This is a genomic window from Streptomyces sp. NPDC046881 (genome assembly GCF_040645015.1).
GTDB lineage: Bacteria > Actinomycetota > Actinomycetes > Streptomycetales > Streptomycetaceae > Streptomyces.
This window is the reverse complement of record NZ_JBEYXJ010000028.1, coordinates 1-56481: the sequence shown is the minus strand read 5'-3', so window position 1 is coordinate 56481 and position 56481 is coordinate 1. Positions and strand designations below refer to the sequence as shown.

At 72.6% G+C, this 56481-nt stretch carries 51 protein-coding genes, 1 tRNA gene and 1 pseudogene (1 of these 53 only partly in view); 27 read left to right on the top strand and 26 right to left on the bottom strand.

The window, feature by feature from the left end:
• The 6 genes from ABZ923_RS16345 to ABZ923_RS16320 all read left to right on the top strand — a co-directional run.
• A protein-coding gene (locus tag ABZ923_RS16345; RefSeq protein WP_361471464.1) for a glutamate ABC transporter substrate-binding protein crosses the window boundary here: on the top strand, window positions 1-715 show its 3' portion. Its footprint begins 320 nt before the window's first position; the window shows 715 of its 1035 coding nt (coding positions 321-1035); its start codon lies beyond the left edge, outside the window; its stop codon occupies window positions 713-715.
• Between the two features lie 41 nt (window positions 716-756).
• A complete protein-coding gene (locus tag ABZ923_RS16340) occupies window positions 757-2049 on the top strand; it encodes a hypothetical protein (protein ID WP_361471462.1) in 1293 nt (430 codons plus the stop codon).
• Complete coding sequence (locus ABZ923_RS16335) at window positions 2046-4523, top strand: tetratricopeptide repeat protein (RefSeq protein WP_361471460.1); 2478 nt, start codon at window positions 2046-2048, stop codon at window positions 4521-4523. Before ABZ923_RS16340 ends, ABZ923_RS16335 begins: the two co-directional genes overlap by 4 nt.
• 3 nt (window positions 4524-4526) lie before the next feature.
• Entirely contained in the window at window positions 4527-5753 is a 1227-nt protein-coding gene (locus ABZ923_RS16330) for a PP2C family serine/threonine-protein phosphatase (RefSeq protein ID WP_361471458.1), read from the top strand.
• 114 nt (window positions 5754-5867) lie between these two features.
• A complete protein-coding gene (locus ABZ923_RS16325; protein ID WP_361471457.1) occupies window positions 5868-7211 on the top strand; it encodes a VWA domain-containing protein in 1344 nt (447 codons plus the stop codon).
• Window positions 7212-7245: 34 nt separating this feature from the next.
• Entirely contained in the window at window positions 7246-9141 is a 1896-nt protein-coding gene (locus tag ABZ923_RS16320) for an FHA domain-containing protein (RefSeq protein ID WP_361471455.1), read from the top strand.
• A 7-nt stretch (window positions 9142-9148) separates the two neighbouring features.
• Here ABZ923_RS16320 and ABZ923_RS16315 read toward each other — a convergent pair whose 3' ends face one another.
• The gene (locus ABZ923_RS16315) at window positions 9149-10126 is read right to left on the bottom strand and encodes a methyltransferase domain-containing protein (protein WP_361471453.1); all 978 of its coding nucleotides are present in this window, start codon (window positions 10124-10126) and stop codon (window positions 9149-9151) included.
• A 95-nt stretch (window positions 10127-10221) separates the two neighbouring features.
• Between ABZ923_RS16315 and ABZ923_RS16310 the strand changes: the two genes are divergently transcribed.
• Both ABZ923_RS16310 and ABZ923_RS16305 read left to right on the top strand, forming a co-directional pair.
• A complete protein-coding gene (locus ABZ923_RS16310; RefSeq protein ID WP_361471451.1) occupies window positions 10222-10626 on the top strand; it encodes a globin in 405 nt (134 codons plus the stop codon).
• 329 nt (window positions 10627-10955) lie between these two features.
• A pseudogene (locus tag ABZ923_RS16305) lies at window positions 10956-11102 on the top strand (ABC transporter ATP-binding protein); the annotation flags it as partial.
• Between the two features lie 19 nt (window positions 11103-11121).
• Here ABZ923_RS16305 and ABZ923_RS16300 read toward each other — a convergent pair.
• From ABZ923_RS16300 to ABZ923_RS16285, 4 genes are all read right to left on the bottom strand, one after another.
• Window positions 11122-11799, bottom strand: coding sequence for a hypothetical protein (locus tag ABZ923_RS16300; RefSeq protein WP_361471449.1), 678 nt, complete (start codon window positions 11797-11799; stop codon window positions 11122-11124).
• On the bottom strand, window positions 11796-12209 hold the full coding sequence (locus tag ABZ923_RS16295) for a thioesterase family protein (protein ID WP_361471447.1): 414 nt from the start codon (window positions 12207-12209) through the stop codon (window positions 11796-11798). The genes ABZ923_RS16300 and ABZ923_RS16295 overlap by 4 nt, the downstream gene beginning before the upstream one ends.
• Before the next feature lie 6 nt (window positions 12210-12215).
• Window positions 12216-13880, bottom strand: a complete 1665-nt coding sequence (gene ettA, locus ABZ923_RS16290; protein ID WP_361471445.1) for an energy-dependent translational throttle protein EttA — start codon at window positions 13878-13880, stop codon at window positions 12216-12218.
• 201 nt (window positions 13881-14081) lie between these two features.
• A complete protein-coding gene (locus tag ABZ923_RS16285) occupies window positions 14082-14531 on the bottom strand; it encodes a hypothetical protein (RefSeq protein WP_361471443.1) in 450 nt (149 codons plus the stop codon).
• Window positions 14532-14736: 205 nt separating this feature from the next.
• Between ABZ923_RS16285 and ABZ923_RS16280 the strand changes: the two genes are divergently transcribed.
• Entirely contained in the window at window positions 14737-15228 is a 492-nt protein-coding gene (locus tag ABZ923_RS16280; protein WP_361471441.1) for an MSMEG_6728 family protein, read from the top strand.
• Window positions 15225-15743 carry an HAD domain-containing protein gene (locus ABZ923_RS16275; protein ID WP_361471439.1) on the top strand — a complete coding sequence of 173 codons (519 nt, stop codon included), beginning with the start codon at window positions 15225-15227 and terminating at the stop codon, window positions 15741-15743. The genes ABZ923_RS16280 and ABZ923_RS16275 overlap by 4 nt, the downstream gene beginning before the upstream one ends.
• Before the next feature lie 19 nt (window positions 15744-15762).
• Here ABZ923_RS16275 and ABZ923_RS16270 read toward each other — a convergent pair whose 3' ends face one another.
• The 4 genes from ABZ923_RS16270 to ABZ923_RS16255 all read right to left on the bottom strand — a co-directional run bounded on the left by ABZ923_RS16270 (window position 15763) and on the right by ABZ923_RS16255 (window position 22334).
• Window positions 15763-17121 carry a Cys-Gln thioester bond-forming surface protein gene (locus ABZ923_RS16270; protein WP_361471510.1) on the bottom strand — a complete coding sequence of 453 codons (1359 nt, stop codon included), beginning with the start codon at window positions 17119-17121 and terminating at the stop codon, window positions 15763-15765.
• Window positions 17122-17410: 289 nt separating this feature from the next.
• A complete protein-coding gene (locus ABZ923_RS16265) occupies window positions 17411-17887 on the bottom strand; it encodes a single-stranded DNA-binding protein (RefSeq protein WP_361471437.1) in 477 nt (158 codons plus the stop codon).
• A gap of 307 nt (window positions 17888-18194) precedes the next feature.
• Window positions 18195-20723, bottom strand: a complete 2529-nt coding sequence (locus ABZ923_RS16260) for a YfjP family GTPase (RefSeq protein WP_361471435.1) — start codon at window positions 20721-20723, stop codon at window positions 18195-18197.
• 3 nt (window positions 20724-20726) lie between these two features.
• Window positions 20727-22334 (bottom strand): dynamin family protein, encoded by a 1608-nt coding sequence (locus tag ABZ923_RS16255; protein ID WP_361471433.1) that lies wholly within the window; start codon window positions 22332-22334, stop codon window positions 20727-20729.
• 320 nt (window positions 22335-22654) lie between these two features.
• Between ABZ923_RS16255 and ABZ923_RS16250 the strand changes: the two genes are divergently transcribed.
• Window positions 22655-22730 (top strand) — tRNA-Arg (locus tag ABZ923_RS16250).
• Window positions 22731-22817: 87 nt separating this feature from the next.
• Here the strand turns inward: ABZ923_RS16250 and ABZ923_RS16245 are convergent.
• Entirely contained in the window at window positions 22818-23525 is a 708-nt protein-coding gene (locus ABZ923_RS16245; RefSeq protein WP_361471431.1) for a site-specific integrase, read from the bottom strand.
• A 1649-nt stretch (window positions 23526-25174) separates the two neighbouring features.
• Complete coding sequence (locus ABZ923_RS16240) at window positions 25175-25426, bottom strand: hypothetical protein (protein WP_361471430.1); 252 nt, start codon at window positions 25424-25426, stop codon at window positions 25175-25177.
• 86 nt (window positions 25427-25512) lie between these two features.
• On the opposite strand from ABZ923_RS16240, the gene ABZ923_RS16235 reads away from it, so the two are divergent.
• Both ABZ923_RS16235 and ABZ923_RS16230 read left to right on the top strand, forming a co-directional pair.
• Window positions 25513-26262 carry a GntR family transcriptional regulator gene (locus ABZ923_RS16235; RefSeq protein WP_361471509.1) on the top strand — a complete coding sequence of 250 codons (750 nt, stop codon included), beginning with the start codon at window positions 25513-25515 and terminating at the stop codon, window positions 26260-26262.
• Window positions 26263-26486: 224 nt separating this feature from the next.
• Window positions 26487-27116, top strand: a complete 630-nt coding sequence (locus tag ABZ923_RS16230; protein WP_361471428.1) for a hypothetical protein — start codon at window positions 26487-26489, stop codon at window positions 27114-27116.
• Window positions 27117-27522: 406 nt separating this feature from the next.
• On the opposite strand, the gene ABZ923_RS16225 is transcribed toward ABZ923_RS16230, so the two are convergent.
• Complete coding sequence (locus ABZ923_RS16225) at window positions 27523-27756, bottom strand: hypothetical protein (protein WP_361471426.1); 234 nt, start codon at window positions 27754-27756, stop codon at window positions 27523-27525.
• 262 nt (window positions 27757-28018) lie between these two features.
• Between ABZ923_RS16225 and ABZ923_RS16220 the strand changes: the two genes are divergently transcribed.
• Window positions 28019-28240, top strand: a complete 222-nt coding sequence (locus ABZ923_RS16220; RefSeq protein ID WP_361471425.1) for a hypothetical protein — start codon at window positions 28019-28021, stop codon at window positions 28238-28240.
• A 352-nt stretch (window positions 28241-28592) separates the two neighbouring features.
• Here the strand turns inward: ABZ923_RS16220 and ABZ923_RS16215 are convergent, their stop codons facing one another.
• Window positions 28593-30503 (bottom strand): M64 family metallopeptidase, encoded by a 1911-nt coding sequence (locus ABZ923_RS16215; protein WP_361471423.1) that lies wholly within the window; start codon window positions 30501-30503, stop codon window positions 28593-28595.
• A 9-nt stretch (window positions 30504-30512) separates the two neighbouring features.
• Window positions 30513-30959: a hypothetical protein gene (locus ABZ923_RS16210; protein WP_361471421.1), complete on the bottom strand. Its 447-nt coding sequence runs from the start codon at window positions 30957-30959 to the stop codon at window positions 30513-30515.
• Between the two features lie 671 nt (window positions 30960-31630).
• Here ABZ923_RS16210 and ABZ923_RS16205 point away from each other — a divergent pair.
• On the top strand, window positions 31631-32590 hold the full coding sequence (locus tag ABZ923_RS16205) for a D-2-hydroxyacid dehydrogenase family protein (protein WP_361471419.1): 960 nt from the start codon (window positions 31631-31633) through the stop codon (window positions 32588-32590).
• Window positions 32591-33255: 665 nt separating this feature from the next.
• Complete coding sequence (locus tag ABZ923_RS16200; protein WP_361471418.1) at window positions 33256-33549, top strand: chaplin; 294 nt, start codon at window positions 33256-33258, stop codon at window positions 33547-33549.
• 100 nt (window positions 33550-33649) lie between these two features.
• Here ABZ923_RS16200 and ABZ923_RS16195 read toward each other — a convergent pair whose 3' ends face one another.
• The 6 genes from ABZ923_RS16195 to ABZ923_RS16170 all read right to left on the bottom strand — a co-directional run bounded on the left by ABZ923_RS16195 (window position 33650) and on the right by ABZ923_RS16170 (window position 37128).
• Entirely contained in the window at window positions 33650-34516 is an 867-nt protein-coding gene (locus tag ABZ923_RS16195; RefSeq protein WP_361471416.1) for a tyrosinase family protein, read from the bottom strand.
• Window positions 34500-35003 carry a tyrosinase cofactor gene (locus tag ABZ923_RS16190; RefSeq protein WP_361471414.1) on the bottom strand — a complete coding sequence of 168 codons (504 nt, stop codon included), beginning with the start codon at window positions 35001-35003 and terminating at the stop codon, window positions 34500-34502. The genes ABZ923_RS16195 and ABZ923_RS16190 overlap by 17 nt, the downstream gene beginning before the upstream one ends.
• Window positions 35004-35103: 100 nt before the next feature.
• Window positions 35104-35616 (bottom strand): hypothetical protein, encoded by a 513-nt coding sequence (locus ABZ923_RS16185; protein WP_361471412.1) that lies wholly within the window; start codon window positions 35614-35616, stop codon window positions 35104-35106.
• 184 nt (window positions 35617-35800) lie between these two features.
• Window positions 35801-36304 (bottom strand): DUF5949 family protein, encoded by a 504-nt coding sequence (locus ABZ923_RS16180; protein ID WP_361471410.1) that lies wholly within the window; start codon window positions 36302-36304, stop codon window positions 35801-35803.
• A gap of 166 nt (window positions 36305-36470) precedes the next feature.
• A complete protein-coding gene (locus ABZ923_RS16175) occupies window positions 36471-36758 on the bottom strand; it encodes a hypothetical protein (RefSeq protein ID WP_361471409.1) in 288 nt (95 codons plus the stop codon).
• Window positions 36759-36891: 133 nt separating this feature from the next.
• Complete coding sequence (locus ABZ923_RS16170) at window positions 36892-37128, bottom strand: hypothetical protein (RefSeq protein WP_361471407.1); 237 nt, start codon at window positions 37126-37128, stop codon at window positions 36892-36894.
• On the opposite strand from ABZ923_RS16170, the gene ABZ923_RS16165 reads away from it, so the two are divergent.
• On the top strand, window positions 37127-37621 hold the full coding sequence (locus tag ABZ923_RS16165) for a hypothetical protein (RefSeq protein ID WP_361471406.1): 495 nt from the start codon (window positions 37127-37129) through the stop codon (window positions 37619-37621). The two genes, ABZ923_RS16170 and ABZ923_RS16165, sit on opposite strands and share 2 nt — an antisense overlap.
• Window positions 37622-38126: 505 nt before the next feature.
• On the opposite strand, the gene ABZ923_RS16160 is transcribed toward ABZ923_RS16165, so the two are convergent.
• On the bottom strand, window positions 38127-38366 hold the full coding sequence (locus ABZ923_RS16160; protein WP_361471404.1) for a chaplin: 240 nt from the start codon (window positions 38364-38366) through the stop codon (window positions 38127-38129).
• 214 nt (window positions 38367-38580) lie between these two features.
• On the opposite strand from ABZ923_RS16160, the gene ABZ923_RS16155 reads away from it, so the two are divergent.
• The 9 genes from ABZ923_RS16155 to ABZ923_RS16115 all read left to right on the top strand — a co-directional run bounded on the left by ABZ923_RS16155 (window position 38581) and on the right by ABZ923_RS16115 (window position 49526).
• Window positions 38581-39678: a DUF3344 domain-containing protein gene (locus ABZ923_RS16155; protein WP_361471402.1), complete on the top strand. Its 1098-nt coding sequence runs from the start codon at window positions 38581-38583 to the stop codon at window positions 39676-39678.
• A gap of 55 nt (window positions 39679-39733) precedes the next feature.
• Entirely contained in the window at window positions 39734-40993 is a 1260-nt protein-coding gene (locus tag ABZ923_RS16150; protein WP_361471400.1) for a glycosyltransferase family 4 protein, read from the top strand.
• Window positions 40990-42408 carry an exopolysaccharide biosynthesis polyprenyl glycosylphosphotransferase gene (locus ABZ923_RS16145; RefSeq protein ID WP_361471398.1) on the top strand — a complete coding sequence of 473 codons (1419 nt, stop codon included), beginning with the start codon at window positions 40990-40992 and terminating at the stop codon, window positions 42406-42408. Before ABZ923_RS16150 ends, ABZ923_RS16145 begins: the two co-directional genes overlap by 4 nt.
• Window positions 42409-42411: 3 nt before the next feature.
• The gene (locus ABZ923_RS16140) at window positions 42412-43770 is read left to right on the top strand and encodes an O-antigen ligase family protein (protein WP_361471396.1); all 1359 of its coding nucleotides are present in this window, start codon (window positions 42412-42414) and stop codon (window positions 43768-43770) included.
• Between the two features lie 337 nt (window positions 43771-44107).
• Window positions 44108-45847 carry a lipid II flippase MurJ gene (locus ABZ923_RS16135; RefSeq protein ID WP_361471508.1) on the top strand — a complete coding sequence of 580 codons (1740 nt, stop codon included), beginning with the start codon at window positions 44108-44110 and terminating at the stop codon, window positions 45845-45847.
• The gene (locus tag ABZ923_RS16130) at window positions 45831-46592 is read left to right on the top strand and encodes a polysaccharide deacetylase family protein (RefSeq protein ID WP_361471394.1); all 762 of its coding nucleotides are present in this window, start codon (window positions 45831-45833) and stop codon (window positions 46590-46592) included. The genes ABZ923_RS16135 and ABZ923_RS16130 overlap by 17 nt, the downstream gene beginning before the upstream one ends.
• Complete coding sequence (locus ABZ923_RS16125; RefSeq protein WP_361471392.1) at window positions 46589-47746, top strand: glycosyltransferase; 1158 nt, start codon at window positions 46589-46591, stop codon at window positions 47744-47746. Before ABZ923_RS16130 ends, ABZ923_RS16125 begins: the two co-directional genes overlap by 4 nt.
• On the top strand, window positions 47743-48390 hold the full coding sequence (locus tag ABZ923_RS16120) for a lipopolysaccharide biosynthesis protein (RefSeq protein WP_361471390.1): 648 nt from the start codon (window positions 47743-47745) through the stop codon (window positions 48388-48390). Before ABZ923_RS16125 ends, ABZ923_RS16120 begins: the two co-directional genes overlap by 4 nt.
• Entirely contained in the window at window positions 48387-49526 is a 1140-nt protein-coding gene (locus ABZ923_RS16115; protein WP_361471388.1) for a GNAT family N-acetyltransferase, read from the top strand. The genes ABZ923_RS16120 and ABZ923_RS16115 overlap by 4 nt, the downstream gene beginning before the upstream one ends.
• Before the next feature lie 80 nt (window positions 49527-49606).
• Here the strand turns inward: ABZ923_RS16115 and ABZ923_RS16110 are convergent, their stop codons facing one another.
• From ABZ923_RS16110 to ABZ923_RS16100, 3 genes are all read right to left on the bottom strand, one after another.
• Window positions 49607-50941: a glycosyl hydrolase gene (locus tag ABZ923_RS16110; protein WP_361471386.1), complete on the bottom strand. Its 1335-nt coding sequence runs from the start codon at window positions 50939-50941 to the stop codon at window positions 49607-49609.
• Between the two features lie 232 nt (window positions 50942-51173).
• Window positions 51174-51413, bottom strand: a complete 240-nt coding sequence (locus ABZ923_RS16105) for a chaplin (RefSeq protein ID WP_361471384.1) — start codon at window positions 51411-51413, stop codon at window positions 51174-51176.
• Window positions 51414-51649: 236 nt separating this feature from the next.
• The gene (locus tag ABZ923_RS16100; protein WP_361471382.1) at window positions 51650-52048 is read right to left on the bottom strand and encodes a rodlin; all 399 of its coding nucleotides are present in this window, start codon (window positions 52046-52048) and stop codon (window positions 51650-51652) included.
• Between the two features lie 247 nt (window positions 52049-52295).
• Between ABZ923_RS16100 and ABZ923_RS16095 the strand changes: the two genes are divergently transcribed.
• On the top strand, window positions 52296-52694 hold the full coding sequence (locus ABZ923_RS16095) for a rodlin (protein ID WP_361471380.1): 399 nt from the start codon (window positions 52296-52298) through the stop codon (window positions 52692-52694).
• 51 nt (window positions 52695-52745) lie between these two features.
• On the opposite strand, the gene ABZ923_RS16090 is transcribed toward ABZ923_RS16095, so the two are convergent.
• On the bottom strand, window positions 52746-53600 hold the full coding sequence (locus tag ABZ923_RS16090; protein ID WP_361471378.1) for an ABC transporter permease: 855 nt from the start codon (window positions 53598-53600) through the stop codon (window positions 52746-52748).
• Window positions 53597-56248 carry a CocE/NonD family hydrolase gene (locus tag ABZ923_RS16085; RefSeq protein ID WP_361471376.1) on the bottom strand — a complete coding sequence of 884 codons (2652 nt, stop codon included), beginning with the start codon at window positions 56246-56248 and terminating at the stop codon, window positions 53597-53599. The genes ABZ923_RS16090 and ABZ923_RS16085 overlap by 4 nt, the downstream gene beginning before the upstream one ends.
• Between the last annotated feature and the right edge of the window lie 233 nt (window positions 56249-56481).

Sequence of the window (56481 nt, the reverse complement as noted above, 5' to 3'; positions counted from 1 at the left end):
CCGCAACCCGAACACCGACGGCGCCCGGCTGGAGGGCTTCGACATCGACCTCGTCCACCGCATCGCCGCCGACATCCTCGGCGATCCGGAGGCGGTGCAGTTCAAGGCCATACCGACCAGCCAGCGCATCCCGGCGATCGAGGACGGCCGGGTCGACATGGTGGTGCGCACCATGACGATCACCTGCGACCGGCTCCGCCAGGTCGCCTTCTCCGCGCCCTACTTCAAGACCGGCCAGCAGGTCCTCGCACCCAAGTCCTCGCCGATCACGGGCTACGACGACTCGCTGGCGCACAAGAAGGTCTGCACGGCGGCCGGTTCGACCGCGTACGCCAAGCTGGACGCCGACCGGAAGGACGGCCGGCTGCCCGCCACCACCGACATCTCCACCACCGTCCCGAACCAGCTGGACTGCCTGGTCCGGCTGCAACTCGGCGAGGTGGACGCGGTGGTGACCGACGGCGCGCTCGCCGCGAGCCAGGCCGCCCAGGACCCGACCGTGGAGCTCAAGGGCAAGGCGTTCACGACCGAGTACTACGGAGTGGCGATGAAGAAGGACGCGGACGATCTGGTACGCCGGGTCAACCGCGTTCTGGTGGACTACCGCGCCCAGGGCTGGCAGACGTCGTACGACGACTGGCTGTCGGCGACACTGGGCAAGGACGCGTCCGCGTCGAAGCCGCCCGCGCCGCCGCAGTACCTGCGCGGCAGTTGAGCCGTACCGACCGGAAACACACAGCGAGCGAGAGGTGATCGATGGGCGTCACGGACCCCGCCGGGCCGGTGATGGACCGGGACGAGGTGGACCGTGCGCTGGCGCGGCTCGGCCAGGAGCACGAGGCGATCGAGACCTCGCTGCTGGCCCTGCAGGACCACGCGGGCCGCAGACTCCTGGAGGGCGCGGAACTGACCGGCGTCACCAAGGAGCGCTGGCAGGCCACGGAGGCGCAGATCACCCAGCTGTGGGCGTACTTCGACGCCTACACGGCCGCGCTGCGCGGTGCCCGGGAGATCCGCGCCCGGCGCCGCTGGTCCAGCCGGGAGGACCTGGCGGAGCTGACGGAGCTGCTGCGCGGCGCCTGCGTGACCGTCCCCGGCGGCGGGAACGGCCGGCTGAGCGAGACGTTCTCGCTGTCCGCGCTGGTGGACCGGATGAACGAGCTGTACGCGACGAGCCTGGACCTGATCGTCGCCGCCGACGCGGTCTGGTCGGCACTGCCCGCGCGGATCGATTTACTCGCCGCGGAACTCCAGCGCACCCGGGGCCTGGCGCACTCGGTCGGGGTGCGCCCCGGCGAGCACCCGGCGGGCGACGACCTGGAGCGGATCACCCGTACGCTGACCCGGCTGCGCGCGGACGTCGTCTCCGACCCGCTCGCCTTCTGGGTGCCCGCCGAGGGCAGCTCGGCGCCCGGCGGCGGACGTCCGGACACGACGGTGTACGACCGTGAGGCGCGCGCCCTGGAGGACGTGCGGCGGGAGATCGACGCCGTGCTGACGGTGCGCCAGGACGCCGAGGCGCGGCTGATCCGGCTGCGGGACGTGCTCTCGCGCGCGGACCGCACCCTCGCCGAGGCCCGTACCGCGCGCGGCGAGGTGCTCGCGAAGATCGCCGCGACGGAGGTGCCGGTGGTGAGCGGGCCGCCGACCGCGCTGCAGGAGCAGCTGGCGACCGCGGCCGAGTACCGCAGGCAGGCCCAGTGGCACCGGCTCTCGCCGCTGCTGGAGTCGCTGGAGGAGAAGGCGGAGGACGAACTGCTGCGCGCCCGCGAGTCGTTGACCGCGGTCACCGCGCCGCTCGCGGTCCGCGCCGAGCTGCGCGGCCGGCTGGACGCCTACCGGGCGAAGGTGGCCCGGCACGGGCTGGCGGAGGACCGGCTGCTGATCGAGCGGTACGACGCGGCCCGCCGCATGCTGTGGAGCGCGCCCTGCGACCTGCGGGTGGCCGAACAGGCCGTGCTGCGCTACCAGCAGGCGGCGGCCGAGCTGATCGGCGGCGCGGGCGCGCCGGAGGACAGCCAGGGGGAGCACAGGGGGGACGGGTCATGAGTCAGCCGGGGCAGACCTGCCAGCGGCCGGGCTGCGAAGGGTCGTACGAGGACGTCGGCGGCGGCGAGCTGTACTGCGACACGTGCGGTCTCGCGCCCGTGGTGTCGGCCGCGGGTCCGCCCTCCGGGGGAGGCATGGTGAGCTCGCCGCCCACCGGTGTCACCCGGGCGGCCTCGGACAGCGGCAGTTCGCGCAGTTCCCGGACGTCCTCGCAGTCGTCGAAGTCGCGCCGCTCGGTCTCCGGGCGGCTGTCCCGGTCCCTGTCGGGGAAGTCCACGGGCCGCTCGGTGTCGGTGCGCAGCTCCGGCTCCTCCTCCGGCGCCTCCGCGCGCGGGCGGCTGGGCGCCGGGCTGGTCTCCGTGCCGCAGGTGCCGCGGCCCGACCCGCGCGCGATGGTGCTGGACAACCCGGAGGTGCCCGAGCGGAAGCGGTTCTGCTCGCGGTCGGACTGCGGGGCGCCGGTCGGCCGGGCCCGGGGCGACCGGCCGGGCCGCACGGAGGGGTTCTGCACCAAGTGCGGGCACCCGTACTCCTTCGTGCCCAAGCTGAAGGCCGGGGACATCGTGCACGGCCAGTACGAGGTAGCGGGCTGCCTCGCGCACGGCGGGCTCGGCTGGATCTACCTCGCCGTGGACCGGGCCGTCTCCGACCGGTGGGTGGTGCTCAAGGGCCTGCTGGACACCGGCGACCAGGACGCGATGGCCGCGGCGATCTCCGAGCGGCGGTTCCTCGCGGAGATCGAGCACGCCAACATCGTGCGGATCTACAACTTCGTGGAGCACCTGGACCAGCGCACCGGCTCCCTCGACGGCTACATCGTCATGGAGTACGTCGGCGGCAAGTCCCTGAAGGAGATCGCCAATGCCCGCCGGGCGCCCGACGGCCGGCGTGATCCGCTGCCGGTGGAGCAGGCCTGCGCGTACGGCATCGAGGCGCTGGAGGCGCTCGGCCATCTGCACAGCCGGAACCTGCTGTACTGCGACTTCAAGGTCGACAACGCGATCCAGACCGAGGACCAGCTCAAACTGATCGACATGGGCGCGGTCCGCCGGATGGACGACGTGGAGTCGGCGATCTACGGCACGGTCGGCTACCAGGCGCCGGAGGTCGCCGAGGCCGGCCCGTCGGTGGCCAGCGACCTGTACACGGTGGGCCGTACGCTCGCCGTGCTGACCTTCGACTTCCAGGGCTACACGAACGTCTACGCGGACGTGCTGCCCGACCCCGACAGCATCGAGGTCTTCCGCCGGTACGAGTCCTTCTACCGGCTCCTGGTCCGCGCCACCGACCCCGATCCGGCGCGCCGGTTCGCCTCCGCGCAGGAGATGGCCGAGCAGCTGACGGGCGTGCTGCGGGAGGTCGTCGCCCTTCAGACCGGACGGCCCCGGCCCGCGCTGTCGACGCTGTTCGGACCGGAGGTGAAGGTCACCGACACCGAGCTGTTCCCGCGGCTGGGCGGGGACGTGTCCCGGCTGGGCGCGCGTCCGGTGCGGAAGGCGGAGACCGCCGCTCCCGCCCTCCCCTCGCCGGCCCTCGTCGAGCCCGTCGACACCCCGGCCGCCGCGCTCGCCCTGCCGGTGCCGTTGGTCGACCCGACCGACCCGAACGCCGGTTTCCTGGCGGGCCTGCTGGCCTCCGCGCCGGCCGAGCTGATGACCGCGCTGGCCGCCGCGCCCGCGCAGACCGTGGAGACCCGGCTCCGGCAGATTCGCGCCCGGCTGGAGAGCGGCGACCACCAGGGCGCGGCGACGAGCCTCGCCGAGCTGGACGAGGAACGGCCGGACGACTGGCGGGTGGTGTGGTACCGGGGCGTGGCCGCCCTGGTCACCGGCGACTTCGAGGGCGCCGCGCTCGCCTTCGACGCGATCTACGACGCCTTCCCGGGCGAGGCCGCGCCGAAGCTGGCGCTCGGCCTGTGCGCGGAGGTGCTGGGCCAGCTGGACAACGCGGCCGAGTACTACCGCCTGGTGTGGACGACCGACCCGAGCTTCGTGAGCGCCGCGTTCGGGCTGGCCCGGGTGCAGCTCGCGGCCGGGGACCGGAGCGGGGCGGTACGGACGCTGGAGTCGGTGCCGGAGTCGTCCATCCACTACACGGCCGCCCGGGTCGCCGCCGTCCGGGCCCGGATCGCCCGGCGCACGGCGGGCGCGGGTGACGTACCGTTCCTGGACGACCTGACGGCCGCCGCCGGTCAGGTCGAGGCCCTCCAGGCGTACGGCCTGGACCCGGCGCGGCGCGAGCGGTTGTCGGCGGAAGTGCTCGGTTGCGCGCTGGACTGGATACTCTCCGGGGGTCAGGGCACCGGGCCGGCCGTCGGAGGCCGGGTGCTCCTGGGCAGCGGTCTGGACGAGCGGGGTCTCCGCTTCGGCCTGGAGCGCGCCTATCGCACGCTGGCCCGGCTGGCGACCGGCGGCGAGGAGAGGATCGAGCTGGTGGAACGGGCCAACCGTTACCGCCCCCGGACGTGGGTGTAGTCGATGTCGCAGATGCCCCAGCAGGCCGCACTGCCGAAGTGCCCGAGCTGCGCGGAGCCCGTGGAACCGGGCGACCTGTTCTGCGGAGCGTGCGGATACGACCTTTCGGTCCCCGCCGCGCCGCAGGACCAGCAGGACCACCCGACGCTCACCATGACCGGCTCCGGCGCGCCCGGGGACGGCACGGCCGGGCACGAGTCCGGCACCGGGCAGGCTTCCGGGGTGCGGTTCGACCGGCCGGCCGAGCCCGACGAGTACCCGCTGCAGGCGCCGGACCCGCGGCTGGCCGCCGGTACCGCCGCCCCGGCCGATCCGGTGCAGGTCTGTGTGGCCTGCCGGGCGGGCCGGGTGGACGGCGACGGCTACTGCGAGAACTGCGGGCACGCCCAGCCCCGCGAACGCGACCACGTGGAGCGGGAGTCGGGCCCGGTCGCCGCCGTCAGCGACCGCGGGCTGCGGCACCACCGCAACGAGGACGCCTTCGCCGTCGGCCACACCACGCTGCCCGACGGCGCCCCGGTGGCGGTGGCGATCGTCTGCGACGGCGTGTCCTCCGCGACCCGCCCGGACGACGCCTCCCTGGCCGCCTCGCAGGCGGCCGGTGACACCCTGCTGGCCGCGCTGCCCCGCGGCACCCACCCGCAGCAGGCGATGCACGAGGCGATCGTGGCCGCCGCGCAGGCCGTCAACGCGCTCGCCGAGGAGCCCGCCACGGCCCGCGAGCACGCCCCGCACCAGAACGCCCCGGCGTGCACGATCGTCGGCGCGGTGGTCACCTCCGGGCTGCTGGTCGTCGGCTGGGTCGGCGACAGCCGGGCCTACTGGGTGCCCACCGACCGCGGCGCACCGGCCGCCCGGCTGACCGAGGACGACTCCTGGGCCGCGCAGATGGTCGCCGCCGGCCTGATGAGCGAGGCCGAGGCGTACGCCGACGAGCGCGCCCACGCGATCACCGGCTGGCTCGGCGCGGACGCCTACGAACTGGAGCCGCACACCGCCTCGTTCAAGCCGGACCGGCCGGGCGCGGTCGTGGTGTGCACCGACGGACTGTGGAACTACGCGGAGACGGCCGAGGAGATGTCCGAGGTCGTCCCGGCGGACGCGGCGGCCCGCCCGCTGCACAGCGCCCGGGTGCTGGTCGGGCACGCCCTGGACGGCGGGGGCCACGACAACGTAACAGTGGCGGTCCTGCCGTTCCCCGCGCCGCCCCAGGGGGCAGGATCGGCCTGAGGGCCGTATCCGACGGGGGAACGGCACGGGGAAGCCGGGGCGGACCGGAGGGGACCGGTCCGCTCACAGCCAGCGCCCCGCGTGGGCGGGGTGTCGAGGGGGATGCGATCAAGCATGGCCAATTTCGCGAAGTCGAACGTGCCGCAGTTCTCGGTGGACGTCTATCAGAACGAGTACCTGCCCGAGGGCGGCAGCGAGGTCAACGCCATCGTCACGGTGAGCGCGACCGGCGGCGGCACCATCGGCAGCTCGGTCTCCGCGCCCGTGTACGCGCCGGGGCAGCGGCCCTCCGCCGCGGTGACGGTCATGGTCGACTGCTCGGGCTCCATGGACTATCCGCCGGCCAAGATGCGCAACGCCCGGGACGCCACGGCCGCCGCGATCGACACCCTGCGCGACGGCACCCGCTTCGCGGTGATCGGCGGCACGCACGTGGCCACCGAGGTCTATCCGGGCGCCGGGCGGCTGGCGGTCGCCGACGCCACCACCCGGGAGCAGGCCAAGCAGGCGCTGCGCCGGCTGAGCGCGGGCGGCGGTACGGCCATCGGCACCTGGCTGCGGCTCGCCGACCGGCTGCTGTCCTCGGCGGACGTCGCCATCCGGCACGGCATCCTGCTCACCGACGGCCGCAACGAGCACGAGTCACCGGAGGACCTGCGGGCCACGCTGGACGCCTGCGCCGGCCGGTTCACCTGTGACGCGCGGGGTGTGGGCACCGACTGGGAAGTGAAAGAAGTCACAGGGATCGCTTCGGCGCTGCTCGGCACCGCCGACATCGTCGCCGACCCGGCGGGTCTGGCCGCCGACTTCACCGGGATGATGGAGACGGCGATGGGCAAGGAGGTCGCCGACGTCGCCCTGCGGGTGTGGACGCCGGTCGGCACGACCATCCGGTTCGTCAAGCAAGTCGCCCCGAGCGTGGAGGACTTGACCGCCCGGCGCACCGAGGCCGGGCCGCGCGCCGGGGACTACCCGACCGGGTCCTGGGGTGACGAGTCCCGCGACTACCACCTGTGCGTGACGGTCCCGCCGGCCGGGCTCGGCCGGGAGATGCTCGCCGCGCGGGTCTCGTTGGTCGTTCCGCAAGCGGACGGATCGGCACAAAATCTCGGCGCGCAGGGGCTGGTACGGGCCGTGTGGACCGACGACATGGCCGCCTCCACCTCGATCAACCCCCAAGTCGCCCACTACACCGGGCAGGCCGAACTGGCACAGGTCATCCAGAAGGGCCTCGACCTTCGCAAAGCGGGCGATTTCGATGGAGCAACGGCCAAACTGGGGCGGGCCGTTCAGCTCGCGAACGCCTCGGGGAACGCGGATACTGCGAAACTGCTTGCGAAGGTGGTGGACGTGGTCGACGCCGCGACAGGTACTGTGCGGTTGAAGACGAGGGTCGCGGAGGCGGACGAGATGACTCTGGAGACCCGGTCCACCAAGACTGTTCGTGTAAAGAAGTGACCCTCGCAAGCGTAGGAGAAGGGGAAGCACCGACATGCCGACCTGCCCGAACGGACACCAGTCGGGTTCCGACGACTGGTGCGAGGTCTGCGGTCACCGCATGGCCGGTGCCGTACCTCCCCCTCCGCCGCCGCCCCCTGCCGCCGGCGGCTACGGCTTCCCGCCGCCCGCCGGTGCCGGTGGCCGGCCCGGCCCGGCCGGCGGGGACCCCGAGCCGGAGCTGTGCCCGCAGTGCCGTACGCCCCGGGAGGGCGGCGCGCCCTTCTGCGAGGAGTGCCGGTGGAACTTCCTGACCAACACGGCGACGTCCTACACCCCGGCCGCCCCGCGTCCGCCGCAGCCGCGGTTCCAGCCGCCGAGCGCGACGTACGGCAGCGGTGACGGGTACGAGTACCAGGGCTCGCGGCCCTCGCAGGTGAACCGGCCGGCCGAGCCGATCCCGTCCTTCGGCAGCGAGCCGTCGGGCCCGACGCCGTTCGGCGGCGACCGCGCCCCGTCCGGCCCGCCGACCTCCCCCGGCCCCTCCGGCCCGCCCCCCTTCGGCGGCGCCAACCAGCGCCCGCCGGGCCCCCCGCCGGGCTTCGGCGGCGGTCCCGGTCAGGGCCAGGGCCAGCGTCCGGGCGGCCCGTCCGGGTTCGGCGGTGATCCGGGTCAGGGGCAGGGTCAGGGCCCCGGTGGGCCGTCCGGCTTCGGCGGTGGACCCGGTCAGGGCCAGGGTCAGGGCCCCGGTGGGCCCTCCGGCTTCGGCGGCGGTCCGGGCCAGGGGCAGGGTCAGGGCCAGGGCCCCGGTGGCCCCTCCGGCTTCGGCGGTGGGCCCGGTCAGGGCGGTCCCGGCGGCGGTGGGCCCTCCGGGTTCGGCGGCGGTCCGGGTCAGGGACAGGGACAGGGCCCCGGTGGGCCCTCCGGGTTCGGCGGTGGTCAGGGCCAGGGTCAGGGACCCGGCGGCCCCTCCGGCTTCGGCGGCGGCCCCGGTCAGGGTCAGGGACAGGGCCCCGGTGGGCCCTCCGGGTTCGGCGGCGGTCCCGGTCAGGGTCAGGGACAGGGCCCCGGTGGGCCCTCCGGGTTCGGCGGCGGTCCGGGTCAAGGACAAGGTCCGGGTCAGGGCCGGGATCAGGGCCAGGGTCCGGGTCAGGGCCAGGGCCCCGGTCAGGGCTTCGGCGGTCCGGGGCAGGGCCCCGGCGGCCCGTCCGCGCCCCCGGCCTTCGGGCGCGAGCCCTCCCGTCCCGGTGGTCCCACGCCGCCCGGCCCCTCCGGCTTCGGCGGCGGTCCCGGCGGTGCCCCGCAGGGGTTCCAGCAGGCCGGGGCGTCGGCTCCGCCCGCGTTCCCGCGCGAGACCGGCCGCCCGCCGGCGGGCGACGACGACTGGGTGCTCTCCCCGCCGTCGTCCCCGGGACCGGGCGGACCGGGCGGACCGGGCCAGGGCCCCGGCGGCCAGGGCGGCGGCTACGGCTACCCGCACCCCGGCGCCACCCAGGCCCCCTCCGGCCCCGGCGGCTTCCCGCAGGCACCGCAGGCCGCCCAGCCGGCCACCTGGACGGCGACCATCGGCCCGGACCGCGAGTACTTCATGGCGATGATGCAGCGCTCCGGTCCCGAGGCCGCCGGCCTGAACCTGCCCGCGTACTCGCCCGAGCAGCAGCGCACGCTCTCCGGCAACCAGGTCACCATCGGCCGCCGTCGGCACTCCACCGGCGACACCCCCGACATCGACCTGTCGGTGCCGCCGGAGGACCCGGGCGTCTCGCATCAGCACGCGGTACTGGTGCAGCAGCCGGACGGCAGCTGGGCGGTCGTCGACCAGAACTCGACGAACGGCACCACGGTCAACCTGTCCGAGGAGCCGATCCAGCCGTTCGTGCCGGTCCCGCTCCAGGACGGCGACCGGGTACACGTGGGCGCCTGGACGACGATCACCGTCCGCCGGGGCTGAGCCGCGCTCAGGGCAGGGGCCAGGCGTACGGCCCCTGCGGGTCGTCCAGCCACGCCCAGGCGTGCCCGGCGGCGACCGTGACGCCGTAGCGTCCGCGGCCCGGGCCGCCCTCGCGCTCCCACAGGGCGTACGCCTCCAGCGGGTCGAGGGTGCCCCGGGTCAGCGCGAGCAGGAAGCGGAACGGTTCCTGCCGGCGGGCCCGGCCCGGCAACCCGGCCAGGCAGACTCCCTCGGGCTCCGCCCTGCCCTCGCCGCGCAGCGGCACGAAGAAGGCGGCCCCGGGCAGGAAGCGGCCCTCGGCGTGCTCCGCGTCCCGCACGGTCAGGGCGAGCAGGCCGGTGGCGAGCGGGGTGAGGATGCGCGCGCCGGGGCGGCACTGGGCGAGCCAGGCGCGCGGCACCGTGGGCAGCTCGCAGGTGGCGATGATCCGGTCGAAGGGGGCGCGTTCGGGCACTCCGCGCGCGCCGTCGCCGGTGACGACGACCGGGTGGTAGCCGGCCGCGGCGAGGTGCTGCCGCGCCGACTCGGTGATCTCCGGTTCCAGGTCGACGGTGGTGACGAGGTCGCCGGCGCCGAGCCGGCGGGCGAGCAGGGCCGCGTTGTAGCCGGTGCCGGCGCCGACCTCCAGGACCCGGTCGCCGTCCTCGACGCGCAGCGCGACCAGCATCCGGGCCATCAGGGAGGGCTGGCTGCTGGAGGAGACCAGCTCGCCGTCGCGCAGCCGGGTGGCCAGTGGTTCGTCCGCGTAGGCCCCGCGCACCCAGCGTTCCCGGGCCTCGCGGTCCGGGCTCTCGCCCCAGCGGCGCTCGTGGCCGCGCGCCCCGGCCACGTAGTAGTACGGCACGAACAGATGCCGGGGCACGGCCGCGAACGCCTCCCGCCACACCGGGTCCGCGGCCCAGGCGCCGTCGGCGTCGATCTCCCGTACCAGCGCGGCCCGTGCCGCGTCGGCGAGGGCCTCGATCTCCGTGTCGTGGGCACCCATGGGTCCACAGTAGGGGCGGGCCGCCCGCGGGCGGGGGCGGCCGGGGTGGTCCTAAGCCTTGAGTCCTGGGTCGTACCGTCTGAGACGATGGACGGGTGAAAGAGATTCGGCGCGGCACGCTTCAGGAGCAGACCTTCTACGAGCAGGTCGGCGGGGAGGAGACCTTCCGTCGGCTCGTCCACCGTTTCTACGAGGGAGTCGCCACGGACCCGCTCCTGCGGCCGATGTACCCGGAGGAGGACCTGGGCCCGGCCGAGGAGCGGCTGGCCCTGTTCCTGATGCAGTACTGGGGCGGGCCCACGACGTACAGCGAGAACCGCGGCCACCCGCGGCTGCGGATGCGGCACGCGCCGTTCACCGTGGACCGGGCGGCGCACGACGCCTGGCTGCGGCACATGCGCACGGCGGTCGACGAGCTGGGGCTGTCCGAGGAGCACGAGCGGACGCTGTGGAACTACCTGACGTACGCCGCCGCGTCGATGGTGAACACCCCTGACTGATCACTGACGGTTCGTCACTGAAGATCGGATTCCGGGTCACCCGTCGCCGCATTCCGATCACAATCCGGTATAGACCGGCACACAACCGCTTACCCGCCGCCCGGCGCTCTGCCGGCATCGCCCGAAGGTCTGGCAGCCCGGACACACGGGGCCGGGTGACGGGGTTCGGCGCTGCTGGGCCGGCTCGCGCCCGGGGGCTCCGCCGCCGGGACCGAGGTGCCGGCGGGCACCGCCCGGCTGCAGCTGACGGCCCGCCTGCACAGCACCGCCGGGCCGGGCACCCCGACCGAGATGACGGTGACGCTCGCGGACCGGTACGGGGTGCGGCCGTGGCCCGCGAGTACGCCATGCTCGACCGCGCGGGGCGGCTCCAGTTGCCCGCCGACTATCTGCGCGCCCTGGACATGCGCGACCGCGGGGCCCTGGAACTGGAGTCCGACCACATCGGCGTCTGGCCGGACGACACGCGTACCTGAAGGAGCCGGGGGCGCCGGCTCAGCGCACGCTCAGCCCGAAGGACCCGAGCCCTGCCCGCCGTACCGCCACCGATCCGTACGGTGTGCGCAGCCGCAGCCACGCCCCCGAGGAGAACAGCCCGGTGTCGCCCGGACCGGTCCCGGGCCGCAGGAAGCCCAGGGACTGGGCCGCGTGCACGGCCCGCACCGGCAGCCGGGTGCCCCTGATCTCCCGGGACCAGATGTCCCGCCCGATCCGGTCCAGCTCCGCGCGGGTACGGCCCTCGGGCGCCAGCTCCTCGGTGCGGGAGCGGAACTCGGCCACCGCGGCGGCGACCGTGGCGCGCAGCGCGTCCGGCGCGGGCAGCCCGGGCTCCGGCTGCCAGCCGGCACGCGGCGGCAGCAGCCCGGCCCACGGCGGTCCGGTGACCGCGCCCGGGACGGCGGCGGTGGCCGCCCGCTCGTCCACGGACTCCAGGAGTTCCCCGGCGGAGACGGTCACGTCGAGGGTGACGTCCAGCCCGTCCTCGTACGGCTTCGCCAGTCGCACCGCGCGGACGGCCAGCACCTCGAAGGACGGCGGCCGGCCGAACACGGCGAGGGCGGTGCCGGCCGCCTGCAGCCGCACCGCGGCCCCACGGTCGTAGTGGAGCAGCCGGGAGAGGAAGGCGGCGAGGTCCACCGCCTCCGTCTCGTCGGCCAGGTGCAGCACCGTCATGCGGCGACTGCCTCCTCGTCGGCCGCGTCCGTGTACCGCTCGAGGAACTCGCGCTCCTCCGCGGTGATCCTGCGCGGCCGCTGGGTCTCGAAGTCGAACGGCACGATGACCGTCGAGGCCCGTACGTAGACCAGGTCGTCGTCCTTCACCTCGTAGGAGACGGTGAAGGACGCGGCCTTGATCTCGGTGACCCACAGCTCGACGGCCACCGGCGTGGGCCGGTGGACGAGCTGCCGCTTGTAGTCGATCTCGTGGCGCGCCACCACGGAGCCCTCCTTGGACCCCTTGGCCCGCAGGGCGAGGAAGTCGATGCGAGCCTCTTCCAGGTAGCGGAGGAAGATCGCGTTGTTGACATGGCCGTACGCGTCCATGTCCGACCAGCGCAACGGGCAGTGGTAGATGTGCCGCAAGACCGATCAGCCCCGGGTCAGCTTCTTGTAGGTGGCGCGGTGCGGACGCGCGGCGTCCGGGCCGAGCCGCTCGATCTTGTTCTTCTCGTAGGACTCGAAGTTGCCCTCGAACCAGAACCACTTCGACTCACCCTCGTAGGCGAGGATGTGCGTCGCGACGCGGTCGAGGAACCACCGGTCGTGGGAGACGACGACGGCGCAGCCGGGGAAGTCCAGCAGCGCGTTCTCCAGGCTGGAGAGCGTCTCGACGTCGAGGTCGTTGGTGGGCTCGTCGAGGAGCAGCAGGTTGCCGCCCTGCTTCAGGGTCAGCGCCAGGTTGAGCCGGTTGCGCTCACCGCCGGAGAGCACGCCGGCCGGCTTCTGCTGGTCCGGGCCCTTGAAGCCGAACGCGGACACGTACGCCCGGCTCGGCATCTCGACCTGGCCGACGTTGATGTAGTCCAGGCCGTCGGAGACGACCTCCCACAGCGTCCGCTTCGGGTCGATGTTCTCGCGGCTCTGGTCGACGTAGGAGATCTTGACGGTCTCGCCGACCTTGATGGAACCGGAGTCCGGGGTCTCCAGACCCTGGATCATCTTGAACAGCGTGGTCTTGCCGGCGCCGTTCGGACCGATGACACCCACGATGCCGTTGCGCGGCAGCGTGAACGACAGCCCGTCGACCAGCACCTTCTCGCCGAAGGACTTGTGCAGGTCGTCGACCTCGACCACGACGTTGCCCAGCCGCGGGCCCGGCGGGATCTGGATCTCCTCGAAGTCCAGCTTCCGCATCTTGTCCGCCTCGGCGGCCATCTCCTCGTACCGCGCGAGACGGGCCTTGGACTTGGCCTGGCGGCCCTTGGCGTTGGAGCGGACCCACTCCAGCTCTTCCTTGAGCCGCTTCTGCCGCTTGGCGTCCTTCTGGCCCTCGACCTTGAGACGGGCGGCCTTGGTCTCCAGGTACTTGGAGTAGTTGCCCTCGTAGCCGTGCAGGCGGCCGCGGTCGACCTCGCAGATCCAGCCGGCCACGTTGTCCAGGAAGTACCGGTCGTGGGTGACGGCGACGACGGTGCCCGGGTACTTGGCCAGGTGCTGCTCCAGCCAGTTCACGGACTCGGCGTCGAGGTGGTTGGTGGGCTCGTCGAGCAGCAGCAGGTCGGGCTGCTGCAGCAGCAGCTTGCACAGCGCGACGCGGCGGCGCTCACCACCGGAGAGGTTGGTCACGGGCCAGTCGCCGGGCGGGCAGCCCAGGGCGTCCATGGCCTGCTCCAGCTGGGCGTCCAGGTCCCAGGCCTCGGCGTGGTCCAGTTCCTCCTGGAGCTTGCCCATCTCCTCCAGCAGCGCGTCCGAGTAGTCGGTCGCCATCAGCTCGGCGATCTCGTTGAACCGGTCGAGCTTGCCCTTGATCTCGGCAACACCCTCCTGGACGTTCTCCAGGACGGTCTTGTCCTCGGTCAGCGGCGGCTCCTGCAGCAGGATGCCGACGGTGTAGCCGGGCGAGAGGAAGGCGTCGCCGTTGGAGGGCTGCTCCAGCCCCGCCATGATCTTCAGCACGGTCGACTTACCGGCACCGTTCGGGCCGACGACACCGATCTTCGCCCCCGGCAGGAAGCTCAGGGTGACGTCGTCGAGGATCACCTTGTCGCCGTGCGCTTTGCGCGCCTTGCGCATGGTGTAAATGAACTCAGCCAAGAGAAACCGTCCGGCAGCTTGAAATCTGGCAGTGGGCAGATACACCCCATCTTGCCGTACGGCCACCCCTGTGCGGAAACGCGTCGCGTCGAACGCCTCTGACCTGCGGCTTCACCGTGCGCTCGGGTAGCCCGTCCGGGACCGCCGGTCGTGGTCGGTCAGCCTCGGGCGGCCTCGCACGGGGCCCGGGACGGCCCGGGGTCACGGGTCGGTGTCGGGGCGCGCGGTGTGGGCGGGGTGGCCGGGCGTGCGGCGGGATTCCTTCATCTCCGCCTCGTAGAGGTGGTCCCGGCCGTCCGCCAGCTCTTCCACGGCGGCGTGTTCGAGGTCTTTGAACGGCTGGTAATAGGTGTCGTTGTAGGCCTCGATGATCTGGAACGTCCAATGGCCCGGTATGACGTTGCGGCCCATGATTTCCGTCTCCACCTTGTCGGCCCACGCGGAGTGGCCGGCTTCCCGCAGAAGCCGTATCGCCCGGTCCAGTTCCAGATCGGCCGTACCGGTCAGCTGATGAAAACTGTAGAGATGACCGCGGGCGCGTTCTGTCGTCTCCAATGCCTTCGACAGGGATCCGAGGGCTTCGAGCGTCGTATCGCTCAGGCCCTCGGGACGCTGGTGAGCGCGGTCGGGGCCGCTGCTGTCAGCATTCATGATCTTCCATTTTTCGCGAAGGGGCCCGGCCTGTCGGCGCGGTCGAGCCCTCCCTGAGTTCCCCGCATTCCGGAGCCACACCCCAGCTCCGGGAAATCCGAGGCCTTTTTTGTTTTCCCTTTCAACGTGAGTGCGGCGGCCGCGGTTGGCACCGGCCGAGGCACTCCCGTATTGTTGAGAGTTCACCTCGCACAGGGGCGATGGCATGCAGACTTTCCTGCCTTATTCCGACTTCAGGTCCTCGGCTCTTGCCCTGGACCGTCGGCGGCTCGGAAAACAGCGGGTCGAAGCATTGCAAGTACTCCGCGGCCTCGTCGTACCGGGTTACGGATGGCGCCACCACCCGGCGGTGCGCATGTGGGCGGGATACGAGGAAGCTCTGGTCCGCTACGGCCTCGAGGTCTGCACGGTATGGCGGGAGTGCGGCCATCAGGACAGCTGTGCGGCCACCCTGGTCGCCGATCTCCTCGCCTTCCGGCCCGGTGCGTCGGTCCGCCACCAGGAGCCGCTGGCGGCCGCCGGGGAACTGCCGCCCTGGCTCGGCGACGAGGCGTTTCACCGCAGCCACCGGTCGGCGCTGGTGCGCAAGGACCCGGACACCTACGCGCCGCTCTTCCCCGACGTGCCGAACGACCTGCCCTACACGTGGCCGGCGTCGGACCGTGGGGGGAGCCGGCCGGATGCCGTGCCGCCGTGACCGGTACGGCGGGGCCTCCCCTGCTCTTCCTCGACGTCGACGGCCCGCTCGTCCCGTTCGGACCGTCGGCCGGTGATCACTGCGGTGCGCCCCTCGGTCACCGGGGGAACCCGCTGCTGGAGCGGCTCGCCCCGCGGACCGGGCCGCGACTGCTGGCCCTGGGCTGCCGGCTCGTGTGGGCCTCGATCTGGGGGGAGGAGGCCAACGAGACGGTCGCCCCACTCCTCGGGCTGCCGAGGCTGCCCGTGGTGGAGTGGCCGGAGACCTGCGCCGACGACAGCCCGCGCGGCCTGCACTGGAAGACCCGCCCCCTGCTCGCGTGGGCCGGCCGCCGGCCGTTCGCCTGGGTCGACGACGAGATCGGCGCCATGGACCGCCTCTGGGTCGCCGCCCAGCATCCCGGACCGTCGCTCCTGCACCGCGTCGACCCGGCCGAGGGCCTCACGGACGCCGACTTCGCCGTACTCACCGCCTGGGTCCGCACCGTCGCGCCGACCGCGACCGCGGGCCTCTAGCAGCCGCGGCGGCCCCGGGTCACTCGCCGGCCGGGTGCTCCCTGCGGCGCAGCACCACCAGCACCGCGCCGCCGATCACCACGAAGCCGATGGCCACGCCCGCGATCAGCGGGGTGATCGCGGAGCCGCCGGTCGCGGCCAGGTTGGTGTCGGGAACCGTGGTGCCGCCCACCGTGGCGGGGCTGGGATCGTTGCGCAGCTGGGCCGTCTCGGTCGTGAGCGCACCCTGGGTCTTGCAGTCCAGGACGCCGGTGAAGCGGTGACTGAAGCCGTGCGGGCCGGTGATCGTGAAGTCGTAGGCCTGGTCCTCCTGGAGCGGCACGGTCACCGTGCGGGACGCGCCCGCGGGGATCGTGTGCTCGGCGCCCATCAGCGTGAAGGTGAACGGCGCGTCGCCCTTGTTGACCGCGGTGATGTCCACCCCGCCCTCGGCGCAGTTCTTGCGGGCCGAGACCGCCGGTATGGCGCCCTCGGCCGCCCAGCCGGCCGTCGCGGTCGCGGAGACCGTGGACTCGCTGGAGCCGGCCAGGATCTGGGTCTGGCTGCGGCTCTCGGAGGCGAAGGCCCGGCCCACCGGCACGGTGGTCGACGCCTGCACGGACAGCTGGGCCGAGCCGTCCGCCGCGTCCTCGGGGACGTCGAAGAACAGCTGGCTACCGTCCTTCGCCGAGGTGATCACCTTGCCGGTCCGGTCGATGATCCGCACCCCGCTGGTGGCGGCGTCCGCCGGCGGGCTCACCGTGACCGCGCCCGCGTTGGTGTGCACGGTCACCGGCCCGAGCAGGTCGCCCGGCCGCCCGGAGACGGCGGGCGGGTCCAGCGTGAGCGAGGCCTGCGGCTCGGCGACGCTGCGGGCCTTCTTCTCCAGGTAGTCGGCGAGCTTCTCGGCCTGCGGGTCGACGGCGTCGACCTCGGCGCCGTCGGAGTAGCGCCAGATGGCCACCTGGGTGCCGGCCGCCGCGTCCTGCTCGGTCAGCCCACTCGTGCCCGCTCGCCGGGCGAGCGCGGCGAGGTCGTTGACCTGGGGGTAGGAGTTCCGCAGGATCCAGTGGATCCGGCCCGCGTCCTTGTTCGTGCCCAGCGAGGTGCCGCTCCAGGGCGTCTCCTGGTAACGGGCGTCCCGCTGGGTCGGGTTGTGCAGGTCGACGCAGTACGTCTGCAGGGTGCCGCCGCCGTCCACGGACATCTCGAACAGACCGGCGGGCACCCGCTGGTCGGCGCCGTTCTCGTGGATCACGGCCTCGCCGTAGGTCTTCAGGCCGTTGATCGTGGCCGTCGCCCCGCCCTGGGTCTGCGCTCTGTCCTCGGCCGCGGCCGTACCGGCGCCGGACAGCACGCCGGCCGCCACGAGTCCGGACACCGTGGTGGCGGCGGCCAGGCGGGCCGTTCCGGTGGACCGGCAGAACCCAGAGAGCGCAGCAAGCACAGAATTCCCCTTCGAGCAGGACCCGTTGGACGTGGGGGACGGTCCCACCAGCAGAATCGGCAGCCCCTAGGGGCACGCCCGGCATCCTATGGATCAGCCGGAGCCTCTCCCGCCGGTCGGATCATCCGATGGCCGATCCGATCTGCAATCGTTATCGCCGGGACCTTCCTTGAGCTGGCCATATCGACAAATCCACCGGTTCGTACGGTGTGTTGCGACGGCACGGCGAGCGCGGCTGACGTCACGTCACCGCCACTGCCTCCCGGCCCTGTTGCCGCGTTCCGTCGTCCTGCGGGTCCGCCGGGCCCGGTGTCTCCCAGTTCGGCTCGGGCCGGACGGCCGCCGGCGGCGCCTCGGGTTTGACGGCGCGTTGGAAGGCCGCCGTACCGCGCGACAGGTCGTGGCCGATGGCGACGGCGTCGATGTCGGCGGAGGCCCACTGCTGCTGCCCCTCCCGCACCTCGGTGCGCACCTTCAGCCGGCCCTGGACGACGACCGGCTGGCCCACCTCCACGCACGCGGCCACGTTGACCGCGAGCTGCCGGTTGGCCCACACGGTGAAGAAGTTGGTGTGCCCGTCCGTCCACGCGCTCTTCTCCCGGTCCCAGTAGCGCGCGGTCACCGCCAGCCGGAACCGGGCCGACGGCCCCGCCGCCAGTTCCCGGTAGGCCGGCTGGGTCGCCACGTTGCCCACCACACAGACGATGGTCTCGTTCATGTCCTCACTCCCCTCCCCCGCCCGTCCCCTCACGGCCGGGCGGACAGGCGTACGGGCCCGTCCCGTACGGCTGCGTCTGCCGTGCCGGCGCGTACGACTGCCGTACGTGCCCGCACCTCCCGGCGACCGCCCGCACCGCCCGCCGCTTCCGCGGCCGGACCCGCCGTGCGATCGCCGTGACGTCAGACTGCCTCCGCCGGGCCGGGCCCGCTGAGCGCTGTGGACCACCGCCTGCCTGTGGAAAACTCCGCCACCCGGACGGGGGACGCCTCGTATCCGTGCCCCTCACCCACCCTGGGCGCCCCCCTCAGCCCACCCGGGACCCGCCTCGCACCACCCTGCCGTACTGCTCCCGCACCTCCCGGTACCGCAGCAGTTCCGACGCCACCGGATCGAGCACCCGGGCCCGGCCGCAGCTCGCCGCCGCCTCCCGCAGCCGCCGTTCCGCCTCCTGGCCGTAGCGCCGTGCGGGCCCCCGGGCCGCCATCCGGCAGGCCCACTCCACCAGCGGCCCGCCGATGATCCCGCACACCATCAGCAGCACCGGAACGCCCAGGTTGGGTGCCGTCACCCCGGCGATCTGCGCCGCCAGCCACGCGCCGCCCGCGACCTGCAGCAGGGTCATCGCGGCCTGGATCAGTACGGCCACCGGCCACCAGCCCGGCCGCGGCGGGCGGCCCGGCGGCATTCCGGCCCGGGCCGCCAGGTCGTCCAGCGCCTCGGACAGCCCGTGGGAGCCCCGTACGGCCGCCTCGCGCACCGCCTGGGCCCAGGGCGCGGGCAGCCCGGCCGAGGCCCGGTCGGACACCGTACGGACCGCCTGTTCGACGCGCTGACGGGCTGTGGCCTCCTCGTCGGCCTGGGCGCGCACGGCGTGGCGGCCCGTCGCGGAGTCGGCCCGGCCCTGGTACCAGCGCCACAGCCGCAGCCAGGGCGTGCCGCAGGCCCGGTTGGCGTTGCGCAGCCAGGCGCGTTCGGCGGCCTCGCCCGCCGCGGTGGCGCCCACCGCGTCCGCGAGCCGCCCGGCGAACTCCTCGCGGGCCTCCTCGCTCAGGCCGATCCGCCGGCCGGTGGCGTAGACGGGCCGCAGCTCGGCCGCGGCGGCGTCCACGTCGGCCGCCACCCGGCGGGCCGCCGCCCCCCGCTCCGCCACGAACTGGCCGAGCGCCTCGCGCAGATCGCCGACGCCGTCGCCGGTGAGGGCGGACAGCGCGAGCACGGTGGCACCCGGTTCGCCGTGCTCGCCGAGCGCGATGCCGTCCTCGTCCAGCAGCCGCCGCAGATCGTCCAGGACCTGGTGGGCGGCGTCCCCGGGCAGCCGGTCCACCTGGTTGAGGACGATGAACATGATCTCCGCGTGGCCGGCCATCGGGCGCAGATAGCGCTCGTGCAGGACGGCGTCCGCGTACTTCTCGGGGTCGACCACCCAGATGACCGCGTCGACCAGCTTCAGGATCCGGTCGACCTGTTCGCGGTGCTGCACGGCGGCGGAGTCGTGGTCGGGCAGGTCGACCAGGACCAGCCCGCGCAACTGCCCCTCGACGTCCGGGCCGTGCAGCGGGCGGCGGCGCAGCCGGCCCGGGATGCCCAACCGGTCGATGAGGCCGGCCGCGCCGTCGCTCCAGCTGCACGCGATGGGCGCGGCCGTGGTCGGCCGGCGCACGCCGGTCTCCGAGATGGGCACGCCGGCGAGCGCGTTGAACAGCTGGGACTTGCCGCTGCCGGTGGCGCCGGCGAGGGCGACGACGGTGTGCCGGCCGGAGAGCTTGCGCCGCGCGGCGGCTTCGTCCAGGACCCGGCCCGCCTCGGCGAGGGTACGGCTGTCCAGGCGGGTGCGGGAGAGCCCGACGAGTTCGCGCAGGGCGTCCAGGCGGGAGCGCAGGGGGCCGTCGTACGCCAGCGGGGCCGGGGTGTGGCTGCCCGGTGCGCGGTGCGCCGGTTCCCCGGTGGAGGCGCGGTCGGCGGCGAGGGCGGCGGCGTTGGCCTCGGTGACGCGCCGCGCGATGAGCCCGTCGTCCCAGGCCTCCGAGGAGGACTCGGAGTCGGCGTCGGCGTCGGCCTTGGCGGACGCGGTGTCTCTCTTGGCGGGTGCGGCGTTGGCCCTGGCGGGTGCGGCGTCCGTCTTGGCGGGCGCGGCGTCCGTCTTGGCGGATGCCGCATCGGTCTTGGCGGACGCGGGGTCGGTCCCGGCGGATGCGGGGTCCGTCCTGGCGGATGCGGTGTCGGCCGCGGGGCGGGGTTTCGAGGGGTGGGCGTGCGGCCGGGGGACGGAGACACCGCCCTCCTCGGCACGATGCCCGCGCGCGGGGCGATCGTTGTCGTCCTTCACGCGCGCGTGCCGCTCGTCGTCGTCCTTCCCGCGCGCGGGGCGGCCGTTGTCGTCCTTGTCGTCCCGCACGCGCGCGGGACGCCCGCCGACGGGGTCCGTGCCGCTGCCGTCACCCGCCTCGGGCCCCTCCCCCGCGCCTCCGTCGCCCGCCTGCTCCTCCATCGCCTTGCGCGCGTCCTCGCCGTCGGAGCGGCCGCCGGCAGGACGGCCGTCCGAGGTCCGTCCCCCGCCGGAGCCGTCCTCCTTCCCGGGGTTCAGCCGCCCTTCCGGGAAACCGCCCGCGCGCGGGACGCCGTCCACGGCACCCGAACCGGCGTGATCGACATGACCGGCATGACCGGCATGACCGGCATAACTGTCGTGACTGTCGTGACGGGGGTGACTCGCGTGATCGGTGTGACCGCTGTGCTCCATGGCCCCGCCGCCGTCACCACTTGCGCCGCCGTGGTTCATGCGCCTCATGTGCTCGGTGTGATCCGTGTGGTCCTGGTCAGTGACGGCGGTCACCGGTCACCTCTCCTTCTGCAGTACGGACAGCGCGGCGATGAGTTGGGCCTGGGGCTCGGGATGGACGTCCAGGGCGTCCAACGGGGCGAGGCGCCGCTCGCGTTCGGCGTGCATGACACGGTCCACGTGCTCGAGGAGCAGCCGTCCGGCCCGGTCCCGCAGCCGCAGCACGCCGTGGGCGCCGAGCCGTTCGGCGAGCCCCTCGCCCGCGGTACGGGCCCGGCGGCCGCCCAGTACGGCCGTGGCGACCAGCGCGGCGACCACCTCGGGGTCGGGCGCGCCGGTGCGCTCCAGGACCCGCACCTCGTCCTCGGCGTACTCCTCCAGCTCGCGCCGCCAGCGCCGGGCCGCGAGCCCGATACGGTGCTCGGACCGCTCCAGGGACGCCTCGCGGCCGGCGAGTTCCGGGGCGGCGGCGGCGGGTTCGCGCCGCCAGGCGTCGTCCACGCGCTCGTCGGCGGCGGTGACCGCGCACAGCAACAGCGCGGCCAGGCTCTCCACGAGGGCGTCCAGGAGTTCCCCGGCGGTGCAGTCCAGAGGGAAGGCGCGCCAGCGCTTGAGGGCGTCCCCGGCGAGTACGGCACCGGCCTGGAGGCGGGCCCGCACGCGCGCGTGCTCCTTGTCGTAGGCGGCCTCCACGGCGGAGGTGAGCCGGTGGGCCGCCGCGTACTGGGCGGCGGCGGCGCTGGCCAGCTCGGGCATGCGGGCCTTGAGCGAGTCGAGGACGCCGTAGGCCGTACGGGCCATGACGTGCTGCCGGGCGGCGGGGTCCTGGGCGTGCTGGACGAGCCAGCTCTTCAGGGGCGCGACCGCGGTGGCGGGCAGCAGGCCGGCACCCCACGCGGACTCGGGCAGCTCGGGCACGGTGAAGCGGGGTACGTCGCCGAGCCCCGCCTTGGTGAGCAGGGCGCCGTACTGCCGGGAGACCTCCGAGACGACCTGGTGGGGCACCCGGTCCAGGACGGTGACGAGGGTCGCGTCGTACTCCTTGGCGGTGCGCAGCAGGTGCCAGGGGACGGCGTCGGCGTAGCGGGCGGCCGTGGTGACCATGATCCAGATGTCGGCGGCGCAGATCAGTTCCGCGGCGAGGACGCGGTTGTCGGCGATCAGGGAGTCGATGTCGGGGGCGTCGAGGAGGGCGAGCCCGCGCGGGAGGGTGTCGGCGGTCTCGACGCGCACCACACGCGCGGGATCGTCGTCGGAGATCACGAGTTCGTCGGCGGGGTCCTGGTGGGGTACCCACACGCGGGTGAGATGGGGGAGCACGCGCATGCCGCTGAACCAGTGATGGTCCTCCGGATGGCAGACCAGCACCGGCGTCCGGGTGGTCGGCCGGAGCACACCGGCCTCGCTCACGCGCCGTCCGACGAGGGAGTTGACGAGCGTCGACTTGCCCGCGCCGGTGGAGCCGCCGATGACGGCCAGCAGCGGCGCGTCCGGCTCCCGTAGCCGGGGCACGAGGTAGTCGTCGAGCTGCGCGAGGAGTTCGTCGCGGTTGGCACGCGCGCGTGGCGCCCCCGCGAGGGGCAGCGGAAAGCGTGCGGCGGCGACACGGTCGCGCAGAGCGGAGAGTGTGTCGAGCAGCTGAGGCCGTACGTCCAAGGTCACCACATGCGAAGAATGCCCAATTTTAGGGGAATTCTGAAGCATATGGACATGTCTGCGCGCCGACGGGACAGAACGGGCAGATGGGATGACCAGGACATGGGCACAGGCCAGGCATAACGAGTGCACAACACCCGGTGCGTCGGACGCCAAAAGCGGTGCACGATTCGTACCTGCCTGCGATTATCAGGACCGCTTCACCGAACCTCCACATCGAGCCACGGAGGCGAAGCGACAGGGTCAGGGAACCGGGAGCCCTATCCTTGACCCCGGCAACGTCACGGATCAGCCCACCCCAGGGCACCGCACACGAGGCCACCCCACCGGCCCCCGTAGCTCAGTGGATAGAGCAGGCGCCTTCTAAGCGCTTGGCCGCAGGTTCGAGTCCTGCCGGGGGCGCCACCTCCTACCAGCAAAAACGCCCCGGAGGGGATCTTTCCTCCAGGGCGTTTCGTGTCTCCGACGGCAACGCTGACGGCAACGGCCCCGTCACTCGTCCAGCAGACTCCCCAGCCGATCAAGGGCGGCCCGCTTCTCGCTCATGTCGGCGTGCGCGTAGATGTTCATGGTCACGTCCAGCGCGCTGTGCCCGACGCTGTCCCGGACGATGTGCGGCGGGATACCGAGGCTGAGAAGCAGCGTCACGCAGGTGTGCCGGAGGTCATGGAAGCGCACGTCCAGGCCGAGCCGCTCGCGGATCGGGTAGAAGTGCCGGTTCAGGTTCCGTGGCTCGATCGGAGTCCCCCGCCGAGTGGTGAAAACCAGGCCGGATTCCACCCACTGATCGCCAGCGGCCCCGCGCTCCTCGGCCTGGCGCTCGCGGTGACGGCGCAGTGCGTCGACACACACGGCCGGGAGCGGTACGGGCCGCTCCGGACGACGCGTCTTGGGTGCGGTCAGCGTCAGCTCTCCATCGACCCGCTGCAGGGGCGTACGGATCTCCAGCAATCCCCCGTTCAGGTCAACGTCCGACCAGTGAAGCCCCAGCAACTCGCCGCGGCGAAGCCCGAGGTACAGCGCGAGCACGTAGGCCGCGCTCAGCCGGTCGTCGCGCACGTCGGCCAAGAGCTTCTTCGCCTCGGCGACGGACAGGCCGCGGCCGACGCGGTACCGAGGGGTCTGAACCTGCATCAGCTTGGCGACGTTGCGCTGCACCAGTTCCTCGCGGACCGCGCGCTGGAGGGCGTTCCGCAACACCGCGTGAAGGTACTGGACCATGCGAGGCGACAGCCGACGCTCGCAGCACCGCTTGGGAGTGGCAACGGCGGTCACCGGCCGGACGGGCGGCGTCACACCCCTGAGCACAGCATTGGCAGGCCTGCCGAGCCCAGTCGAGGAAGAGGCGTACGTCCTTGGCGGAGAGCCGGGCGAGCTTCTTCTTGCCGAGCCGAGGGACGATGTACGCGTTCACACACTTGCCGTACCTGTAGACCGTCGAAGGTCGCACCTTGTGGCGCACGATGTGATCAGGCCCGCCCACGGCGCGGGCGCGCGCCGCCTCTGTGGCGCGGCTCGCCCCCTGTCTGCGCCCGGCTGGCCGCGCCCGGCGGCGCGCTGGCGAGCTGCGGGCAGGAAGTGGGAGACACCCTCTGTGGCTGGGGCGGCCGGCTCCACAGCTTTAGGCAGCCACTTTGGCGCGAGCCTCGAAGATCATGGCCCCAACGTAGTGCTTTACCGGGCAGGTCCACAGACTGCCCGACGCGCCGGAAGCTTACGGGGCCGTGATCACTCGCGCCAAAGCAGCTCCAGCCAAAGCCGCCCCGCCGACCCACCACATCGCGAACATCCGCCACTTTCCCCCTAAGCCAATTACCGCACCCGGAGTGGAATTCCAATGGGCCAAATCACCACTCGGGCCGATGCAATCAAAAATTAGCTACGCTTACGCTTTCGACGAACAGAACAAATTCCCCCCAGGTCACAATTCAGACCAAGTGTATTTGTCGACTAAGTTCTAATTGCCTGTGACCTGCAGAGTCGAATGCCTTCGATGGCTATTTATCGACTAAGTGTCAACTTGCAGAGTCGACTGTTCTTGTGGCTTATCAGGTGGCATTAGAGGGCGTGACCTGCGGATTTGCGTTTATCGCGAGGGGCGCGAGTATGCTTAGCGACGCTTCGCCTGATCCTCCCTCAAACTAGTGCCTGCGTGCCCTAGTTGAAGGACCCCCGGCCCGAAGAGAGGGTGCCGGATGGAGGAGAGGGAGGGGTGCGGTGACTTCAGACATGGGCAAGCCCCGCAAGAAGTGGAGTAGCGCCGAGAGGGCGCAGATCTACATCGGGCTTGCGGCTCTGCTTGTGACGATCATCGCTTGCATTGGGCAGTTTGTGCAGTAGCTGTCCATGAATGCCGAGTCCGGAGCATTACGGCCACTCACGCAAGTGAGCCCGGCCGACTACTGGGCGACCGGGCTCACACACTGCACCGCGAGGGCCCGACTCGGTCGCACGAGTTGGGCTCTTCGCGTTCGCCCACATAAGGGGACATGGCAGTCGCCCAAGTCCGTGGGCAAGACCTACTCTAGCTAATGCTGCCCATTGAAGTGAGGTAGCACCATTCACAACTTCACAAATGGTTGGGCCTGGGATTACTCAAGGGCCCCGGCCTACCCCCGGTCAGGCGCATGCCCAGGGGTCCTCACCTCGGCCGGCCAGAGCGACAGGCCCGGGCCGTCTCTGGGCCGTCCAAGGTCAGCCGACGCCCACCGACAACGACAGAAACCCACGGCATCTGAGCTGTTCAGAGCCGTGGGCTTCCTCAGTCTCCCCAGTCGGCGAGACCGGTGATCAGTAGACCGGCTACTGATCACCATGAGCACGGTGTGCCCCGCCGCGGGCTGACCCGGTCACGTGTCGCCGAGGACTTCCCGGCGGGCGGTCTCAGCCTTGCGGTTGAGAGCATTGGCCATCCGCACGGCCGCGATGGTGGCCAGGGCGCCAAGGCCGAAGAACGGCACCACGGTGATGACGCTGACCACTGCTATGTCTCGGGTGGCGTTCGTGATGATCGCCATGATGATCCCACCAGAGACCCAGGCGAACCAGATCCGAAACTTTTCGACCTGGACGGCCTTCTGTACGTCGCTGTAACTGGCCATGGCTTCCCCTGCGGTGACGTGTGCCGGGCATCATGCCGCGGATGTGGACTGGAGCATGGTGATGTGGCCGTTCTGTGACCACCTCCATCGGCGCTCTCGGCGCGCTGCTCACACGGCCTGTCGCTGACCGGATCGCGGAGCACGTATGGGAGCCCGGGGACCGTCTCCCGTCCCGCGCCCAGATCGGCCAGGAGTACGGGGTCGGCGAGAACGTGGTCCGCCGGGCTCAGGAGCTGCTGATCTCCCAAGGTGTGCGGGAGGGCCGCGCCGGTTCCGGCACGTACGTCGCCGAGCCCCGGCAGCGGGTACGGGTGGTCCGTTCGTTCGCGCGTCAGCGGCCCGACGGGTCTCCGTTCCGGGCGGACATGAAGGCCGTGGGCAGGCAAGGGGACTGGGAGAGCCGGACCGAGGCCAAGGTGCCGGCTCCGGCGGACATCGCGGCGCGGCTCGGCATCGCCGAGGGCGACCTGTGCGTCCGGACCACGTACGAGTTCCTGGCCGACGGCAGGCCGGTGCAGCTGTCGACGAGTTGGGAGCCGTACGACCTCACCGCCGGCACCCTCGTCGTCCTCCCGGAGGGAGGGCCGCACGCCGGGGCGGGTGTCGTGAACCGCATGGCCGCGATCGGTGTCACCGTCAGCCACGCCGTGGAGCAGCCCGAGCCGAGGCAGGCGACCGCCGAGGAGGCGTCACTCCTGGGCATCCAGAAGGCCGCGCTCGTCACGCACATCCGGCGGACGTACTACAGCGACGAGGGACGGCCCGTGGAGACGGCGGACATCGTGGTGCCCGCCGCTCACTGCGAGATCGTCTACGAGCTTCCGATCAACCGCTAGTGCCGTGACCGCATAGGTTCGCCGGGTTGCCGGTAGGGATGGGTGGCCCGGTTCTCTCGCGCCGCGGTAAGGGCACGAGGGCAGCGTCTCGTCGGCGTGCGGCGCAGATGCAGCTGAATCGGCTTTGATGCAAGCTGGGGCTATGCCCGCTTATGCGTCGATGCCCTATCGGGTTGGCGGCTGTTCAGAGGGCGTCGAGTTGACCCGATTTCTTGGAGGGCTGCATGGCCTCTGACCCTTCAGGGGAGTCGCCTGAACCCTCGGCGAGGCCACCAGAGGCACCACAGGAGCCTCGTCAGAGCAAGCTGCGGGCTCATATCGGCTGGTGGCTCGGCACGGTGTCGGCCACGGTCGGGATTCTGGCGTTTTTCTTGAGCCAGTGCGAGGGCAAGGGGCCCAGTTTCGGCGCATGGAAAGCGCAGGCTGATGCAGTGTGCGAGAAGGAGGGCCCCAGTGCGGGTACTCATTTGGTAGATGCAGAAAACGCCGTGAACAAACTGAACGCCGCTGATACCTGGACGGAGGAGCTACTCAACACGACGGCAACTAAGTTGACAGACGCCGGAGTGGCAATGCGGCGCATTGTCGGCAATTGGCGGGCATTGGAGCGCCCAGATGGGCGGGGGGAGGACATTGACAAGCTGCTTCAAGCAGGTACAGCCACCAGTAACGCGTACTACGATGCGGCGGACGGAATTGCCGCAGGGACTCCTACGGAAGAGCAGGGCACCAATCTCATAGAAGCGGCCCATAATCTCGCGGTGCAAATCAACGACCTGGGTTTGAGGGAATGCCAGTACTGGTTCGGAAAACCGGAAGATGTTCCCATTTCACCCGCACCGGCTCCGCAATGACACGGAGAACGCGGACCTTCCGAGCTTCTTGGAGGCCTTGGCCGCCTGGATCGACGATGCGGACGGGTGGCACGGCAACACCGGCCGGGAGCTGCCGCCCGGCGGTGACTGGATGTTCTTCGCCCGAGCTCTGCAAGCGGCGACCGTGTACGAGTAGGCCGAGCCGTGTCGAATGCCTGTCGAAGGCCAGTCGATGTCGCGCGCGGCACGCAAAGAGAAGCAGGTCAGCAAGGGTGTGACCCAAGATCCACCCAGCGCCTTCCAAGCGCGCGAGCCGTCACGACGCAGCTCCGGACGCCGCCCTTGGTGATCCAGGGCAGGCTCCGAGGCTGTCCGGATGTCACCGGGTCTTGGCGGGTGATCGTGTCGCATGCGGAAGAGCAGATCACTCGGCTGGAGCCGACCGTCACCGGTCTGGGCGGCCGGCACCACCCTCGCCGTCGGGGAAGATCAGCCCCGGCGAACCGCTGATCAACCCCAGGGATGCCAGTCCGAGGGCCAGACGCCCAAGGGCTTTGGCCCCGTGCCAGTCGTGCGGGGCACCGAAGACGACCCAAGCACCCACCGCGATGCCCGCGGCCAGAACGGCCAGTCCACTGATGCGGCGTAAGCCATGGCTCATGGCCTCATCGTTGCTCATGACGGATCGGGACTCAACGGCCCGGCCGGCCCACCGACATGCGGAACCGTGCCGGCCCACCGAGGAGGCTACGGCGGGAGGCCCGAGGACACCGCCCAGGTGCGGATGCGCGGCACGTCAGCCCGGTGGGTTCTTCGGCCGGGTTCCAATTTTGTCTCGGTTGGTCTCGAAACCGCAGGTCAGAGGCGCGGGATGGGTGGTCTCGGGTGGATCTGTGCCCACGGCCACAGCAAATGGGGCGCGATTAGGCTCATACTGAGTCATGACAAAGCCTGCTGCGCCGAAGCGTCATCTGCCCACCAGCCCCTTCAAGGCCCCGGTTCTACCGGCCCCCAAGCACTTCGCCATGGGCGATCAGGTCACGCACGACATGTACGGCCTCGGCCGGGTGATCGGCATCGAGGACGGCGTCGCAGCGCTCGTGGACTTCGGTTCGGCCCAGGTGCGGGTCCTGAGCCCGTACGCCAAGATGACCAAGCTGTAGAACCGCTGTGCCCGGTCACGGCACACCAGGACCCTTCGGGGACCTGCAACGAAAGAGAGCCCTCCCATCGACCTGACATCACTGTTCTCCGCCCTGGAAGGGCAACCGCGCCGCGCCGCTGCCGCGTCGCCCGCCCCGGCGACCAACCCCTTCCAGGCCCCCGACTTCGGGGAAGAGGAGACCTTGCCGCTCGAGGACGCCCAGGCGGCCTGCCTCCACGAATGACGGTGGCGCCGGCACCGAGCAGGCCCGCACGGGTCGACACCCCGCGCGCAGCCCGGCACGCGTGAGCCCCGGACGCCCCCCTTGGCGAGCAAGGGCAGGCGCCGGGGCTCCGGCCGTCGCCGGGATCTCAGGTGATGCCGAGCTGGAACCAGCCGGCCCAGCCGCCCGACGCGTCCCACCACGTGCTGTAGACGGTTCCGTCCGTACCGACCGCGAACAGGTCGAGGTGTTCGGTGACCCGGGTCAGCGCGGCGATCTGGCTGCCGGGCTTGGCGACACCGCCGGACACGTTGAACCACGCCGCCCATCCCGTGGTGTCGTGCCACCACGTGGAGTAGATCCGGTTGTCGGTGCCGACCACGAACAGGTCCATGTGGTTCGTGTAGCGCACCACGGCCGTGACCGGTGAACCCGCCGACGCGACGCCCCCGGAGATCTGGAACCAGCCCGCCCAGCCGCTGCGCGCGTCCCACCACGTCGACATGATCTTGCCGTCGGACGCCGTGGTGAACAGGTCCAGGTGGTCACGGTGGCGGGCGACGGCCGTGACGGTCGCGTCGGGCCGGCAGATGATGCCCGGCAGGGGGAACCACGCCGACCAGCCGGAGCGCTCGTCCCACCAGGCGCTGTAGACGCGGTTGTCCGTGCCCACGGTGAACACGTCGAGGTGGAAGGGGTAGCGCGCCACGGCCGTGACCGTGGCTCCGTTCGCCGCGACACCGCCGCTGATCTGGAACCAGTCGGACGCCCAGCCCGTACGGGCGTCCCACCAAGTCGACATGGTCCGGCCGTCGGACGCCGTGGTGAACAGGTCCAGGTGGTCGGCGTACCGGCTGACGACGTTGACCGTCGAACCGGGACGCGCGACCAGGCTGCCGACCCGGAACCAGCCCGCCCAGCCGGTCGACTGGTCCCACCAGGTGCTCCAGATCCGGTTGTCGGTGCCGACGACGAACAGGTCGAGGTGGCCGGCGTACCGTGCGATCGAGGTGACCGGCGCGCCCGGGCCGCCGGGAGAGGCGAAGCCCCCGGAGACGTGGAACCATCCTGCCCAACCGCTGCCGGCGTCCCACCAGTTGGACATGGTGCGGCCGTCCGAGGCCACGGCGAAGACGTCGAGGTGCTCGGGGTAGCGGGCGACGACGCTGATCGGTGTGCGGTTGCGGGCGGGCAGGGTCGCGAGGGGGCCGATCCTGTTCCAGATGACCTGTCGGCACACCCGGCAGAACGGGACGCTCAACTCCCGCATTTTGCAGGTGTACTCGGGCCGGTAGGCGCCGCAGTGGTAGTAGTGCGCGCCCTCGAAGCAGCCGACCGTGCCGACGGGTACCGGGCTGGGCCGTGTGTCCACCGTCGCACAGTTCGGGTTGCTCATGGTGGGCAGGGCCGTGCTCGCGGCGACCGCCCAACCCCATTTCAGGGTGGTGCGGTTGGTGTTCAGCGTGACGTTCGGCTCGCCCGGCTCACCGGCCGGGTGGTGGTCGTGCCCGGTCTCGTTGCCGCCGGCGTAGTACGCGTACTCGTCCGCCAGTCCGTACGCCGTGTGCCCGACCTCGTGGATGGCGATCTCGGTCGCGCCGTTGGCGAGGGAGTACGTGCCGACCGAGCCGCCGCTTCCGCCGTAGACCGTGGAGTTGACCACGACGATGGCGACGGAGAACTCCGGCACCTGGGCCGCGGCCGTCTGGAGCACCGTGGAGTTGTTGCACACGAGCAGCCGCCGGATGCCGTTCGCGCCGAACGTGGAGTCGAAGTACGTGCGGGCCGTCGCGCCGGTGCCCCCGGCGCCGACCGGGTCGTCGGCGCCCGAGTCGGTGGAGGTGACGTTGACCCGCCAGACGTTGATGGCCGGCCCGAGTTCGTTGTAGGGCGCGGTCGCGAGCAGCGCGGTGACGAAGTCCTTGCAGGCGTTGTCGAAGTCGTTCTGCTGCGCGGCGGTGAAGCCGTCGCCCAGCAGCACGATGGTGAAGGCGCGGTTGCGCGGTGCGGAGCCGAAGATCTGGGTGCGGCCCTGGACGGTGCCGTCGGAAGTGGTCATCCCGGCCCCCTAGCGCTCGAGTCGGAAGGTGGCGAGGTCGACGTCCTGCGTCGCGCCGGGCGGCGGGCTCGTGGCGCCTCCGGGAGCGAAGCGCGCCTCGGGAGCCGCGGGGGCGACGCGGACCACGGCGACCTGGGCGGCCTCGGCCGGTGCGGGGAGGAGCACGGTGAAGGCACCGCGCGCCTCTACGTCGACCCGGGTGATCGGTTCCGAGTGGTCTTCGGGGAAGACCTCGGCGCTCTCCCGGAACGCGCCGCGTGCGGGGACGCGGGCGAGGCGCTGCCCCTTCTCGTCGCGTGTCTCGACGAAGTTGCCGGGACGTACCTCGGGATGGGCGTCGAAGCCGCTGATGACCGCGTCGACCGGCTGCTGGGAGACGAGTCGGACGGAATCGCCCTCGTATTCGAAGATCAGGCGGACGGCTCGGGCGGTGGGTGTCTGTTGTGGGCCGGCCATGGTGGCTCCTCCCCCGGAGACTGTGATGTCCCGAGATGTTCCCTGTCCGTGAAGTGTCGCGGAAGTCCGATGTGCGCCCACGGCCGGGAACTCACACTGGAGCGCTGCGTCCCGTCTAACGAGGGCTCACACAACGGGCTTAGCCGGTCCGACGGGAGTGCGGGCGCGCGGTGCGGCGCGACGGGCCACGGGAGAAACCGCCGAATTCCCAGGGAGGACCGTGCGTTTTTGTCATACTTTCGGATTGTCTCCATGGTATCTCCGACCGATCACGGGCGCTCGTCGGCACGAAGCCGCCTCCGCGGTCATCGCCGACGCCCCACGATCCCTCACTTCGGTGAAGCGGACCGGCCCCCCGCAACGGGTGCGGGAGGGGCGCGGTTGCCCTGGTGTGCGACCAGGCGCCACCAGGAGGGGAACGTGCGGCAGTGGACCGGGGGTGTCGCGTTCGTCGGGGGGCTGGTGGGGGCCTTGGGGTTCTTCGCCTTCTTTCCCGGGCTTCCCCATGTCATCGACTGGGGGGCGGTGCTCGTGGCCCTCGGGGTGGGTGCGGTCGTGCGGTGGGGGTGGTTGGCGTGGGTGAGGAGGCACGGGGTGAGGGGGGACTCGTAGGGCTCGGGTGAGGGTCGGAAGCGCGAGGTGGCTACAGTCGGCCCCGGAAGGGAGACGACGTGCGACTTCGCTGTGCGGTGCTGGACGACTTCCAGGGTGTGGCCACCGAGTTGGCCGACTGGTCGGTGGTCGAGGAGCAGGTGGAGGTGGTCGCGCTGCGCGAGCACCTCGACGGGGAGGATGCTCTCGCCGACGCGCTCGCCGGCTACGACATCGTCGTCACCCTGCGCGAACGCGTCCCCTTCCCCGGCTCCCTGATCGCCCGCCTGCCCCGGCTGAAGCTGCTCGTCGCCTCCGGGATGCGCAACAGCGTCATCGACTACGCCGCCGCCGAGGCGCACGGGGTCACCGTGTGCGGTACGGCGAGTTCCAGCACCCCGCCGGTCGAACTGACCTGGGCGCTGCTGCTCGGTCTCGCCCGGGGGATCGTCGAGGAGAACAACGCCCTGCGCGGCAACGGCCCCTGGCAGTCGACCGTCGGCGCCGATCTGCACGGGCGCCGGCTGGGACTGCTCGGGCTGGGGAAGATCGGCAGCCGGGTCGCCCGGGTCGGGCTCGCCTTCGGCATGCACGTCAGCGCGTGGAGCCAGAACCTCACCAAGGAGCGCACCGAGGAGGTGGGTGTCGAACTCGCCGCCTCCAAGGAGGATGTGCTGCGCGACAGCGACTTCGTGTCCGTCCACCTCGCCCTCGGCGACCGCACCCGCGGCCTCCTCAGCGCCGCCGAACTCGCCCTGATGAAGCCGAGCGCCTATCTCGTCAACACCTCCCGCGCCGCCATCGTCGACCAGGACGCGCTGCTGGCCGCGCTGCACGAGGGGCGGATCGCCGGTGCCGGCATCGACGTCTTCGACATCGAGCCACTGCCCGCCGACCACCCGGTGCGCACCGCCCCCCGCCTCCTCGCCACACCCCACCTGGGCTACGTCTCCCGCGGCAACTACACGACGTACTACGGCCAGGCCGTGGAGAACATCCAGGCCTATCTGGCCGGCTCGACCGTACGACGGTTGCCCTGAGGGCGGAGGAGCAGTCGGCCTGCACGCGCGCGCCGGTCGGCTCGACCGTTCCGCCTGCGGCAGTGCGGCAGGCGGCCGTTCACGGCCCGCCCCGGGTGAGCGATCCCCGGCTCGGGGTCCCCTCCGCGATGTGCCGCAGCACCTGCTGCTCACGGGCCACCGGGCCGGCAGCCGGAGCGGAAGGCCTCGCGGACGAGACTGCTCACCGCATCGTCCGCGGCCGGGCGCGCGGAACGCTCAGGCCGCTCCGCGCGGCCGGTGCTCGCAGAAGGCCGTGGGCGGGGTCGTAGGCGACCGCCAGGCCCTCCTCCGGTCCGTCGGTCACGGCGCCCGCGCCGGCGGGGTCGGAACAGTGCGAGGGCCGTACCCCCGGGCGGGAGCCTGCCGTCTCGGTGACCTGCCGGGGCTCCGCACGCCCAGCGCCACCGCCACGCGGGCCCGCGGCCTGTCCCCCGGTGAGCGCCGGTCAGCTCCCCGGCCGCTCACGTACGTCGGAAGCGTCGTCGGGTACCTCGTCGGTGGTGTCCGCGGCGGCCCCGCCCGCCCTGCCGTTAAAAGAGTGATCCGCCGCTGATCACCGTGACCAGCCCGGTGCGCCGCCGTTGAACGAGAAGTGCGACGGCTGGTCCGCCGTCGCGCTTTTCGAGCTACAGAAGGAGAATGTGATGTCTCGCATCGCGAAGGCAGCCGGTATCGCTCTCGGCACCGGTGCCGTCATGGTCAGCGGGGCCGGACTGGCCCTGGCCGACGCGGGCGCCGAGGGTGCGGCCGTCGACTCGCCCGGCGTGGTGTCCGGCAATGTGGTCCAGGTTCCGGTGCACATCCCGGTGAACGTGTGCGGGAACACCGTGGACATCATCGCGCTGCTGAACCCGGCGTTCGGCAACGCCTGCGCCAACGACGGCGGCAAGGGCAAGGTCGGCAACCCCGGCCCCGGCCAGGGCGGCTACGGCAACTGAGCCGCTCGGCACCCACAGGCAAGAGCCCCGGCACTCCGAACGCCGGGGCTCTTCCACGTCCGGCCCGGCACGCGGGCGCCTGCGCCCGTGGGCCGGTTGCTCACGCGTACCGGTAGATCCGGCTCACGTCCTCCAGCTGGTCCGGCGTCTCCTTCCACGGCGGCAGCCTCTCGTGCCGGGCGACGACCCGCCGGTGCTGCGCGTCGGAGTCACCGGGCGGCTCGGCCGGGAGGTAGCGGTGATGGCCGTGGGCCCGCTGCCAGCGGTACCACTGCAGGTCGAGGAAGGCGTGGTGCAGCCAGAACACCGGGTCGTTGACGGACGCGCCGCCGAGCATCACGCCGCCGACCCAGCGGTGCACCCGGTTGTGGTTCCTCCAGGACCCGCTGCCGCTGCCCACCCCCCAGCCCTCCAGCTTGTTGCGGAAGCCCTTGCGGACGGTGGAGTCCCAGGGCCAGGCGTCGTAGACGGGATCGTCCAGCGCCCACCGCAGCTCGCTCCGGGTGGGCAGTTGGATGGGGGCGGCGGAGCGGCCGAGGTCCCGAGTGAGGAACCGGCCGTCCGTCACACCCTCCTTGATGGTCCAGTGACCCGCCGCGTAGGCGAACGGGCCGGTCATCACCTGCCGGTCGGAGCGTCGTCCGTTTCCGCCGAGCAGGTCCTTGGTCCACGGCACGGAGGTCGTCGTACGGTCCCGGGTCCAGTCCCAGTACGGCACTGTCACCGAGGAGTCGACGCGGCGCAGCGCCCGCTCCAGTTCCAGCAGGAACCTGCGGTGCCAGGGCAGGAAGGACGGCGCCATGTGGGCGGTGCGCAGCCCGTGCTCGCCGTCGGCAGTGTAGAAGTCGATGTGCATGCGCACGAACTCGTCGTACTCGCCGCGCCGTTTGAGCGCCAGCAGCGCGTTCACGAACCGCCGCCGCTCGCCCGCCGTGAGGGTGCTGACGTCCTTACGCACGTACGCCATGCCGGCCCCCCTGGTTCGGCTGTTGCCCGGTGCGTGCGCCGAAGTGTCCGTCGAACGGGTGCGGCGCCAGGTCGCGCAGCCGCCGGCCGGGGCCGATCTCGTCCACGGCCGCCCGGGTCGCCTCCAGGGGCGTCCGGTACGACGTGTAGTGGTCGACCATGCTCAGCCAGGTGCCGTCGGCCCGGCGCATCAGGTGCAGCGGGCGGCCGTCGATGGTGATCTGCCACTCGTCGCCGGCCTCGGCGTGCCCCGCGGGGGACACCAGGGCACCGCGGATACGGCGGCCCCGGTAGGTCTCGCCGAAGGAGCTGCCGCCGGGGTCTTCGGCCGGCGGCGCGGGCCGGGAGGCGGCGACGAGCGGTGTCAGCGCCAGCGCGGTGGCGGAGGACAGCAGCGCTCGTACCATCTCCCGCCGGGACGGTCTGGCTCCCTTCGCTCGGGCCTGCCGCTCCGTACCGACCTCTACTCCGCCCACGCCGACGACCATGCTCGCTCCTTGTCCGGTTCGGATGTCCGTACCGGCTAACCGGCCGAAGGGGCGAGGGGTCACCGCCGAAGAGCCATACGGCGGGTACGGTCGTGCCCGGCTACAGTCCCGGCCCCGTGCCCACGTTGCCGTCCGCGACGGTCCGCAGAACGGGGGCGAGGACAGCGGCCTGCGGCATCTTGGCTTGCGGCAGACCGACGTCGCCTCCGTCGGGGGCAGTCAGGGGGGCGTCCACGGACAGCCCGGGGGTCAGGGCTCGCAGGCCGCCGGTGGGTGAGTCCACGTCGAGGTGGTCGAAGCCGTCGTCCAGGAGGTGCGGCAGCGGAGCCCTGGTGTGCAGGCCGGGCAGACCGCTGCGCACCGGCAGCTGGGGCAGGGTCCGGTCCGGGACGAGCCGGCCCGTGACGTACCGGGGACCGTCGGGAGCGCCGGGCTTCAGCAGCGGCACTTCGGCGCCGAGCCTGGGCACCTCCGTGCCGAGCGACCGGGAGACGCCGCCCAGGGGCACGGTGACGGGGACTGTGCCGGAGGCCGCGGCGGGGGCCGCGGCGCCCACGGCGGCCGCGACGCCCGTGACGACGACGGCAAGGGTTCCTCGGGTGGTCGGCTTCATGGCGGGTACGGTCCCTTCCAGGATGCGGGGGTGCGGGGTCCGTACCGCGTAACGAGCGGACAGCGCCTTCATTTCACAATTCCCTCGGGTGCCGTAATAGTCAGCTCGTCCGGAAGTCGCACCTTCTCGAGCAGCAGCCGGTACCAGCCGGGGAGAGGGAACCTGCCGCCTGCGTACCGGAGCATCAAACGCGCAGACTGCGTGCGGGGAGGTAGACGTGCGCGGCGGAGTTCGTCGTTTCCGGGGATCCCACGAACGCGGACAGCTCCGCGCCCACGGCCGGCCGGCGGGGGCCGGTGGTGGGGCAGACGCGCGTGGTGAACATGAAATAGGTGTAGCCGAGTTTCCCGACAGCCTGCAGCCACTCCGCCGGCGGAGTGACCTGAGTGGTGACGTTCGGCATCTGCAGGACGATCTGACCGGCGACGACCAGCATGCTGACCTTCAGGCTCGGCCGGGTGGTGCCGTCGACGGGATGGCCGCCCACCGGGAGGCCCATGTCGTCCAGGAGCCGCGTCACGGCGGCGGACGTGCCCTCCGGGCCGCCCGGTCCGTCGCCCAGCGAGCAGGCGAGCAGGCAGGGGGTCCTGCCATCCCCCTCCTGGTTCCTGGCCATCCAGGCGAGCAGGGCGATCGTGCCGAGATCGGCGGCGCGGAAGGGGCGGGTTTCGCTGGATACTGAGGTCACCGCGCGACCATATCGACGGGTCGTGGTGTGCTCTGGTGGTTTCTCACCCTTCCGGAGCAGCGGCCGGAGCCGCTCCACACGATCGAGGGATCTGCTCCGGCATACGCCGAGGGCCGGTTCCGCGCGGTTGCGGGACCGGCCCGGAAGGGCGGAGGGCGTCAGGGCCTCAGGGCTTCAGGTGCAGGCCACCGAGCAGCGGCCGGTGGTTGACGGACGTGGTGACGTCCTTGACGCCGTTCAGCACGGAGCCCTTCTTCTCGGTGTCGAGCACGTCGGACTGGTGCTGCAGCGGCATCAGGTCCTTCACCGTGGGCGGCTTCCCCGCGAGTTCGGCGAGCGCGCCGTTGACGCTCATCGGCGGCACGTGGTGGGCGTCGGAGGCGAACGCGGGCACGGCGACGCCGGCAAGGGCCACGGAACCGGCTACTACGGCGGCGGCCTTCAGGGACTTCATCCTGTTCCTTTCTTCGGCAACTCACGTCGCCCGGGGACTTCTGACGCTGTGCCTAACGATGTCCGGCCGGGCCGGAAACTCAGCTTCGAGAAGACATATGAGAATCCCGTGCGGCCGCCGGGAAGGACAGCGTTCAACCGGTCGGCTGGCTCGACTCCGTGGGAAGAATGACCAGCGAGGGCAGGGATTCGACGCTGGATGCGGTCAGGTCCTTGTCGGTGAGGGGCACTCCCAGGAGGTCGACCAGGCCGGACACCACGTCGGTGGCGGACGACAGGAGTTGGTCCAGCTGCCCGGTGACCGCCTTCACCAGATTGTCGATCGCGGTCTGCAGGGAGGAGAGCACGTCATCGGCGGGGTCACGGGACATGAGCGGGCCGACGACGTCGGCCTGCCGCGTGGCCGTCGTCAGGGCTGCCGGGACAGCGGAGGCAGCGGGAACCGACGGGGAGCCAGGGACGGACGGGGACGCCGGCGAGGCGGGGGCGGTGGGGTTCGCGGGCTTGGCGGAGGCCGAGGACATGGCGGGCGCCGTGGGCGTGTTGGCCGCGCTGGGCGTCGCGGGCTTGGCGGAGGCGGTCGGAGACACGGAAGCCGTCGGTGCCGCGGGCTTTGTGGACGCCGTCGAAGTCGCGGGCACCGAAGGAGCGGCGGGCTTCGCGGAGGCCGCCGGAGACGCGGATGCGGTGGGCGTCGCCTCGGCCGCGGGCTTCGCCGATGCCGTGGGAGTCGCGGACGCCGTCGGCGTCGCCGGAGCCGTGGGCTTGGCCGCCGTGGCAGGAGTCGCGGCCGTCGTGGGTGTCACCAGAGCCGCAGGCTGCACGGACGCTGCCGACTGCGTGGACGCCGCCGGCTGGGAGTGAGCCGTCGGGGCAGCCGGTGCGAGCTGGGTGGCGGCTTTGACGACGGCTTGCTTCGCCGCCTCCCCCAGCCGTCTGGCCTCGCCGGCGGGGAGCCTGCCCTTCTCCAGCGCCCGGTCCAGCAGGTCGACCACCGGATCAAGGGCGGGACCCGCGGCGTGGAGGGCCCTGACCTGCCCGAGCAGTGTGCTCTTGTCCGTTGCCGGGACCGGGGCCCGGGAGGCGGCACGGTCGTGCTCCCGCGCCGCGTCGGCGGCGACCGCGGCCGGGCCGGTGATGCCGATCAGAACGGACGCGCACAGGGCTGTGGACGCGAGACGCCGTACAGGCAGATCACGCATGGGTGTTCCTTTCGGTGAACAGTGGGACCTGTGCCCACCGTCAGTTCGCCGATCTCCCTGCGCAACCGCTCACATACGGTCGTGATCCGTTCGGGGGAGCGCAAAACCGGCCGCCACCCCGCGACGGATTGCGGGCGAGCGGCCGGCCGAAGGGTTGCGTCCCGAGGTCAGTCGTTGACGCAGGCGTTGCCGAACGCGGGGTTCAGCAGAGCGATGATGTCCACGGTGTTGCCGCACACATTGACCGGAACGTGGATCGGGACCTGGACGACATTGCCCGACAGCACGCCCGGCGACTTGGTGGCGGCGGCGCCCGCACCGGCGTCGGCGGAGGCCGCACCGGCGCCGCCGGCGACGGCCGCCACGGCGGCGGAGGTCAGGACCAGGCCCTTCGCGATACGCGACATGGAGAGGTGCTCCTTGGGATCGACACAAACATCCGAGCGGACGCCCGGCGCAGTGTCAACGCGCGGCGCCGCCGGGGGTTGTGCCGCCAATGGGGTGATGTGAGGGCAAGACACCTTCACCTTTCCAACACACTTGCCTGATTTGTCCCAATTGGTAGGAATGTCGACTAGAGTCGCGGATCTCTCCAGTACGTGCGAAAGGGCACCGCCGGTCATGCGCAAGTTCCTCGGTCCGCTGCTGCGTACAACGGCGGGCGCCTTCGTCGCCACCGCCCTCGCCACCCTCCCGGTACCGGCGGCCCCGGCCGCGGCTCGCCCCGGCACGCCGACCTCTCTCGGAGCGACGCGCCCGGTCTTCACCCCGCGACACCACGCCGTGCAGCACGGCGGCTTCGTCCGCGCGGCCAACGCCTCCATCAGCTGCCGCGCACCGGAGGCATCCCCGTGCCAGGCGGCGCGAGCGGGACGGACCGCGGTGAACGGCGACTTCGACATGTCCTACGTCGACGTGGACGGCGACCCCCGCACCTACAACTCCTCCCGGGCCGAGGTCCGCGTCCCCGAGGGCGGCCGAGTGACCTACGCCCGGCTGTACTGGGGCGGCAATCTGCGCGTCGGCGAGCAGAAACCACCGGGCGACACCGGGCGGGTACTGATCGCCGCACCGGGCGGCACGTACCAGGAGATCCACGCCGACACCGTCGAGGGCCACGGGGCGGCGGACGGCCCGAACGCCTTCCAGGCCTCGGCGGACGTCACCCGGCTGGTACGGGCGAGCGGTTCCGGCCTGTACACCGTCGCGCAGATCAACATCGCCACGGGCAGGTCGGCGGCCGGGGCGTGGGGCGGCTGGACCCTGGTGGTGGCGTACGAGAACCCCGCGGAGCCGCTGCGCGAGCTGGCCCTCTGGGACGGCTTCGAGGCGCTGGACACTCCCGTCGACGTCCGGCTCACCGGGATGCGCGTACCGACCGGGGCGGGTGGACGCGTCGGCCTGGTGGCGTACGACGGCGACCGGGGCAGCGTGGGCGAGACGCTCACGCTCTCCGTCGGTCCCCGGCGTACGCCCGTCGCCCTGCGCGACTCCGCCAATCCTCCGGACGACGTACTCAACTCCACGATCAGCGAACCGGGTGACGTACCCATCCGGCGGGTTCCGGCCTACGCCAACACGCTCGGCTACGACTCCGACGTGTTCGATCTCGGCCGGGCTCTGCGGCGCGGTGGTGACCAGCCGGGCTTCCGGCTCGTTTCCCACGCGGACGCGGCATGGGCCGGTGCGCTCTTCGCCGCCGTGGACGCCCCCGAGTGAGAGGCGCGTTCACGACCGCAGTCCCGAGCGCCCCCGTGAGCGAGGTAATCCGCGAATGCACCAGTCAGCACCTCCACCCCGGGTCCTGCACCTCGCACAACCCGTCGACGGCGGTGTCGCCCGGGTCGTGCTCGACCTGGCGCGGGCCCAGCTCGCAGCAGGCATGCGGGTCACGGTGGCCTGCCCGGGCGGCGCACTGGCCGCCGGCCTGCGGGAACTGGACGCCGACGTCCGGGACTGGCAGGCGGCCAGGTCCCCGGGTCCCGGTCTGCCGGGCGAGGTACGGCGACTCGCCCGCCTGATCGACGAGGTGCGGCCCGAACTGGTGCACGCGCACAGTGCCAAGGCCGGCCTGGCCGCGCGGCTCGCCCTCCGCGGGCGCGTCCCGACCGTGTTCCAGCCGCACGCCTGGTCCTTCGAGGCGGTCGGCGGCCTCACCGCTGCGCTCGCCCTGCGCTGGGAGCGGTGGGGGGCGCACTGGGCGGACCGGGTGGTGTGCGTCAGCGAGGCGGAGCGCGCGACAGGTCTGCGCGCCGGCGTGCGCGCCGCGTACACGGTCATCCCGAACGGCATCGACACGACCCGTTTCGCACCGGCTCCGGCCACCGGCACCGCACCCGGCCACCCGACCGCGCCCTCGTGCGCCTCGCGAACCGCCGCTGACGAGAAGCCCCCACCATGCCCACCGGCGCCCGGCGGCGAGAGCCGCCCCCTCGTCGTGTGCGTAGGCCGCCTCTGCCGCCAGAAGGGTCAGGACGTACTGCTGCGGGCCTGGGAGAAGGTCCTCGACCTGCTGCCGCGGGCGACCCTCGTGCTCGTCGGTGACGGCCCCGACAGCGAGGCCTTACGGCGCCAGGCACCCTCCTCCGTGCACTTCACCGGCGCCGTCCCCGACCCCGTGCCCTGGTACCGGGCCGCCGACCTGGTGGTGCTGCCCTCTCGCTGGGAGGGCATGGCGCTCGCCCCGTTGGAGGCACTGGGCTGCGCAACACCCGTCGTACTCACCGCCGTCGACGGCGCCCGGGAGAGCCTGCCGCCGGCACTCGCCGAGCACTGCCTGGTGCCGCCGGAGGATCCCTCGGCACTGGCCGCAGCGGTCACCGGGCTGCTCTGCGATCCACCACTGCGCGCGGCGCTCGGCAACCAGGGCCGCCGGCACGTCCTGACCTCGCATGACGTGCGGCTGACCGCCGAACGGTTCGCCGCCCTCTACCGCTCCCTCCTCGGCACCGCCGGCCCAGGCTGCGGCGCCCCGGAGGCCAGCGGAACAACCCACCTCGTGCCCTCCGAGTGCAGGGAGTCCACCCACTCGTGACTGCGGAAAGCACCGTGCCCTCCGGCGCGCAGCCATGGGACCACGGATTCTCGCCCGTCTCCGTCCTGCCGGCCCGCACCGAAGGCGGATTCCGGGCCCCGCTGCGGCGCCCGCCCGCGCGGCCCACCTCGCCGCTGCCCCTGCTCACCGCCGACCTGTTCGCCGCACTGGTGGGCGGGGTCGCGCTGGACGAGGCCACCCACCGGCCGCTGCCGGTCGCCCTTCTGGTGTCCGGCGCGCTGCTGCTGCGGCCGCCCTCAGCCCGGCCGGTGCCCGGCGTGCTCGACGAACTGCCCGCGGTGTGCGGACGGATCGCGGTGGTCTGGCTGGGCCTGGCCGCGCTGCTCGCCGCGTACGATCCGGGGCGCGTCCTCACCGCCTCCACCCTGCTGCTGGGCTGCGCGCTGCACGCGGCTGTGGCCGGCGCGGGCCGGGGCGTGGTGCACTGGCGGCGCCGGGTCGTGCTGCGCCGCCACCCGCGTCCCGCCCTGGTGATCGGGCCCGTGGTGACCGCGCGGCGGGTCGCCGCCGCGCTGCTCCGGCAACCGGGCTGCGGGGTGCGCCCGGTGGGTGTGGTCGCGGAACACCCGGACGGCGCCGATGGGCTGCCCGTGCTCACCACCGGCGAGGAGGTGGAGCGGGCGCTCATCCAGAACGGAGTGCGGGTCGCCCTCACCGTGCACCCGGCCGTGCGCACCGAGAAGGGGTCGCTGCTGCGGGCGCTGGTCGAGTCCGGTTGCGCGCTGTGGGAGGTGGACCCGGACAGTCCGGCGTACGAGATGCGCGATCAGCTCGCGGGGTTCGCCGTGCGCCGCCTGGACCTGGGTGCGCGACGGCGGACGAACGTGGCCAAGCGGCTGTTGGACATCGCGGTGGCCGGCGCGCTGCTGGTGCTGGTCAGCCCGGTGCTGCTGGTGTGCGCGGTGGTGCTGCGGCTCACCGACGGGCCCGGGGTGGTGTTCCGGCAGGAGCGCATCGGCAAGGACGGCCGGCCCTTCACGCTGCTGAAGTTCCGCACCCACCGTCCGGCCGACGAGCACGAGGCGGCCACCCGGTGGAGCGTGGCCGGTGAGCGGAAGATGACCTCTTTCTGCCGGTTCCTGCGGCAGACCTCGTTGGACGAGCTGCTCCAGCTGTGGAACGTCGTGCGGGGTGACATGAGCCTGGTCGGCCCGCGCCCGGAACGGCCGTACTTCGTCGCCCAGTTCAGCCAGGCCTACCCGGGCTACGCGGCCCGCCACCGCATGCAGACCGGGATCACCGGACTCTCCCAGGTCACCGGGCTGCGCGGCGACACCTCGATCGAGGACCGGGCCCGTTTCGACAACGCCTACATCGACAACTGGTCGCTGTGGCAGGACGTCTGCATCCTGCTGCGCACCGCCGCCGCGCTCGTACGCTCCACGGGGAGCTGACCGATGACCCTCGCCCTGTCGTTCCACCGCCCGGCGCGACCGTCCCCGGTGCTGCCGGTGCTGGCCGTGGTCGCGCTGCTCGCGCTGCCGGTCGCCCCCGGCGGCGAGGGCGGTGCGGGTCCCGCCGACGCGGTGTCCGCGCTGGTCGTCCTCTTCTGCGCGGTACGGCTGCTCCGCGCACGCCAGCGCCCGCTCACCCGCACCGCCGCGCTGGTCCTCGGGCTGCCGGTGGCCGGTCTCGCGCTGGCCGCCCTGCACGCGGTCTCGCCGGGCGCCGGGATCACCGGCCTCGGCCGTTACCTCCAGGTCTTCGTCCTCGTCCCGGCCGCCGTCATGCTCCTCGTCCGCGGCCGGTCCGACTTCCGGTTGCTGGCCTGGTCGGTGGTGGCCCTCGCCGGGTGGCAGGGGGCGATCGGCGTGCACCAGTACGCCACCGGCACCGGCGCCTCCTACCAGGGCCAGGACATCCGCGCGGTCGGCACCTTCGGGGCGACGGACGTGATGGGCATGGCGACGGTGGTGTCCTTCGGGCTGGTGTGCGCGGTGGGCCTGGCGGTCGGCCGGTCCACGGGGCGGGGGCGCGCGCTCGCCGCCGGCTGCGCGCTCGCCCTCGCGGTCCCGCTCACTCTGTCCTTCAGCCGGGGCGCCTGGATCGCGACCGCGGTCACCGTCACCGTCCAGCTGGTCCTGGCCGGGTTGCGCCGGGCACTGAAGGCGGGGGCGGCCGCGGTAGCCGCGGGTGTGGTGCTGGTGGGCGGGTTCGGGGTGGGTACGACGATGCTCCAGGAACGGTTCGACAGCATCACCCAGGTCACCGACGCACCCGACCAGTCGGTCACCGACCGGTACACGATGTGGGCCGCCGCCACCGACATGTGGCGCGACCGCCCGCTGACCGGTGTCGGTCTGAAGGGCTTCCCCGAGCACCGCGACGGGCACGCCTCGCTCGCGCTGTCCTCGGGCAGCGACACCGCGGGCGCGGGCGCCGCCTACCACCGGCAGCCGCTGCTCTCACCGCACAACATGTACCTGCTGGTCCTGTGCGAGCAGGGCCTGATCGGGCTGCTCTGCCTCGCGGGCGGCTGGCTGGCCCTGCTGGTGTGCGCGCTGCGCGGTCTGTGGCGGACCCGCGCGGCCGGCCGGGGCCTGGACTGCGCGCTGGTCGCCTGCGGGCTGCTGGTCTGGCAGCTCGTGGACTTCGCCTACGCCGACATCGGCGGCCCGGCGACCGTACTGACGGCGGTGTGCTTCGGTCTGGTCGCCTGGTGGGCGTTGGCCGGCACCGACCGGACCGCTTCCGGAGACAGCACCGCCGTACCCGCCGCGCGGGACAAGGTGACCGGGGAGGCGGCCCTGCGATGACGGTCCCCCACCCGAGCCGGAACCGGCACCCCACACCCCACCGGACACCCCCGCTGCGACGCCGGAAGCGGAGGCTGACCAGATGACGCGGCCGGGAACCCCGGGCGCACCGGCGCCACAGTCCGGTACGGCATACGGGCCGACGGGGGAGGCACGGCCCCAGCCCGGTACGCCACACCGGCCGACGGTGGACACGCGGCCCGAGGCCGGTGCGGCCGCCGTGCCGATGGCCCGGTCGGCCGAGCTCCCCCTCGGCGGAGCCGCCACCACCGCAGCGGGCCAGGTCCGCCCCCCGGTACACCCCGCCACCACCGAGACGATCGTCGCCACGAGCCCCATGCCACCGCTCCCCGACCCCGCCCCCACGCAACAGCCGGCCGCCACTGCCGTACCCGTCCCACCGCCGCTGGGCCCTGCCCCGGCCTCGCCGCCTCTCACCCACGCCTCCACCTCGCCGCACCCGACTCCCCCCACCCCTGCGGCCCCCTCGCTCCCAGCCCCCGAAAACGCCCCGCCCACTTGGCGCTTCCTCGCCCACGCCACCCTCGTCACCGCCTCCCTCGCCATCGCGGCAGCACTGCTCGGGCTGGTACGGGACCAGTCGCTGGCCCGGCTGTTCGGGGCCGGGCAGGACACGGATGCCTTCCTGGTCGCCTGGACGGTGCCGGAGTTCGCGGCCACGCTGCTGATCGAGGACGGGCTGGCCTTCGCGCTGATCCCGGCGTTCAGCGGAGCCCTCGCCCGCCGTGCGCGGGGCGAGCCGGGGGATCCGGTGCGGTCGCTGGTGGCCGGCACCCTGCCCCGGCTGACCCTGGCATTCACCGCGGTCGGGGCGCTGCTCGCGGTGGCCGCGCCGCAGTTCGTCGCCGCGCTCGCGCCGGGCCTGCCCGACCCGGCCCTCGCCGTGGACTGCACCCGGCTCACCGCGACCTGCGTACTGAGCTTCGGCCTCGCCGGGTACTCCAGTGCGGTCCTCAGGGCCCACCGCCGCTTCCTGGCGCCGGCCGCGATCTACCTTGCGTACAACGTCGGCATCATCGCGGTGATGTACGCGCTCGGCGGCCGGTGGGGTGTGCGGTCCGCCGCGTTCGGGGTGGCGGCGGGCGGCTGTCTGATGGTGCTGGTCCAGCTGCCGTCCCTGGTGGGGCAGTTGCGCCGCCGCCGGATCAGCGGGACGCAGGCCAGGGCCGCCGCCGCGGCGCAGCCGTTGAACGTGCCGCTCCTGGCCACCGTGCTGCTTTTCGCTCTGTGCCGGCAGTCGCAGGTGCTGATCGAGCGGTTCCTCGCCTCGGAGCTGCCGGCCGGGGCCATCTCGCACCTGAACTACGCGCAGAAGGTCGCGCAGATCCCCATGACGCTGTCGATGATGCTGTGCACGGTCACCTTCCCGGTGGTGGCGCGGGCGCTGGCCGACGGCGACACCGAGCGGGCCCGGAACCGGGTGGAGCAGGATCTGGCGCTGGCCTGCTGTCTGGTGCTGCTCGGTACGGCCGCGGTCGTGGCCTGCGCCCCGCAGGTGATCGGGCTGCTGTTCCAGCGGGGCGCGTTCACGGCGCAGGACACCGCGGCGACCGCCGGTGTGATGCGGGTGTACGCGCTCGGTCTGCTCGGCCAGACCCTGACCGGCGTTCTCGTGCGCTCCTACTTCTCGGCGGGCCGCCCCGCCTGGTACCCGGTGGCGGCCATGACCGCGGGCATCGTCGCGACCTCCTGGATCGGTGCCTGGACGCTCGGTTCCTGGGGGGTCACCGGGATCGCCGCCGCGAACGCCACCGGCATCACCCTCACCGCCGTCCTGCTCCTCGCCGGGATGCGGCTGCGCAGCGTGCCCATCCGGACCGGGTCGGTGCTGCGCGAGCTGAGCCGGCCGCTGCGGGCGGCGGTGGTGGCCACCGTGGCCGGCGGGTTCGTGGCGGGTCTGCCGTCGGCCCCGCTCTCCGGGCTGGCCGCCGGAGCCGCCACGGTGACCGTCGTGTTCGTCCTCCTCGGCTGGGCCCTGGGTGCCCAGGGCTTCGCACCCGCACTCCGTTCCGTACGCTCCCTCACCCGAAAGCTCGCCCATGCCGTCCTCCGTTGAATCCCCGGCCCTCACCCGGCGCCCCGCCCCGGGCCCGGTCCCGTGGATCGCCATGTACCACTCGGTCGGCGACTGCTCCGACGACCCGTACCACGTCACGGTCACCCCGGACCGGCTGGAGCGGCAGCTGCGCTGGCTGCGCAGGCGGGGGCTGCGCGGGGTGTCGGTCACCGAGCTGATCACCGCCCGGGCCCGGGGGGAGGGCCGGGACCTGGTGGCGCTCACCTTCGACGACGGGTACGCCGACTTCCTGGACAACGCCCTGCCGCTGCTGACCCGTTGGGAATGCACGGCCACCCTGTTCGTGCTGCCCGGCCGGCTCGGCGGCGACAACGCGTGGGATCCCCTCGGCCCGCGCAAGCCGCTGCTGACGGGCGACGGCATCCGGCGGGCCGCCGCCGCGGGCATGGAGATCGGCTCGCACGGCCTCACCCACGTGGACCTCACCCAGGCCGACGACAGCCTGCTGAAGGCCGAGACCGCCGAGAGCCGGGCGGTGCTGGAGGAACTGACCGGCACCCCGGTCACCGGCTTCTGCTATCCGTACGGCACGGTCGACCGCCGGGCCGTCGAGGCCGTGCGGGAGGCCGGTTACGCCTACGCCTGCGCCATCGACCCCGGTGAGCTGACCGGCCCGCACGTCCTGCCGCGCGTGTACGTCGGGCAGAACGACACCGCCGTACGCCTGTTCCTGAAACACCGGCTGCACCGGTTGCGCCGGCGGCCCGTCGAGGGGCTGCGGTGAAGGCCCTGCACGTCATCACCGGGCTCGGCGTGGGCGGCGCGGAGCAGCAACTGCGGCTGCTGCTGCGACACCTGCCGGTCGCGTGCGAGGTCGTGACGCTGACCAACCCCGGACCGGTGGCCGACGGGCTGGCGGCGGACGGGGTCCGGGTGACCCACCTCGGCATGTCCGGGAACCGCGACCTGGCCGCGCTGCCCCGGCTGGCCCGGCACATCCGGCGCGGCCGGTACGACCTTGTGCACACCCATCTCTACCGGGCCTGCCTGTACGGCCGGATCGCCGCCCGGCTGGCCGGGGTCCGCGCGGTCGTCGCCACCGAACACTCCCTGGGCGACTCGCAGCTGGAGGGCCGTCCGCTCACGGCGGGGGTGCGCGCGCTGTATCTGCTGGGCGAGCGGCTGGGCCGGTCCACCGTTGCTGTCTCCCCCACGGTCGCCGCCCGTCTCGCCCGCTGGGGGGTGCCCGAGCCGCGCATCGCGGTGGTGCCCAACGGCATCGACCTGACGCGGTTCGCCTTCGACCCGGACGCCCGCCGGCGCACCCGCGACCGGCTCGGGCTGCCCGCCGGCGCGTTCGTCATCGGCGGCATCGGCCGGCTCGTCCCCGGCAAACGCTTCGACGTCCTGATCCAGGCCCTCGCCCGCCTGCCCGCCGACTGCCGGCTGCTGCTGGTCGGCGGTGGTCCGCAGGAGCCCGCGCTGCGGCGGGCCGCGCACGTGGCCGGGGTCGCCGGGCGGGTGCTGTTCGCCGGGGAGCGGCCGTACCTGCCGGACGGCTCGTCCGGGCCCGGCCTGCCCGCGCTGGCCTCCGCGATGGACGTGCTGGCCGCGCCCTCGCCCGAGGAGGCGTTCGGCCTCGCGGTCGTGGAGGCGCTGGCGGCCGGGCTACCGGTGCGCTACGCCTCCTGCCCCGCCCTGGAGGACCTGCCTCCCGGGGCCGCCCCGGGCGCGATGCGGGTCCCCTGCGACGCCGGTGCCTTCGCCCGCGCGCTCGCCGAGGTCCGCGCCGCCGGGCCCGGCCCGCGCACCGCCCCCGAGGCGGCACGCCACTACTGCATCACCCGCAGCGCCGCTCGGCTCATGGAGGTCTACGCGGCGGCGTTCACCCGCACGGTCCCCCTGTCCCGATCCCCCGAGGGAGTCAGCCCGTCATGACCGAGAATCTCGTCCCGCACCGCCGAACCTCCCGTCTGCGCGCCCTCCCGCCCTGGTCGCTGGTGGCGGCCGGTGTCCTCGCGGGCGGACTGCTGGGCGGCGGGTACGGCGTGCTGAAGTCTCCGGAATACACGGCGACCAGCTATGTCGTCGCCGTCCCCGGCGAGCGGACCGACACCGCCACCGCACTCGGCTTCGCGCAGGCCTACGGCCGGGTCGCCACCCAGGTGGCGGTGCTCGGCGACGCGCAGGTGTGGGCTGGGGTTCCGGTGCGCACCCTGCGCGACAGCGTGCGTACCGCGACCTCACCGGACGCCCCCATGATCGCCGTCTCCGCCACCTCCGTCCGCCCGGGGCAGGCCGCCGACATGGCCAACGCTGTCGCCCGCGCGCTCATCCGCCACGCCGACGCCGCCAAGGCCGACACCCATGTCGGCCTCCTGCAGTTCTCCCGCGCGGTGAAGCCCGGCGCGCCCGCGTCGCCGTCCGCCGTGGTGACCGGACTGGTCGGCGCGAGCGCGGGCGGGCTGCTCGGCGCCCTCGCGCTGCTGGCGCGGCCGAAACGGCGTGCGGAGGAGGAGGTCACGCGGCCGGCCTCGTTGCCCGGTCCGGCCGTGGCCGCCGACGCGCACGGCACGCTGTGATCGCCACCTACCCGGCGGGCACCGCGCGTCCCGCCCGCGCCACGGGACTGATCAGCGAACTCGTCACCGATGTGGAGAGGTTCGCGGCGCTGGCCCCCGCCTGGGGGCGGCTGTTCGCGCGGTGCGGCACCGCGACTCCGTTCCAGAACCACGCTTGGCTGCATTCGTGGTGGCTGTCGTACGGCCTGCCCGGGCGGCTCCGGCTGCTCGTGGTGCACGCAGGCCGGGAAATGGTGGCCGCAGCGCCGCTGATGCTGGTGCGCCGGCCGCTGCCCGCGCTGGTGCCGCTAGGCGGGCCGATCTCCGACTACGCCGACGTGCTGCTGCACGACGGCGACAACGGGCGGGCGGCCGGTGCGCTCACCGAGGCGCTCACGGACGCGGCCGGCACGGCGCTGATCGACTTCCGCGAGGTACGGCCGGGCGGTGCGGTGGAGCGGGTCTACGACCGCTGGCGCGGGCCTCGCCGCACGGTGAGCGACTCGTTGTGCCTGGAACTGCCCGCCGCGCCCATGGACGAGCTGATCGCCCGTCTGTCGTCGGGCAAGTCCGGCCAGCGGGTGCGGGCGAAACTGCGCAGGCTGGCCTCACTGGGTGTCCAGCGGCGGGCCGTGGGCCCGGAGGAGGTGGACGCGGCGATCGGCCGGCTGCTGGAACTGCACCGGCTGCAATGGCAGGACCGGAAGGTGACGAGCGAGCATCTGCGGCCCCGGTTCCGCGAGCATCTGGTGCGCGCGTTGGGGCCGATGGTGCGCTCGGGGAACGCGGTGGTCACCGAGTTCCGGCTCGGCGACGAGGTGGTTGCCGTCGACCTGACCCTGCTCTCGGGCAGCCTGGCCGGTGGCTACCTCTACGGCGCCCATCCGGGCCTGCGCCAGCGGAAGGTGGACGTGGCGGTGATGCTGCTGGACGCCTGCGCCGAGTACACCGGCGGCAGCGAGCCCCGCACGCTGAGCCTGCTGCGCGGCGACGAACCGTACAAGCACCACTGGCGGCCCGAACGGGTCGTCAACCGGCGGCTGCTCATGGCGCGGCGGCGCACCGCCCCGTTGCTGACGGCCGCGCTGTGCGACGCGACCGCCCGGCAGCGGGGCAGGGAGGCGCTGCTCCGGTGGCGGGAGCGAGGCCAGGGCTAGGGTCTTTCTTCCGGATCAGGCCGGCTTCGTCGGATGACGGTGCCTTCCGGCCGACGCCGGCACGATCCGGAAGAGAGGCCCTAGTCCTCCGACCACCAGTCGAAGCGGAAGCAGAGCTTCCCGCCGAGCCAGTACTCGAGCCAGTCCTCCGGGTCCGGCCGCGGGCAGTCGGCCGGGGGCTTCTGGGTGGGCGTCGGCGTGGGTGCGGGCGTCGCGGCCGGCTGCTCGGTGCGCGCGGACAGGGCGGCCCGGTAGATCCGCGCGGAAAGGGGGTTGGCCGAGCACTGCCACACACCGTGCGGACAGTAGTCGGTCAGCGTGTTGTACAACGGTGCGTGCTCGTCGATCCACGCGAGCATGCCCCGCATGTACTCGGTGTTGTCACCGTTGCGGAACAGCCCCCATTCCGGGTAGGAGACGGGCTTGCCGTGGGAACGCGCGAAGTCCACGTGTTGCTGGAGGCCGAAAGGCTCCTTCACCTGCTCGTCGAACGACATTCCGCTCGGCTGGTCGTAGGAGTCCATGCCGATGATGTCGACCACGTCGTCCCCGGGGTAGCACTCGGTCCACGGCACCGCGTCCAGGCCGCGGCTCGGCGTGAAGTCGAAGCGGAACCTCTGGCCCGGCACCGAGCGCATGGTGGTGACGATCCGCTTCCAGTACGTCTTCCAGGCCTGTGGGTCCGGTGCGCAGCGATGGGTGTAGGTGGTGCCGTTCATCTCCCAGCCGAGCACGATCACCGTGTCCGGCACCTTCAGCTCCACCAACCGCTCGGCCAGGGCCCTGAAGTGGTGGTCGAACGCGCCGGCCGCGGCCTGCCCCAGCAGCCACCGCACCTCGCTGTCGGGAACGTCTTCCTCGTTGCGCTCCTGCATCGGCACGTTCAGGACGAGCGTCCGGTCAGCCTGCCGGCGCCGCCAGTCCGCCCACGCGTCCAGGAAGCCGGGCGAGCCCTCGATGTCGCTCCAGTGCTCTCCGGGCAGGTAGGTGTGGGCGACCTTGAGTTCGGTGCCGCCGAGCCAGTGACTCAGATCGGCCATGCGCGCGACTCCGCGGGCGCCGGAGTCGAGAAACGCTCCGAAGGGCGGAAAGCCGCGGCCGGACGGGGAAGGCATCAGGGTCTGCGACGGCGTCGCGGGCAGCGGGACCGGCGCGACGCTGGTGGTTGGCTGGACCGCCGGAACTGTCGGGGAGAGTGCGGCCGAAGGGGCTTCCGAGGCTTGCGATGCAGGTGAGGTCTCCGGGGCGGTGGGGGGCGTCACGGCCGTCGGGACCGGAGCGTGCGGGGCGGCGGCCCGCGCCGCCCCGGGGCTCACGGTCAGGTCGGGGCCGATCGCGAGGGCGAGCGCGGCGACGGCCGCCGCCGCGATGACGGCTGACGGCCCGGGCCGGGCCTTGCGCAGATGCGGAGCCATGCCCGCTCCCTTCTCCACTCGCCGTTCGGTCTCCCGGCCGTTGCCGGTTACGACAACTCAGTCACATGAAGAGGGCGAGTGCCACTGCGCATACTTCTTTGGAGCCTGCTGACCCCCGCACGGACGAACACGGCCGGGAACGCTGGAAAGCCGGCCCCGGACACTGGATCGACGGATCAACAGGTTCGGGGCCGGCCAGGCTCAGCCGGGGGCTGGTGGGTGGTGCGCGCCGCTACTTCTTGATGTCGCCGTTGATGCAGGTGTTGCCGGCCGTCGGGTTCAGCGCACCGATCACGTTGATCGTGTTGCCGCAGATGTTGATCGGAATGTGGATCGGGATCTGGACGACGTTTCCGGACACGACGCCCGGGGAGTTCGCGGCGGTGCCATTGGCCCCGGCGTCAGCGAAGGCGGGTCCGGCAAGGCCCAGGGCCAGGATGGCGCCCGTAACGACAGCAACGCTCTTCTTCATGAATGTTCCCTTCTCTGGGGTCCTGCCCCAATGACGGCCAGAACCGTGTGAGCACGACGTGAACGGCCGCGGCACGGAACGAGAGATAGACACACTGAGGAACCACGGAACGCGAAGATCGGGACAATCACTCGATCGCACCGCTTCCTCACACGTTTCCCCCCCCGGATGTCGCGGAAAAAAAGCCCGGACGGCCCGCAGACGGTGCAGCGGACGGCCCGGGCCGACAGATCTGCTCAGCCTTCACCGTTGGCCGAAAGGACCGACACGTCCTCCAGGACATGGGAGAGCCCGCCGTCACGCTTGGCGTTCGTGGAATTGTCGGAGCACTGCTGCTGCAGGTGGTCCGAGAGAACCGGGATGTCCTGGACCGTGCCGCCGATGGCCGCGTCAACGGCGACGTCGACGTCCTGAACACCCAGGCACGGCTTGTTGAGCGAGCCCTGCACGAGGGAGAGCTGCGGGCTCATGTTGCCCTTCGTCGCCGAATTGCCGAACGACGAGACCGAGCCGTTGCCGTTCGCGACGGTCGGCCCGTCGTCGTTGCCGATGGCAAGCGCCTGCGGCGCGGCCGCCACCGCCATTCCCACGACAGAAGCGGCGGTCGCGGCGGCGACCATTGCCTTCTTGAGCACTTCGCGTTCCTTTCCTCGTAGCGACGCATGCCCTACGGCCTCATCAACCCGGCGCATCCGGAATGGTTCCGCTGGTTCACCCGGTTGGAGCGCGAGCATCTGCGAGCTGACGAGGAGTCATCCATCCGAAAAGCACACCACCAGCCCACCGCCTCGGCCGACGGGGTGAACGGGAGAAACCAGGAAAGCGCCGCGGAGTTGTCCAGTGCGCTCCGGTGGACGGGGTTTCCTCAGAAAGGACTGGCCAGTGATCAGGAAGATTGTTGCCACTGCGGCCGTCGCCGCTTCCGCCGTGGGCGCCTCCGCCGCCGCGGCACCGCAGGCGCTGGCGATCGGGAACGACAGCGGGCCGACCGTCGCGAACGGCAACGCGGGGTGGCAGACCTACGGCAACTCGGCCACGTACGGGAACATGAGCCCTCAGATCGCACTGATCCAGGGCTCTTTCAACAAGCCGTGCATCGCGCTGAACGACATTCCGGCCTCCGTCGACGCGGCCATCGGTGGCGCGATCCAGGATGTTCCGATCCTGTCCGACCACATGCAGCAGCAGTGCACCGAGAACTCCTCGAACGTCAAGCGCGACGGCGCGCTGGCGCACGTGCTGGAGGACGTGTCGATCCTCTCCCAGAACAGCGAGAAGTGATCTTCTGACCGGAGCGGGTCGCCGAGTGGGCAGGCGACCCGCTCCCGCGTGTCAGGAGACGACGTCCTTGCGGGCGAAACCCCGGAAGGCCAGGGCGAACAGCACCAGGGCGTAGGTGAGGGAGATCGCCGTGCCCTGGATCATGCCGGACCACTCGGGGCGGGGCTGGACGGCGTCGGCCCAGGCGAACTGCCAGTGCGCGGGCAGGAAGTCGCGCCAGTGGCCGAGGGCGGTGACGGCGTCCAGGACGTTGCCGACGATGGTCAGGCCGACGGCGCCGCCGACCGCGCCGAGCGGGGCGTCCGTCCTGGTCGACAGCCAGAACGCCAGAGCCGCGGTGACCAGCTGCGAGACGAAGATGTAGGCCACGGCCACCAGCAGCCGCCGGGCCGCCGTACCGGTGTCCAGCGCGCCGCCGGTGGGGATCTCCAGCGGACCCCAGCCGTAGGCGGCCGTGCCGACGGCGAGCGCCACCAGCGGCAGCAGCACCATCGCGGCGAGGCTCATCCCGAGCGCCACGACGAGCTTGGACCACAGCAGCCGGGCCCGGGGCACCGGCGCGGCCAGCAGGTAGCGCAGCGAGGACCAGCCGGCCTCCGAGGCGACCGTGTCCCCGCAGAACAGGGCGACCGGGATCACCAGCAGGAAGCCCGCCGAGACGAACAGGTTCACCGCGGCGAAGTTGGCGCCGGAGGCCGTGGCCGTGTCCATCAGCGTGATCCGGTCGTTCCGGCCGCCCGGGTCGCCGCCGATCGCGAAGGCGATCAGCAGCACGAACGGCAGTACGGCCAGGACCGCGCCCATGACCAGGGTGCGGCGCCGCTTGAGCTGGCGGACCAGCTCGACCCGCAGCGGCAGGGTGCGCCCCGCCCGGTAGCCGGAGGCGACCTCGGTGAGCGTGCTCATGCGGAACCTCCGATCAGGGTGAGGAAGGCGTCTTCCAGGCGGCGGTGCGGACCGACCGAGGCGACCGGCACCTCCAGCCGCACCAGCTCCGCGACCAGCCGTTCGGCCGTGCCGCCCGGTTCGAGCCGGACCAGCAGTCCGTCGTCGGTGCGCACCGCGGAGGCCACGCCGGGCAGCGCGCCCACCTTCTCCGCCACCGGCTCCTCCAGGGGTACGGCGGTGCCGACGAGCAGGGTGTCGCCGGAGCCGACGATCTCCCGGACCGGGCCGGCCTGCACCAGCCGGCCGCGGTCCATCACCACCAGGTGGGTGCAGGACTGCTCGACCTCGGCCAGCAGATGGCTGGAGACGATCACCGTACGGCCGCCGGCCGCGTAGCGGATCATCACCTCGCGCATCTCGCGGATCTGGGGCGGGTCCAGGCCGTTGGTGGGCTCGTCCAGGATGAGCAGGTCGGGCAGGCCGAGCATGGCCTGGGCGATCGCCAGCCGCTGGCGCATGCCCTGGGAGTACGTGCGCACCGCGCGGGCGAGCGCGTCGCCGAGCCCGGCGATCTCCAGGGCCTCGTCCAAGTGGGCGTCCTCGGGCGGGCGGCCGGTGGCCCGCCAGTACAGTTCCAGGTTCTCCCGGCCGGACAGGTGCGGCAGGAAGCCCGCGCCCTCCACGAAGGCGCCGACCCGGGAGAGCACCGACGCGCCGGGCCGGATCACGTGGCCGAAGACGCGGATCTCGCCCTCGTCCGGCCGGATCAGGCCCATCAGCATGCGCAGGGTAGTGGTCTTGCCCGCGCCGTTCGGGCCGAGCAGGCCGAGAACCTGGCCCTTCTCCACCCGGAAGGAGAGGTCCCGGACGGCGTACCGGTCGGTGGCGCCGGCGTAGCGCTTGCTCAGGCCCTCGATCACCAGCGGGACCTCGGCCAGCTCCGGGTCGGGTGCCGGGGCGGCCGTGCGGCGGCGGGTGGTGAGCAGCAGGGCGAGGGCGGCGACCGCGCCGGCCGCGGGCAGCCACCAGACCCAGGCGGGCAGGGGCGCGGCGGCGGTGCTGACGGCGGGGGCCGTCGGCACGCTCAGGTCCCCCTTCAGGGAGACGGTGTAGGTGGCGGGGGCGGCCGGTGAGGCGTAGCCGAGGTCGGTGGAGGCGAGGGCCAGGCGGAGCCGGTGGCCCTTCCGCACCTCGTGGTCGATCGCCGGGAGGGTGACGGTGACGTCCTTGCCCGCCTTGGCGCCGGTCGCCCGGAAGGGCGCGACGAGCTGGGCGGGCAGCACCTGCCGGGTGCCGTCGGGGCCGACGTCGTAGACCTTGCCGAACAGGACGGCGTCGTCGCGGGTGGAGGTGATGTGCACGGTGGCGGTCGGGGCGCCGGTGATCTGCAGGTCGCGGGTGAGCGGCGCCGAGTCGAACGTCGCGTACTGGCCGGGGAAGTCCAGGGAGAGGCCGACGCCGAGCGCGGACAGCCGGGAGAGGCCGCCGGAGCCGCCGAGGCCGGGCAGGGCGGAGACGCCGGGCGGGGTGGCGCCGGCCGGGTTGGCGATGTGCTGGGTGCCGCCGGTGAGCGGGACGGCGCGCCGGTGGTCGTGCAGGCCCGGGTAGGCGGCGGCGCTCGCGCCGCGCAGCTGGGCGGTGCCGTCGGTGGAGTCGATGCCTCCGGTGCGGGTGATCCGGAACGCCGGGCCGGTGTCGGTGGCCTTGTCGCCCTTCAGGTACCGGTCGAACCAGGCGCGCACGCGTCCCTCGACCCGGCTGGTCTCCATGTCGCCGCCGTCGTGTCCGCCGGCGATCCAGTCGACGTCGACGGGCGCGCCGTTCGCACGGATCGCCTTCTGGGCCGCGTCGGCCTGGTCCAGGGTGAACAGGGAGTCCGTCTGTCCCTGCACCAGCAGGGTGGGCACCTTGATGCGGTCGCCGACGGCGGACGGCGACCGCTCCTGGAGCAGTTTCCGGGCGGCCTGGTCCGGGGTGCCGGACTCGGCGACCCGGTCGTACATCCGGCACAGCGCGGGCTGGAACTTCGCGCAGCCGCCGCCGGTGTTGAAGAAGATGCCGGCCCACAGCTTCTTGAACACGCCGTTCGGGAACAGGGCGTCCGCCAGGTTCCAGTAGGTGATGGCCGGGGCGATGGCGTCGACCCGCTGGTCGTGGCCCGCGGCGAGCAGGGAGATCGCGCCGCCGTAGGAGCCGCCGGCCACGCCCACGCGCGGGTCGCCGGGCTTGTCGAGCCGGACCTGGGGCTGCCGGGCCAGCCAGTCGACGAGCCGGGAGACGTCGGCGACCTCGCCCTTCGGGTCGTTGAGGCCGATCTTCCCGGTGGACCCGCCGAAGCCGCGCGCGGACCAGGTCAGCACCGCGTACCCGTCCCGGGCGAGGTCCTCGGCCTGCCGGCGCATGTCGTCCTTGCTGCCGCCGAAGCCGTGCGCGAGGAGGACGGCGGGGTGGCGGCCGGCGCCGGCCGGGGTGAAGTACGAGGTGTCCAGGCGCACCCCGTCGACCGCCATGACCTGGTCGCTGCGGCGCACGGACCGTGTGTCGTCGGAGGCGACGGCCGCCGTCCACGTCCCGGCACCGGCGAGCACCACGACGGCGGCACCGGCGGCCAGGAGCCGGCGGGGCCGCCGCAGCAGGCTGCGCAGGGCGGGGAGTCGAAGATCCATGCGTCAACGGTACGGGCCGCCACTGACAAGCGCTGCTGCCGTGGGGCGGAGCCGTGTGCCCTCCCCGGGGTGTACGGGCCCGTCCCGGCGTACTTCGCCCGTGGTACGGGCGGAGCGTTTCCTCACCACCGCCGGTCGCCCTCGCCGCCTACCGCGGTACGGGCGGCCGGAGCGAGGGAACGTGCACCGTGGTGACGTGGGAGTGCTGTCACCACGGTCCGTACGGACCGTGG

Excerpts from the sequence above, each read along its gene's own strand:
- ABZ923_RS16340 (WP_361471462.1), top strand. The coding sequence starts at position 757 with ATGGGCGTCACGGACCCCGCCGGGCCGGTGATGGACCGGGACGAGGTG.
- ABZ923_RS16335 (WP_361471460.1), top strand. The coding sequence starts at position 2,046 with ATGAGTCAGCCGGGGCAGACCTGCCAGCGGCCGGGCTGCGAAGGGTCG.
- ABZ923_RS16330 (WP_361471458.1), top strand. The coding sequence starts at position 4,527 with ATGTCGCAGATGCCCCAGCAGGCCGCACTGCCGAAGTGCCCGAGCTGC.
- ABZ923_RS16325 (WP_361471457.1), top strand. The coding sequence starts at position 5,868 with ATGGCCAATTTCGCGAAGTCGAACGTGCCGCAGTTCTCGGTGGACGTC.
- ABZ923_RS16320 (WP_361471455.1), top strand. The coding sequence starts at position 7,246 with ATGCCGACCTGCCCGAACGGACACCAGTCGGGTTCCGACGACTGGTGC.
- ABZ923_RS16315 (WP_361471453.1), bottom strand. The coding sequence starts at position 10,126 with ATGGGTGCCCACGACACGGAGATCGAGGCCCTCGCCGACGCGGCACGG.
- ABZ923_RS16300 (WP_361471449.1), bottom strand. The coding sequence starts at position 11,799 with ATGACGGTGCTGCACCTGGCCGACGAGACGGAGGCGGTGGACCTCGCC.
- ABZ923_RS16285 (WP_361471443.1), bottom strand. The coding sequence starts at position 14,531 with ATGAATGCTGACAGCAGCGGCCCCGACCGCGCTCACCAGCGTCCCGAG.
- ABZ923_RS16280 (WP_361471441.1), top strand. The coding sequence starts at position 14,737 with ATGCAGACTTTCCTGCCTTATTCCGACTTCAGGTCCTCGGCTCTTGCC.
- ABZ923_RS16265 (WP_361471437.1), bottom strand. The coding sequence starts at position 17,887 with ATGAACGAGACCATCGTCTGTGTGGTGGGCAACGTGGCGACCCAGCCG.
- ABZ923_RS16240 (WP_361471430.1), bottom strand. The coding sequence starts at position 25,426 with ATGGCCAGTTACAGCGACGTACAGAAGGCCGTCCAGGTCGAAAAGTTT.
- ABZ923_RS16230 (WP_361471428.1), top strand. The coding sequence starts at position 26,487 with ATGGCCTCTGACCCTTCAGGGGAGTCGCCTGAACCCTCGGCGAGGCCA.
- ABZ923_RS16225 (WP_361471426.1), bottom strand. The coding sequence starts at position 27,756 with ATGAGCAACGATGAGGCCATGAGCCATGGCTTACGCCGCATCAGTGGA.
- ABZ923_RS16220 (WP_361471425.1), top strand. The coding sequence starts at position 28,019 with ATGACAAAGCCTGCTGCGCCGAAGCGTCATCTGCCCACCAGCCCCTTC.
- ABZ923_RS16215 (WP_361471423.1), bottom strand. The coding sequence starts at position 30,503 with ATGACCACTTCCGACGGCACCGTCCAGGGCCGCACCCAGATCTTCGGC.
- ABZ923_RS16210 (WP_361471421.1), bottom strand. The coding sequence starts at position 30,959 with ATGGCCGGCCCACAACAGACACCCACCGCCCGAGCCGTCCGCCTGATC.
- ABZ923_RS16200 (WP_361471418.1), top strand. The coding sequence starts at position 33,256 with ATGTCTCGCATCGCGAAGGCAGCCGGTATCGCTCTCGGCACCGGTGCC.
- ABZ923_RS16195 (WP_361471416.1), bottom strand. The coding sequence starts at position 34,516 with ATGGCGTACGTGCGTAAGGACGTCAGCACCCTCACGGCGGGCGAGCGG.
- ABZ923_RS16190 (WP_361471414.1), bottom strand. The coding sequence starts at position 35,003 with ATGGTCGTCGGCGTGGGCGGAGTAGAGGTCGGTACGGAGCGGCAGGCC.
- ABZ923_RS16185 (WP_361471412.1), bottom strand. The coding sequence starts at position 35,616 with ATGAAGCCGACCACCCGAGGAACCCTTGCCGTCGTCGTCACGGGCGTC.
- ABZ923_RS16175 (WP_361471409.1), bottom strand. The coding sequence starts at position 36,758 with ATGAAGTCCCTGAAGGCCGCCGCCGTAGTAGCCGGTTCCGTGGCCCTT.
- ABZ923_RS16165 (WP_361471406.1), top strand. The coding sequence starts at position 37,127 with ATGAGCGGGCCGACGACGTCGGCCTGCCGCGTGGCCGTCGTCAGGGCT.
- ABZ923_RS16170 (WP_361471407.1), bottom strand. The coding sequence starts at position 37,128 with ATGTCCCGTGACCCCGCCGATGACGTGCTCTCCTCCCTGCAGACCGCG.
- ABZ923_RS16160 (WP_361471404.1), bottom strand. The coding sequence starts at position 38,366 with ATGTCGCGTATCGCGAAGGGCCTGGTCCTGACCTCCGCCGCCGTGGCG.
- ABZ923_RS16155 (WP_361471402.1), top strand. The coding sequence starts at position 38,581 with ATGCGCAAGTTCCTCGGTCCGCTGCTGCGTACAACGGCGGGCGCCTTC.
- ABZ923_RS16150 (WP_361471400.1), top strand. The coding sequence starts at position 39,734 with ATGCACCAGTCAGCACCTCCACCCCGGGTCCTGCACCTCGCACAACCC.
- ABZ923_RS16140 (WP_361471396.1), top strand. The coding sequence starts at position 42,412 with ATGACCCTCGCCCTGTCGTTCCACCGCCCGGCGCGACCGTCCCCGGTG.
- ABZ923_RS16135 (WP_361471508.1), top strand. The coding sequence starts at position 44,108 with ATGCCACCGCTCCCCGACCCCGCCCCCACGCAACAGCCGGCCGCCACT.
- ABZ923_RS16130 (WP_361471394.1), top strand. The coding sequence starts at position 45,831 with ATGCCGTCCTCCGTTGAATCCCCGGCCCTCACCCGGCGCCCCGCCCCG.
- ABZ923_RS16120 (WP_361471390.1), top strand. The coding sequence starts at position 47,743 with ATGACCGAGAATCTCGTCCCGCACCGCCGAACCTCCCGTCTGCGCGCC.
- ABZ923_RS16110 (WP_361471386.1), bottom strand. The coding sequence starts at position 50,941 with ATGGCTCCGCATCTGCGCAAGGCCCGGCCCGGGCCGTCAGCCGTCATC.
- ABZ923_RS16105 (WP_361471384.1), bottom strand. The coding sequence starts at position 51,413 with ATGAAGAAGAGCGTTGCTGTCGTTACGGGCGCCATCCTGGCCCTGGGC.
- ABZ923_RS16090 (WP_361471378.1), bottom strand. The coding sequence starts at position 53,600 with ATGAGCACGCTCACCGAGGTCGCCTCCGGCTACCGGGCGGGGCGCACC.
- ABZ923_RS16085 (WP_361471376.1), bottom strand. The coding sequence starts at position 56,248 with ATGGATCTTCGACTCCCCGCCCTGCGCAGCCTGCTGCGGCGGCCCCGC.